Genomic DNA, 57,671 nt, shown 5'->3' on the forward strand with positions numbered 1-57,671 from the left:
AATACTGGTGGAGTTGTGATTGCCAATAATGGCCTTAGCGGGACCAATGTGGTTGACACAAAGCTGCTTGACCAGCCAATTGTTGGGAACAATTAAAAATGACAGATTTGCGTTAAAACCCTATTCTGACTTTAAGTCAATTTAGTCAATTTACAAAGGATGTTTTAAGATGCCGGCAATTATAGGACCAGTTAGTATTATAAATGTTAGCGACGGAATCGTGCAATTTGGAGATACCGTATATATTTCGCCAAAAGCTGTCTCGAAAACAGCCGCGGGTTCTGGTGGGTTTAATACTGGTGGAATTGTGATAGCCAATAATGGCCTTAGCGGGACCAATGTGGTTGATACAAAGCTGCTTGACCAGCCGATTGTCGGGAACAACTAAAAATGACATAAACCTTCAAATTAGGTTTATGTCATTTTTTATTTTTATTAAAGCCTTAAAATATGGGCACCATCAAAGAAAAATAAATATCTCTCGCTTACATTTCTTTTCCAAATTTGTTCGATTGCTTTTGTATATAAATTAATTTGCACTTTGTATCTTTCTTCAAGAATTGGTTTTGCCTGTTCAAACCCGCCTTTAAACCTATCGGTAATTCCATCTGATTTATAATCGATGAGGACAAGACCCCTTTCATCCTCGAGAATGCAGTCGATGATTCCTTGGACAAAGACGGATTCTTCTTCATTCTTCCAATCAGGGTAAACCTCCCCTGCCGGCAAGGCAAGCGTAAAGGGAACTTCTCGATGGATCGCAGCTGCTTGAAAATATCTTCTTCCCAATTCCGTTTGAAAGAATTGAACAATTAACTCAACTGGAATTACTTCTGCCTGTTCAAGTGTTAATAATTCATTATTAACCATCCAGTAAATCTTTTCAGTAATATTTTCCGCTTGAACAGGTTTAGTCAAATCAAGATGCTGCATGACCATGTGCATGGCTGTCCCGCGTTCCGCAGGTGTAATCGATTTTTCCTGCATAAACCTCGGCCGCTTCAGAATCGGTTTCTTCATTCGGCGGACAAGGTCTGTACCGCTTTGCTCATCCTTAAGTTCCGAGAAGCGTTTAATCTCCGAAACCGATTGCTTTGAGCGATGAACAGAAGCCTCTGGATACAGATATACCCATGAAAGTCTGGCTGCAATCTCATCAGAGAGTGCAGAGGACTGGGGAACTTTTTTCCCTGACATGACTAAATCTAAATAGTGGTTTTCTTCTTTCTCCTGAGCGATTACTTGGTTTTGAATTTCATCTGCATGCACAATGGCTATTTTCCAGGAGGAAGGATGCTGGGTAATTTCCTCAGGAACCAGGTCATTTGCCGCACCTACAGCCTTTAATACTCCACTGTCCTGGTGACGGACTATAGCCGGCCCGATCCAGTCTATATAGCTTGAGGCAGAAGCCCGTTCAAAGTCCTTCAGCAGCCAATCCAGATGATTAGCGGAGTCGTTCCACTGATCGATTTTCTTGCTGGCATCTTTTAGTGTGGCTGTCAAATACAGCTTTTCCTTTGCCCTTGTCATGGCCACATATAATACACGCATTTCTTCAGCCAGCATCTCCATTTTCTTTTTACGCTTAAAGGCAATTTGCGGCAGAGACGGATAGGAGATTCGCTTTTCCGGATTAACATATTTAGATGCAAACCCATATTCTTTATCAAGTAAATATGGATTGCGTATATCCGCCATGTTAAAGCTTCGGGCCATTCCCGCCATGAAAACTACTGGAAATTCCAGTCCTTTACTGCTGTGGATGGTCATGACCCTGACAACATCCTCCTGCTCCCCAAGTGCTCTTGCAGCCCCAAGATCATCGCCTCGCTCCATCATGCGCTCAATAAAGCGTAAAAAGCGGAATAGACCGCGAAAGGATGTTTTTTCATAGGCCCGCGCCCTGTCATATAAAGCTCTAAGGTTAGCCTGACGCTGCTTTCCTCCCGGCAGGCCGCCGACAAAGTCATAAAAATGGGTATCGCGGTATAGCTGCCATATAAGCTCTGAAAGCGAGCCCTGCCGCGCCACAGGGCGCCATTCCTTCAATAAATCATAGAAGTGCCGAACTTTTTCATAAAAGGATTCAGAGTGTTCAGCGGGTTTACTCATACAAAAAGAATGAACAGCCTCCCAAAATGATCCCGTTTTTCTGCATAATCGGATTTGCGCCAGCTCTTCCTCGTTCAAGCCCACAATCGGCGACCGCAACACTGACGCTAATGGAATATCTTGAAACGGGTTATCAATGATTCGCAGCAGTGACATCATAATGGCCACTTCTGAAGCCTCGAAATAACCAGTTGACAGGTTAGCATAAATTGGTATCCCTTGTTGCTTGAATTCCTCCATTATCTGTGGAGCCCATGTCATGGAACGAAGAAGAATGACGATATCCCGATACATAACCGGCCGGCCTGACTTCGTTTTTGGATTATACACTTGAGCTCTATTTTCCACTAATTCCTTTATTTTGACCGCGATCGTCCGGGCTTCCAGCTGTGATTGTTCAAGATCGCTCTGATCGAATTCAGCAGGCTGAGCATCATCATCAATCCCCCCTGCCGATTCTGGTCCATCAGTATCGCGATTTTGGTCAATCAGAATCAGCTCAGCAGGAAATGGCTCTTCCTCAGGATAGGGAGCTCCTTTTTTCAATTCAGCAGCTTCATCGTATTCAATTTCCCCAACCTTTACACCCATGATTTGTTTGAAAATATAGTTTGTCGCATCAAGGACTTCCTTACGGCTGCGGAAATTGCGGGCTAAATCAATTCTTAATCCCGAAGCTTCCCCATCGAGCCGAAATCGATTATATTTTGAAAGAAACAGGTTGGGTTCTGCTAACCGAAAGCGATAGATGGATTGCTTTACATCCCCGACCATAAATAAATTGCCTTCGGCCTCGTCCTCTTTAGCGATAAGCTTTAAAATCGTTTCTTGAACCATGTTGGTGTCTTGATACTCATCCACATACACCTCTTTAAAATGACGCCGGTAGGCAAGTCCTGCCTCTGAAGGATGAAAAACCCCTTCTACTGTAATTTCACCTGTCAATATATCAAGGCAATAGTGCTCCAAATCCGCATAATCGACAAGCCCTTTATCCTTTTTTACACTTTCAAAGCGAACAGAAAATTCTTTTACAAGACTGACGATTGTTTGAATAAGCGGCTTCATTTCATCCATATCCCGTAAAAAGCTATCAGGCTTTCGGGAAAAAAGTTCATCCTTCAAATCTTGAAGCTTTTTCTTCGCTTTATCCCGAAGCTTTTGAGCCTTTTCCGTCAATTCTTTATCAAAAGAGTCCCCTTTGACTTGTTTCGCTCTTGAAAATGACCATGCTTGCATAGCGTCATAGAGAACAGTCCAGGATTCCTGTTTTGCCAGCATCAAAGAGTCAATGAGCTGCAGGTCCTCGAGAAAATTTTCCGCTCTGGGAGCCGGACCACCCGGCAGCTTGGCAATTTCTAAAGCTTTTAAAATCATATCCCTGGCAGCCTCTAATTGAAGCTCAATATCAAAGAGAAGTAACTCCACGAAGGGCAGCTCCTCGATATTTTTTACAGCAGAAACGTCATACATATCCACAAGTGACTGCAAATAACCTTGCGGTGAAGGATTTGCCCGGGCAAAATCGTAAATGGACAGCACAATTTCCATTAAGGCGGCATCACTGCGGTCGCTTGTAAAGGAGTCTACTAATCTAAAAAATGCCTCATTATTCTCTTTCCCATATTCCTCTTCAAACAATTCATCCAACACTTCATCCCGGAGCAGCTGAGCTTCTGTGACATCCGCAATTCGGAAACCAGGGTCGACATCGATCAGATAATAATATTTGCGAATGACCTCCATACAAAAAGAATGCAGTGTTGATATGGATGCTTTATTCAACAGGCTGAGCTGCTTTCTTAAATGCCTTGAAGCCGGGTCATTGTCAATTGCTTTTTCCAATGCCTCTCCGATTCGATGACGCATTTCCGCCGCGGAGGCATTCGTAAATGTAACCACGAGTAATTCATCGACATTGATGGGGGCTTCTTCAGCTAGGATTTTTTGGATTATTCTTTCAACCAGCACTGCCGTCTTACCCGAACCCGCTGCAGCCGCAACAAGAATGTCCTTATCACGCGCCTGAATGGCTTTCCATTGGTCATCCGTCCAGGTTACGCCTTCAGGCTTTTTAGGAATAACGATTTTACTCATTCTCATGCAGCTCCTTCCTGATTAACTCGAGTACCTCATCCTTGGCACGCGGGAAAAGAATACGATAATGATTATTTTCAATCGATTCATCAAAATGACAGACAGATTTAAAGGCGCAGAAAGTACATGGTGTTTTGTCCTTTAACTTATATGGCGCAATATCGGTACGGCCTTCCATGATGTCATTTCCTGTTTTCTGATATAAATTGCGAACATAAACCTTTAGATCCTCAAAATCTTGTAAACTCGCAACCTTTGATTTTTTTGATAATTGTCCATCCTTCTTGATTCCGGCAGCGATAATCTGCGAGTCACCTGATTCAAGCGTTTGATCCATGAGTTGGATGACCTGCTGATCGCCAAGCATTAATCCATTCATTTTAAACTTTTTCATGATTTCCTTTTCAATCTCGTCTATGGTCAGCATTTTCGTCGACTGGACAAACGGGTTATGCACGTGGAAATAGAGCACACCTGCCGGGCTTGCCTTCATCTCGACTAATTCATTTGAATGGGTCATAACAATATCAAGATAGGTTAGCATCTGAAGGGCAAGTCCATAATAGACTTCAGTTAAATTGACATCCTTTTCGCTCGACTTATAATCAATGACCCGCAAAAAGATGCTGTTGTCTTCGGCTTTAGCCTGATCAACCCGATCAATTCTTCCTGCAAGCTCCATCCGTTTGCCATTTTTTAATGTGAACGATAAAGGAGGAAGCTTCTCATTCCGGCCAAAGCCGAGTTCCAAGCCAATTGGCGAAAAGCCGCTTACCTTCGCATGCTCGCTCAAAACCACGGAAGCCCGGGTAATAATCTGCTCCAGCTTTCGTTTAATATAATGATGGCGCTCCGAGCTTAATAAGATTTGGTTTTGCAGCTTAGGTGCCAGGCTTTTAACCGCATCTTTCGAAAGCTCCTCACATTGTTTTCTCGATAAGCTTGCCCATGATAAATTTTGTTCAGTAACTGTGTCTGCAATTTGCTTTAAGGCCGCATGAAACAGCTCCCCAATATCCGGGGCTTCAAGGCGGAAAATTTGCCGTTCCTTTAGCCTCAGCCCATGTTGAGCAAAATGGGAAAAGGCGCACGAGTTGTAAAGCTCCATTCTTGAAACGCTGGCCTGAATCGTTTCCCCATACAGGTTATCAGCTGTTTCACTAGCTAATTTTACAGTTTGATTGGCATAAAAAAGACTGGAAAATACCTTTTGCGCCCTGTCTTTCCACTGGCCATCCATATAAAAGTTATAAACATCCCACCAAAGGTCGGGAATCCCATAATGCCGCTTTTTCAATTGAAGCTGGGCATTAAGGTATGAAAGCGTAGCACCAGTATTAGACACAAAGTTCAGCTGCTCTTCTTCTGAAACCTGTGAAGGGTCGACAAGCAGCAGCCGTTCAATAACCTCCGGAAACATATCTTTTATTCTCTTAATATACGAAGAAGGAATTAGCGCTTTTCCTTCATCATTTGCAAGCGGATAACTGATATAAAGCATATCTGTTGGGGCGGTAAAGGCTTTATAGGCAATAAAGTTTTCATCCAGCAAGCGTATTCTGCTGCTTGGCGCAACTGTTATGCCGCCGGCTGCAAGCAGCTCCCGATCCTCGTCTGAAAGAATCCCCTCGTCAGCGATTTTCGCCGGCAGAACACCTTCATTCACGCCAACAACAAAGACAATTTTGACATCATTCAGCCGCGATTTCTCCAAATCACCGACTAAAACCTGGTCAAGGGCCGGCGGAATTAGGGAGAAATGCATGGATTCAAAACCTGCCTCCAAAATAGCTGCAAATGATTTTAAGGAAACAGGCTCCTCACCCAAAACTTCCACATACTGGTCAAGGAGATCGATGACGGCATTCCAAACCTGCTCATGCTCCCGTGCCTTTACCAGATTCCCCTTTTCTTCCGCAGCTATCTTCCATTTCTCAAGCTTAGCCGGAACATCTAATTCTTCTAAAAACAAATAAATAGCCTCACAAAACTTTTTGCCTGAATCTGACTTTTTCAATCTTCTCGACAGCCGAAGAATAGGAGCTGTTATCATAAGCTTCAGCTCATTCAGTTCTTGTTCCATGTTTCTTTCAGCATCTGTTTGAACATTTCGCTCTACATCTAGTCCTTGGTAACGTCGATAAGTCCAGCGATCCTTTTTCGTCCAGCTGCTTCCATTTATTCCGTAAGCTAAACAATAGTTTTCCAGCCGATCCATTCGTTCACGCATTTTCACGGGGTTTTCCTGAAGCGGATAGATTAGCTCTGTTTTTATTACCCTAAAGACCGGGTCATAGCGCCAATAAGAATTGATGACTTCAAGCGTAGAACGAATCAATTCAACAAGCGGATGGCTTTGCATCGTCCGTTTTTGATCAATAAAAAAGGGAATTTGATGGTCGGTAAACACGGGTTCCACTAGTTCATGATATTCCCCGCCGTTTCGAACCAATAGAGCAATATCACGCCAGCGATATCCTTTTAATCGGACTAAATCACGAATCTCACGGGCAATTCCTTCAATTTCAGCCCTTCTGTTTGCCGCTTGGAATAGGTATAAATTTGCTTTTTCATGATATGGCGCAGCAGGCCTGGCATCGAAATGTTCCTCCAGGTAACTTAAAACGCTCCCAGACCATTTTTTTGATCCTTTAAGAATAACAGGCTGCTCGATTGTTATCCCTTCGATTTTTGCTATCTCATTGATTGTAAAACAAGCCTCGCTCGAAGCACGAAACAGGTCTAGTTCATCCGGTCCGAAATCAACCTTAATGGAATCAGTTGTCAATGCAACCGAAACTCTCCTGCATCGCTTCATTAACTCCGCTATCACTTGATATTCCTGGGGAGAAAAGCTGTAAAAACCATCAATATAAATTTCCGCATCTCTTAAATAGTGGGAGGAGGAAATTTTCTCGGAAAGCAGTCGAAAATAATCCTCGGAATCCAAATATTTACCGAAGATTTCATCCTCAACCCTTTGATAAATCAGTTCCACATCACTCAATTTATCCTGCAGGGATTTTGAAGCCGAAGAACCTTCCGCTTCCATCCGGAATGAACCTAGGGCAAGATCCTGAGGGCTGACACAATACCGCCTAAGCTCCGTAATCATTTGCTCTACCTGCTGAATAAAACCGTTTTTATCTGCTGCCCGATTGAACAGTTTCAGCTGTTCCTTCTTTTCATCGATGATTTTACGGATTAGCATACTCATGCCGACAGTGCTTAAATGCATCCGGCTGATCCCGCCTGTTTCCTGCAGGATTCTCCATGCCAAGCGCGGAAAACTAAATACCTGGGCCCGAATCATCCCACCAATATTAGGGTCTGTTGCTAAACGATATTCAGACATGAAGGTCATTTGCTCAGGAACAATATATATAATCGGCTTTCCTTCAGGGTTCTCCGAAAGGCTGCTGGTAATTTCATTAAAAAACATGGCCGTTTTGCCGGTTCCTGACCGCCCGATTACCATTCTTAATGACATGTATTCCCCTCCATCCTCTCCAACTTTACGTATCCTCCATTTTATCATAAAAGAAGCACAAACGTTTGCAATAGCCAGTGATAGATTAAAGCCAAAAATGGTAAAACTAAGCTTTAGATGGCAAAAAATACGATAGTTTACAAGTGTTAGGCTGTCGAAGGGGTCTGTTGATTGGCGCTCCACAAGGAAAGCTTCGGCAGCATAGGCATCGCACGACTGAAAGCGTTAGCTTTTAGGAGGAGGCACTTCGCTTTCCGCGGGCGTGCCGGGGAGCCTCCTCAGCGCCTCTGGCGCCTGCGGGGTCTCCCCTGCCCCGTACTCCCGCAGGAGTCTTCGTGCCTTCCGCGCCAATCAACAGGTGTATTAAATTAAAACTTCAACTTTACAAGATGAAACAAGTATTTTCTTGCCAGAAGACCAATGAAGGACAAAATTGATGGAATCTACGAGGAAATGTCCTTCATAAAGTCGATGAAGGACAAAAGCGAAGGAATCCAAGAGAAACGTCTTTCATAAAGGGGAAACACTTTGCAAGGTTCGACAAAGTGTGTGCAATACTTTAGTTGATTTGCCTCCCTGTTGATTGGAGCGGAGGGCACTCGACTCCTGCGGGATATAGAGGTCACTGGAGACCCCGCAGGCGCTTTTAGCGCCGAGGAGGCTTCAGGACCTCCCCGCGGAAAGCAAGTGCCCGGAGCGGAAATCAACAGGCCCATTAGCAGGGACAATCAAAAATATCGAAACACAAAAAATTGCCGAGAAAAATATCTCGACAATCGATCAATGTTTTACCATCGTGCTTTCCAACTAACTATTTAAAAATGAACGCCCACTTCATCCAACGGCCAGTACCGCAGGTCAACTTTACCGACCACCTGGCTTTCTGAAATGAATCCAAAGTGTCTGCTGTCCCAGCTTCCCAAACGATTATCGCCAAGGACAAATAATTTCCCCTCAGGGACCTTATCTTCACCGGTAATCTCTTTTAAACTGAAATCACCTGTCAATTTCATACCAAGTGCCTCTTGTTTATATTTCTTTAAAAAAGGTTCTTCATATTTATGGCCATTAATAAATAATTGGTCATCCCGATATTCAATTTTGTCGCCGGGAAGGCCGATAATCCGTTTGACAAAATCCTCTTTTTCATTAGCATGAAAAACAATAACATCGAATCTTTCCAGTTCGCCTGTTTGAAAGCCCAGCTTGTTAACAACAAGTTTATTCCCATTCTGGAGAGTGGGCATCATCGATTCACCTTCAACTACGTAATTCGAGAAAAAAAATGTTCGAATAAAAACGAAAATAATAATACCGATTGCAAAAGCCTTAACCCATTCGATTCCTTCCTGTCTCCATTCACTCCTCACTTTATCCCCTCCGTTTTTTTAGTCCTTTCTCCTGGTGCTTCTCCTCCACATGTCCATTTTTTTCATGTTTGTTTAGTCTTGCTTCAATTCTTCTTCCAGCGAACCAAAGAATAAAAATGATAATAAAAACAATAATCGTCCGAAACGGCTGAGTAACCAAGGAGCGAATATCATATCCAATGAAACTAATGGTAAAAATCATCACCATTTTTCCAATGCATACTGCAAGCATATACTGGGCAAAGCTTAGCTTCGAAAGCCCAGCCACAATATTAACCACTGCAGATGGTGTAAAGGGAAAACAAAGCAGCAAAAACAACGGGCCAAACCCATGCCGTTCCACCCAGTCCATCAGCCTTCGGACTTTCTGGTGCCTCGGCAAAAAGGCAAGCAATCGTTTTTGCCCATATTTTCTGATGAATGAAAAGACTAGCAGCGCGCCAATGCAGGCACCCAGCCAGGAATACAGAAATCCCAGCCAGAGCCCAAAAGCACTAGCATTGGCCATCACAAATAAAAATAATGGGAGAAACGGCAGGAAGGCTTCAAGTATCGTCAACAGAATTCCAGGCAAAGGCCCAAGGGCCTTATAGTCCTGAATAAGGTTCATGATATTTTCGAGTGTAAACCAAGCTTTAAATGTTTCAAAATCCATCCGTGTTCTCCTACCCGCTTCTAATTCTATTTTATATCCTAGACAAGTATTATTTTGTAATAAATTGGTGAAGCGCCTCTTTATTTTTTGCAAGATTTATATCCAAAATGGCGCCCTCCCCTTTAACCCGCGTCTCTTCAAAACTGTTATCAACAGGGATCCGTAATGTTTCGACACTTCCCCTTTTATCGGCGAAGAAGTCTTTCCCCATAAAGAGGATATCCGATGTTTTCATATTTGTATTAACGTAAGGAGCCACCACACCTATTAGCTTTGGCAGTTTTGGAAGGGTTTGAATCGCACTTAATTGGTCACCAATGGCCTGTACTGCCTTCTGCTGCCGCTCGACCCGCCCAAAATCACCAATGGCATCATGACGGAAGCGGACATAACTTAACATCTGCTGGCCATTCAACTTTTGCAGCCCGGGCTGCAGCGGTGGATCAACATATGCCGACATTTTCTTCTCCACATCGATTTCTACCCCATGTGGGAACGCTTCATCAATCAGCTGGACAAACCCTTGGAAATCAACAATCGCATAATACTGCAAATCAATATCAAAATTCTGCTTAATCGTTTGCCTTATTAACTCCGGACCGCCAATGGCGAAAGCAGAATTTATTTTATGCTTGCCATGCCCAGGGATGGCCACATAGCTGTCGCGCATAATCGAGGTAAGTTTAAAAGTCCCTTTGTCCTCGTTGTAATGGGCAATCATGATGGTATCTGAGCGAGCTTTTTCTTCCCCGCGCGAATCGCTTCCGAGCATCAGAACATTTGTGTCGCCATACTGATCCTTCTGTCCATCAAATTTATACACTACCTTTTGCTCTTTCGTTTCATTATCAATTTTTTTTAATGATTGATTGACACCCTGTTTATATTGAAAATAGGAGTAAGCCGCTCCGGCCCCAATTAAAAGTAATAACACCAATAATACGGATTTCCATCTTCTCCTTTTCTTATTTCGATGTTTATCAGCTCGCATGTTTATCACCTTAATCTATGTATTTTTGGGTTTCACCACTATATATGACTGTTTTTTTCTATCCTTCGTTTCTTCTTTAATTCATTTTCCCCTATCAGATATCCTTCTATTAATAAAAACTTTCTCATGAATTTGTCGAATATTTCAATTAAAAAGCTCACCTAGAGCAAAGCTAGAAGCGTGGCAGCAGTATTGCATTTATGTTTTCTTTTTTGTAAAATAAAAACAGGAACGTAGGTTCGTATAAAATGAAGGGTGAGATCTTATTATGACGCGAATTCCGGAGAATGACCGTGATATTATGGAAAAAGCCATTTATTTACCAATGGTTTTAACGATCTTAAATAGGGATTTGAATGTGGTGGAGAAGAGTCCATTTAAATTGAAAAAACCATATTTGGAGTTAATCGAAGTAACGATGAAGGCTATTCAGGGGGAATTAGCCGAGGTAAAGCAATATATGAAAAAGAATAAGCTTCAGGTTAGTGAAACCAAACGGGACGATGCCTTTACCATGTACATGTTTATCTATAAAGGTTATGAAGAGCATCATAATTATTTTAATCCGCGCATCCGCAATAAGGTCCAAGAATTAATGGAAACCTACTTATTAAAAAAACACCTGTCCCGTTAACCCGCCACAAAGTCATTTTTATTTATAATCATGTGAATGTTCAGAGGCTTTAATAGGCTTTGGAGCATTAAATAGGTAAGTCATTTTTTTATTACCTTCGATTCTTTGGAGGAGCTTTGTTTTTAATAAGGCCGTTCTTAACATTTGTCCTTCAATAGTCCCAAATGAAACTGAAAAAAGATGCGTTTGTTTATTTTGGAAAGTAACTTGAGTTTGATGAGGCCCTAGACGACGGTAATTCTCAACGTGCTCATGTGAAATCCAAATACATTCGGGGCGGCTCGGTGATGTGGTTGGAAAAAAGAATATATGGTTTGCAGGCTCAATGGCAATAGGAATCTTACGGGAATATCCAATTAGTTGTCTAGTCCCCTTCTTTCTGCTTTCATAATCGACGCCAAAATAGTCGCAGCTTTTTTTGATGATGTCTAATGGTTTAAAAGGTGAAATAAATTCATCATCCACCTCAATAATCTTTGTGTATACTTTACTTCCATATTCCATAGGTGCTAAAAACATGGTACATGAATTAATCTCATACTCTTCAATTTGTTTTTTCAAACTCGTCAACTCCTATTCATATGACTTCCACCATATCTTAACACTTTTATTTCCCAAAGCATTTACTTTTCTGAATTGTTACTAAATTATTCACAAATCCTGTCAAGGAAAAAGTTTTACGAAAATTATAAATACTATTGATAATATTCTAAAAACTCCATATAATAAAAAAAAGCATCAGAGGTGATTTTCTTGAATGAAAAATCCTACACGGACTTAATGAAAGTTGCTGCTATGAAACGGAACCAAAGGAAAGAGAATTTCGTCCAGGACCTCTACATCGACATGCTTTTATCGGAAATCCAGCTTACGGTTGAAAAGGAAAAATTGCTGCGGAAAATTGACTCGGCTATTGATCGTCGGGACAAAAAGTTGTTCATCCTGTTATCGGGCCAGCTTAGGGAAATCAATAAGAAGTTTGGAACTTGAATATTTTCACATTAAACCGTCATTGACGGTTTTTCTTTTTGGCAAGCGAAAAAAGCTGAAGATCAATGATCCTCAGCTTTTTTTAATAAAATTTTATTCTGTTCGATGCTTGACCTCATATTCTTCCAGTTTGGAAATTCGGTCCAGCATTGGCGGGTGGGTGTAGCGGAAAATTTTCACCAGCATTGGCGGATTGACTTGACTTAAGCCGTTGCGTGTCAACTCTTGAAATGATGTGATGGCGGCATCCGGATTTTTCGTCATCTCAATTGCATAGGTGTCAGCCCTTGTTTCCTGATAGCGGGAGACGAGATTTGACAGCGGGCTTGAAGCAAATAGCAGCATTGAGATAATCATGTAAAATAACGGGAGCGACCGTATATCCTTTGTGTCGGAAATTTTCAGTTCTTTTCCAAAGCGGTCAACCGCCCAATTCATCATCCGGTAGGTTACATACAACCCGAGAAGCGATAGCAGCAGGTAGCCAGCAATTCCCCAATATATATGCTTCTCCACATAATGCCCCATCTCGTGAGCCATGATAAATAAAATTTGCTCATCTGAGAGTTTATTTAAGGTAGTATCCCAGAGGACAATCCGGGCATTGGAGCCAATCCCAGCGACGTAGGCATTCATGGCATTTGTTTTTTCCGCCATATTCACCTCAAAGACATGCTCCGCAGGGATATGGGCCTTATCAGCCAATGTCAGGATTTTGGTTTCTAATGCTTTGTCTTTCAAAGGATAAAAGTCATTATATAACGGATCGATAATGACAGGCTGAATAAACATCATAAATAGAGTGAACGGAACCGATAACAGCCAGCCGTAAAGCCACCATCGTTTTTGGCTTTTTCTCATAAGCCAGTATAAGACAGGAACAATAATGAGCCATGTTGCATAATTAAGCCAAAAATCAATCAGTTCGTCCTTCATCCAAGAAGGAAAGGATTGCGTTGAAATATGATACGTTTTTGATAAGGAAAAGCTGATATAGCTTAATGGCAGTACCGCAATAAAGGCAAACAAGGATAACCAGAATAGGTAGACTGGGGTGTGCAGCAGTTTATGTTTCACCGAGTCCTCAGCCCAGCGTTTGAATGCCTTCGACAAGCCAAATAATAAAATCAGAAAGTAAATCAGCCATTCCAGCGGAGTAGATAGGAAAAACAGTAGATTTCTAATTTTCGAATATTCCTCACTCAAGCTAAGTTCTCTTCCATTTAAAAAAGTAGCCGGATCCGCCTTTGTTCCTTCATATTCAAACGGAAGCTTCGGGTCGGCAAACTGGAATAAGTACCAGTAAAAAAATAAGCCATATAAAACAAAGGCCAAAACTGCATAGACCCCCATTTTTCTCGCCATGATTTGTCCCCCTTTGTGTACAACCCTCTATATTTAGTTTAGTTTAAAATGCGGGAAATAGAACTTCATGTTTTTTTTCTTCTAAAATAGTTTCGGTCACGCAGAAATATCTACGTGACCGAATTTGAAAAACTAGCTTATTTCCCCTTAAAAACCGGTTTTCTTTTCTCTCCAAATGCCTGAAGTGCCTCAATTCTGTCTTCTGTCGGGAGTGTCACCTCATATGCCTTGCGCTCAATTTGCAGCCCGGTGTTCAAATCAGTATTCATCCCTTGTTTAACCGCAAATTTCGCCTGCTGTAAGGCCACTGGACCATTAGCAAGGATTTGTGAGCAGAATGCACGACTTTCATCCAATAGCCCATTACCTTCTACCACTCTTGTTAAAATGCCATAGCTAAAGGCTTCTTCTGCCGTTAGCCTTCTAGCAGTTAAAATAAGCTCCAATGCCTTCGCCTGCCCAATCAAGCGCGGCAGCCGCTGTGTTCCCCCTGCCCCCGGAATGATGGCAAGACTCGTTTCTGTCAGCCCCATCAAGGCACCGCTTGCGGCAAACCGAAAATCGCAAGCCAAAGCAAGCTCCATCCCTCCGCCAAAGGCAAATCCATTGATCGCTGCAATCGTCGGCTGCGGCAGCTGGTCAATCGCATTAAAACATTCGTTGATTTTAAACAGATTACGCTTCACCTGTTCATCCGTCAGGCTTTTGCGCTCTTTTAAATCGGCACCGACACTGAATGCCTTCTCCCCTGCACCAGTAAAAATAACAGCCCGTATATCCGGATTGACGCGTATTTCCTCAACCGTATTCTGCAATTCCATTAAAGTTTCATGGTTAAAGGCATTCAGTGCATCAGCGCGATTGATCGTAACAACCGCTATGTGGCTGGCAACCTCAAGTAAAATGGCCTTCATTGATCCTGCACCCCTTTCGCCTTTATAAATTCGAAAAAGGCAAGCTAAAAGCCTGCCTTTTTCATTAAAAAATTTTAGTTCCCAACAGTCTGCGCTACCTGTGTCTTTAAAGCGCGTCTTAAAATTTTACCGGTCGTATTCTTTGGAAGTTCCTCTAGAAAGACAACTGAAGAAGGAACTTTATACTTGGCAAGATGCTCCTTGCAGTAGCTAATCATCTCTTCTTCCGTAAGATCTGCCCTTTTACTTACGACATATGCCTGTACCGCTTCTCCTTGGTTCAGATCCGGAACACCAAGCACCGCAACTTCAACAACATCAGAATGATTATAGATGACTTCTTCTACCTCACGTGGGTATACATTGTAGCCGCCAACGATAATCATATCCTTTTTGCGGTCAACAATATAAAAATAGCCCTCTTCATCCATTCTTGCCATATCTCCCGTATGAAGCCAGCCGTCTTTAATGCTCGCTGCCGTTTCCTCCGGCATTTTATAATAGCCCTTCATTACGTTTGGACCACGGACAATCAGTTCGCCAACCTCGCCGACAGGAACCTCTTCGCCAAGTTCATTCACGACTTTGTTTTCCACATTAACGATGGAAGGTCCGATCGAACCTGCCTTGCGTGGACGATCAAGCGGGTTAAAGCAGGTAACCGGAGAGGCCTCCGAAAGACCATAGCCTTCAGAAATGAGCACATCAAATTTCTTTTCGAAGTTTTCTAATAGGGCAACAGGCATCGCGGCACCGCCGGAAATGCAAAGACGTAATGAACTTAAGTCCTCAGGGCTTCCTTCCGGATATTGAAATAAGAAATTATACATAGTTGGTACACCTGCAAAAACCGTCGCCTGATATTCTTTCGCAAGTTGAAAAATATCCTTCGGGCTAAATTTTGGGGCAATCAATAGAGTTGCTCCTTTTAACAGCGGTGCATTCAAAGCAACCGTTAAGCAAAAGACGTGGAACATTGGCAAGGTTGTAATCACACGGTCGGCATCATTCATTTTCAAATAAGTGCCGACATCACTGGCATTGCTATACAGATTTTTATGTGTCAGCATCGCGCCTTTTGGCTTACCCGTTGTACCTGAAGTATAAAGGATAATGGCAGTATCATCGTCATGAAGTTCAGGACCCTGGAAACTTAATTCACCGGATGCCACCACATCTGTAAACGATTTCATTTTAGGATACACGGTAAATCCCTCAACACCAGGCTGTGCCAATCCCTTTTGCTCTGTTTCGCAAATAATATAGTGGCTCACTTTCGGAAGCATGGTATGAACTTTTTCTGCTAATGGAATCATCAGATCAAGGCCGACAACCACTTTTACATCGCCATTTTTCAGGATATAACCGATCTCATCAGCGGTATAAATCGGATTGACCGGAATAACTGTTGCCCCTAGGCGGAGTGCCCCATACAACCCAATGACAAAATGCGGGGAATTCCCCAGCAATAGTGCGATATGGTCCCCTTGTTTTACCCCCAATTTCTCAAGGCCTGAAGCAAACTTGGTAATCGCCCCATCCAGTTCGGCATATGTACTGGATTTGCCCATAAAGTGGTAAGCAATTTTCGTGGCTGAAGCCTTGGCAGTTTCATGAAGCTGTGTCGATAGATTCATATTCTCTCTCCCCTCAAATGAATGAATGCTCATTCACAAATTCGTAACAATTTTCTAAATATATTATATTGCTAGAAATTTATCTATACAAGTATAATACTTAAAAATTTCAGAAAAAAATAAAAATAGGAAGCGTTTTAATACAAACGCTTCCTGCATCCAAAAATTAGTATATTAAGTTAATAAAATCCTCTTTGGAAACATTTCCAAAATAATACGTTGTATCCACATCTTCCAGCGCACTTTCCATTTCGCTTTTTTCATAACGAATCCCACTAAGCCGCTGTTCTATTTCACTGACATCGCCCACACCAAAAAAGTCACCATAAATTTTGCAATTCTCGATGATTCCTTTGTTCACTTCAAGCCGGACATCAATGGAACCAACCGGGAACCTGTGCGAGTGCTGTAAATTGAATTTTGGAGACTTTCCGTAATTCCAATCCCAGTTTTGATATCTTTCTTTGGAAAGCTGATTGATGTTTTGCCAATCTTCTTCCGTTAACACATACTCAGGAACATCTTCCTGTCCTTCAAAAATATATTTAAGGAGCAAGGAGCGGAATTCCTCGATGCTTATTTTTTCTGATAAAAATTCAGAAATGTTAGCAACCCGGCCGCGGACTGATTTGATTCCTTTGGATTCAATCTTATCTTTCTTCACCTTTAAGGCAGATACAACGTTTTCCATTTCAGAATTCAAAAGCAGTGTTCCATGGCTGAACATTCTCCCCTTTGTCGAAAATTGGGCATTTCCAGAAATCTTCCGCCCGTCTACTTCGATGTCATTACGGCCGCTTAGCTCGGCATTTACTCCTAACTTTCTTAAGGCCTCTATCACCGGTTCAGTAAATTTACGGAAATTATGAAAACTTTCACCGTCATCCTTCGTGATGAAACTAAAGTTTAAATTCCCCAAATCATGATAAACCGCCCCGCCGCCTGATAATCGGCGGACCACATGGATGCCGTTCTTTTCCACATATTCAGTATTAATTTCTTCAATCGTATTTTGATTTTTTCCAATGATGATGGATGGCTCATTTATGTAAAATAATAAATACGTCTCATTAATATCAAGATTCTTTAATGCATACTCCTCAATCGCCAGGTTAATGCGCGGATCAGTAATCCCTTTATTATCAATAAACAGCATACTCACCAAATCCCCCTTTAAAGTTGAATAGTCTGAAATTCTTCTGCAAGTTTTATTATACCAGTAAATTCACCTGATGCCTCATGAACTAAATCACTTACATTCCCGTAATGCGGCAGGTGAGTGAGAATTAATTGCTTTACACCTGCCTCACGGGCAAACCGGCCAGCCTCTACACTGTTCATATGTCCCGCTGATTTGCCGTTTTGATGCCCGTAAAAGTTGCACTCGCATAACAACACGTCTGCACTGCTGCTAAACTGAATAAACTCCTCTTTAAAGGCGCTATCCCCTGTATAAACCAATGACTTGCCACCCGCCTCAAATCTCATCGCATAGCAAGGCACAGGATGGTCTGTTTTTAAAAAGCTTACTTGAAACGGACCGATAGACAGGACCTGATTTGGTTCATAGGCAATTCCTTTCGTAATTGTTTTATAGGTTAATTTTGTAAATTCATGCTGATCAAAATGGTGCCCATAGATTGGCAGGGTCGGAAATTGTTTTCCCAAAAAGCCTTGGATCAGCCTCGCATGCTGCAGGACACCGATATCGGCAATATGATCAGGGTGGTAATGGGAAAGAATAACCGCATCAAGCTCCTCAGGCTCAACGATATTTGGCAGTTTCGCAAGAACTCCGCTGCCGCAATCGACTAGCAGCCGAAACCCTTCATGTTCAAGTAAATAGCCTGAGCTTGCTGCATCCTTTTTCGGATAGCCGCCCCAAAACCCGATGACCGTCAATTTCATGATAAATCCCTCCAAAATTCCAGTTCATTTTTAATATGTACATTATCAGCAGCTCTTTACTATATTCATACACGAAAAGACCAGCCGTATCAATGTTGAAGGCTGGTCTTTCAAGTTTATTCATGTGCTGCTTTAAATTGATGCTTCATCCTCATCGCATAGTTGGCAATTGACAATACGCTGAAGCCAACAATAAAGCCAAATAAAATGAGGGCATTTTCCCACATAAAGCTGAAATCACCGCTTGAAATCACCGCTTTAAAGCCCTGCACCGAATAGGTCATCGGCAGGAAGGCATTAAAATGCTGCAAGAAATTCGGAATCAATTCAAGCGGGAATGTTCCTGCACTTGTTGTTAATTGGAAAATCAAAATGATAATCGCGATAAACCGCCCGGCATCTGCAAGTACTGAAACAAGCAATTGGATTAACGCAATAAAAGTTAAGCTTGTAATTATGGAAAACAAAATAAACTTTGGCATGCTTTGAACTTCAAGGTTTAATCCAAACAGAAGGATTGCATCAGCAATCAATGCCTGGATTATTCCGATTCCTGCCATAATGGCAAATTTGCTGGCAAACCAATTAAAACCGTTTACCGGTCGGATGGCAGCATCTCTAATCGGGAAGACAATCGATAATAATAGAGCACCAACAAATAATCCTAATGATAGGAAGTATGGCGCAAACCCTGTTCCATAGTTTGGTACAGTATTTAAACTTTCCTTATCCAGTTTGACCGGTTTTGCCATCATATCATAGGTTTTGTTGTCTGTGTGAACCTTTGCAGCCTCATCGGAACCCTCTTTCAATTTATCCGCCAACTCCTTGGCACCATCAGACAGTTTTCCTGCTCCATCTTTTAACTGCTCCGAGCCATCTGCCAACTGTCCGGCACCAGTAGTGATGGCATCGGCACCTGCGGTTAATTGCTTCATCCCAGTTGAGAGACTGCCCGCACCGCCGTTTACCTCATTAGAGCCTAAATATAATTGATGGACCCCTGCCTGTAAGGCCTGCTGCCCTTGGTTGATCGTTCCTAAACCTGATAACAATTGATCAAAGTATGGGTTTGTCTGGCTGGCGATTTTTTCTTCAAGGCCTGACGTTGCTCCTGAAAGCTTACCAGTCAACTCTGTTTTAAACGTATCAAACCCTGCACCCAAATTGGAGGTCAGCTTGGCAGATACAATCGGCTTTACTATAGCCTTGATTTGTTCCTTTGATTCCGCTTGAATAATCTGCTGTGCATACTGTTCTGGGATACCGCTGGCAACAAGCGCCTTTGTTTGATTTTCAATAATTGGCCCCATCATGCTTTGCATTTCAGCCGGAGTAAATTTCCCACTTGAGATCAGGCTTTGAGCTATTTGATTCATGGCTTGCTTTTGTTGATAAATTTGTTCAGCAGTCTGGTCAGCCATTTGTTCAATTAATGACGTGGATAACTGGGATTCAAAACTATTTATCCCATTATTTAATTCCACAACACTGCCGCTCAATTGGTTATTGATTTCTTTCGCAATTCCAGCAGGGAGCTCCTGTTTCAATTGCGCTGCACCCGCATAGGCCTCCTTTGTTCCGGCCACAAGCTTTGGAAGATTGGAATCCACCTCAGACAGACCGGCGCTAAGCTTAGATGAGCCATCAGCAAGCTTAGCCGATCCGGCATCCGCCGTTTTCATGCCATTATCAAATTCAATCGATTTTTCAGCAAGTGTTGCTAGCCCTGCATAGAGGCCTTTCGAGCCTTGAGTTAATTCTTTAGAACCGTCGCTCAATTGGCCCGCACCATCGCTTGCTTTTTCAACTCCATCAGCAAGATCGGTTATTTTAGAAAAAATAGTCTCAGCATACGTTTCCGTTACCTTTTCAGAAACTGCGGTTTTTATTTTTTCTGCGGCCGTTCCGCCAATTTGGGCTGATAAGAAGTTATAGCCTTCGTTTGGGACATAGGTTAATGTTAGTTTTTTCGGTTGGTCGTCCATTAATGTGGTCGCATTTTCCGAAAAATCATTCGGAATTTCAATCAGCATATAATATTTTTGTTCTTTGAGCTTTTTATAACCCTCACTTTTGCCAACCGATTCAAAGCCAAACTCCTTGCTTTTCTCTAGTTTTCGCACTAGGTCATTGCCAAGCTTCAGCTTTTCTCCGTCAAGTGTTGCCCCTTTATCTTCATTGACTATGGCAACAGGCAAATGATCCAGTTTGGCGTATGGATCCCAAAATGCCCAAAGGAACATTCCAGCATATAACACCGGGACCAGCATAACCGCAATGATCGGGATTAAGATTTTTCTATTTTTAAGAATAGTTGATAGTTCAGCCTTTAATAGGTTTGGTTTCAACCTTATCCTCCTCTCTAATATTGACTAATTTGTTCATTCGGTCATTTGTGTTCTAAAAAGAAGGACTATCCAGCAGACAATCCTAAAAAAATGACTCGTAAAGTGACCAAATGAACGTTTCAGTCATTAATCACTTAATGAGTATACTACCATTTTAATTTGTTGACAAGAAAAATAAATGAAAACTCGTCGATTGGCGAGTCCGATAGGACGAAGACAGAGACGTAGTTGAATTTATGCGTTAGGAAAGTATAAATTTGTGAAAATTTATATTTCCATATTAGCTAAAAAAAAAGAAGCTGATTTTAAGTTCAGCTTCCTTTGTTATTTAAATATTCTAGTACATTTTTAACGGCTGCTTCTCCTTGGTCGATACAATCCGGGACGCCGACACCGCCGTAGGATGCTCCAGCTAAAAACACGCCCGGCAGTTCTTGTTTCATAGCCTCCAGAATGGAATTGAGCCGCTGTTTATGCCCGACCGTATATTGAGGCATCGAGTTTTTCCAGCGGGAAATGACGGCAAAATCAGGACTCATATTAATTTGCATGATTTTGTTTAAGTCATCAAGGACGATTTTAACGATTTGGTCATCGGACAGATCGACTACCGTTTCATCCCCCGCCCTGCCTACATAACAGCGGAGCAAAACTTTTCCCTCCGGCGTAGAATGCTCCCATTTTTTATGTGTCCAGGTACAGGCCGTTATTGTATAATCACTGTTTCTAGAAACGACAAAGCCAGTCCCATCTATGTCCTCATTTATGGCCTCTTCCGGGAAGGCCAAGGCAACTGTGGCAACGGAAGTCGAGGGAACATGTTTCAAAGGTTCAAAAAAACGATAATCCGAAAACATCGCCTGCGTTATTTTGTGAGGGGTGGCAGCAATAATACTATCGGCTGTCAGGCATTCCCCATTGTTCAGATAAACCTCATATTTATTATTTACCCGAGCGATGTTCTCCACCCGATGCCCTTTTAAAACCGAGCTGGCATCTAATTTTGCTTCAATCGCTTCAGCAAACGATTGCAAGCCTGTTTTAAAGGTGAGGAATCCGCCTTTTTTTGATTTCCCTTTATCACCCTGCTGTTTTGGCTGCGCCGGAGTTGATTTTTTCATCCCCAATATCAGGCTGCGGTGCTTCTGTTCCACCTCATAAAATTGCGGAAAGGTGGCCATCAAACTCATTTGATCGATATCGCCTGCGTAAATTCCTGAAAGCAGCGGTTCAATTAAGTTCTCGACCACTTCATCGCCCAACCGCCTTCTAAAAAAATGACCTAATGCTTGGTCTTTTCCGCTTTCAGAGCGGGGCAATATTAAATCGGCCGCTGCTCTCAGCTTCCCTGGAATGGAAAATAACCCCGTTGTCATAAATGGCCCCACTTCGGTCGGGATTCCCATGATTGAGCCGCCCGGCATGGAATGGAGCTTTTCATTCACCAAAACATAGGATTTCCCCGTTGAGTTTGGTACTAATTGATCGTCCATCCCAACTTCCTTCGCCAGCCGGATGATACTCGTTTTTCTGGCCAAGAAGGAATCCGGACCTCTTTCAATGGTGAAACCGTCTCTTACAACAGTCTGCATTTTTCCGCCGAGTCGGTGCGAGGCTTCAATAAGTTGGATCTCCAGCGGGAGATTTTTCTCCTTTACTTCTTTTTGAAGATAATAGGCTGCGGTCAAACCGGCAGCTCCCCCACCAATAATAATTACCTTCTGTTCTTCTTCTGCCACCTGACGTCACCTTCTTCAAATTGAATTTCCAAGTTCCTAATCCGCTAACTTCTTTAAGATGACGGTTGACAATGTATCAATGAATTCTTCCTTTGCATTAGGCATTTCCGGTCGATAGTAGCTCACGCCCAATTCACGGGTAACAGCGTTACATTCATAATCATTATCATATAGAACCTCAAGATGGTCCGAAACAAATCCAACTGGTGCATAGACGAATGCCTTATAGTGATGGTTATGATATAAATCTCTCGTTAAATCTTGAACATCAGGTCCTAACCATGGCTCCGGCGTATTTCCTGCGCTTTGCCAGCCAATCACATAATTCTTTACTCCTGCTTCAGCAGCAATTAAATCCGCAGTTTCTTGCAGCTGTTTTGGATATGGATCCCCAAACTGAAGAATTTTTTCCGGCAGACTGTGAGCCGAAACGATCAGCACCGCATGATCCTTTTCTTCTTCAGGCATTTGTTCAAAAGTTTGTTTGAGTTTATCCGCCCAGTAAGAAATAAACTTTGGTTCCTGATACCAGCTTTCAATCGTTTTTATCGTAAGTCCGCCTAATTTTTCTGCCTCTTCAACCGCTCTGCCATTATAGGATTTTACGCTAAAAGTTGAAAAATGCGGGGCAAGCACGATACTTACTGCCTCTTTTATGCCGCCCTCATGCATCTGTTTAACGGCATCTTCAATAAACGGCTCAATATGCTTTAAGCCAAGATACATTTTAAATTCGACTTCATCTTGAATTTTATTTAAATATGCTTCTAGCTTTTGACCTTGTTCAAGGGTGATTTTTGCCAAAGGAGAAATCCCGCCAATCGCTTCATAGCGATTACGTAGGTCCTCAATCATTTCCGGAGTTGGTTTTCTCCCATGCCGGATATGGGTATAGTATCTTTCCAGGTCGTCTGCATTGTAGGGGGTACCGTATGCCATCACCAGCAAGCCCATTTTCTTTTTCGTCATCGTTTGCACCTCTTATGTAATTTTCCGTATTCCTTTTATTAGGGATAGGGCCACAAGGCTTGTGCAGTCTCAACCTGACATCCCTTATGGCCCTTTTTAATAGCTCTTTTATTTTGCCAAAAATCTGCTCTTAATACCAATAAAAAGCTTAATTCAACAGGTTATCTGCCGTTTTTCGCCGCTGAATATTCATGAACAAAAGCCGTAAGTTTTTTCAGGTTTTCCGGATTAACAGACGGGAATACCCCGTGGCCTAAATTAAAGATATATCCGCCTTGCTCCATTCCCTGATCTAAAATGGCTTTTGCCCTCTCTTCAATTACTTCCCATGGAGCCAAAAGGATCGCTGGGTCAAGATTTCCCTGGACTGTTTTCTGAATCCCCATTTCCCGTGCTTGGCGGATTGGCAGACGCCAATCAAGACCGACAACATCCAGCGGCAGGTCATTCCATTCCAATGCCAGGTGGCTTGCGCCGACACCGAACATGATTAATGGAACATTCTCTTCTCTTAATGAAGAAAAAATCCGGTTCATGACTGGTTTAATAAAATAACGGTAATCCTCCACATTTACAGCGCCAACCCATGAATCAAAAATTTGAATAGCGCGTGCTCCGGCTTTGATTTGCGCTTTTACGTATGTAATGACCATATCGCCTAGTTTATCCATCAACGCAAACCAGGCCTTCGGCTCAGCGTACATAAACGCTTTTGTCTTATTATAATTTTTCGAAGGGCCGCCCTCGATCATATAACTAGCAAGCGTAAATGGGGCACCGGAAAATCCGATTAAAGGCACGGATAATTGTTCCTCTGTCAATAATTTAATCGTATCGATCACATAAGGAATATCTTCTTCAGGATGCAATTCCCCTAGTCTTTCCACATCCGCAAGGGAACGAATTGGATTGTCAATGACCGGACCGATGCCGCCTTTGATTTCCACGTTCATCCCGATGGCCGGAAGCGGTGTCATGATATCCTTGTACAAAATCGCGGCATCAACATTATATTGGTCAACAGGCAGGCGGGTGACATATGCACACAATTCCGGCTGATGAGTAATTTCAAATAGAGAGTATTTTTCTTTAATTTCCCGGTACTCCGGCTGTGAACGTCCTGCCTGGCGCATGTACCAAACTGGAACATAATCCGTCTTCTCTCCCCGAGCTGCTTTTAAAAATGTTTCATTAATAGGCTTTGCCATAAAAATAAGTCCACCTTTCAAGACATTCTGTTTACCATTTTAATATATAGAACAAGATTTTAAAAACTTTCTTTCATACACAGTTGTCTTCACTATATCGATAATTTCCTCCTCTGCATAGCAAACGATTACTTTTGTCAAAAAAAAGTCGATTTTTACGTTTGAAAATGAGTTTAAATAAGAAAATAGTTTTTGCATAAGCTATTACTTAAGATTAGCTTAAGGGGGATTTGAAAAATGACCGTATATATTACCAGCGGAACACTCGATTTTTTAAAAACGATTAAAGCGAAATATCCCGCTGAAAAAATTATGATGATGAGCAGTGCAAATGGAGCATTATTATTCCATGAAACTGCCGGAAAAACCGTTTTTAATGAACCAAGGAAATATGAAGTCTTTGAATCAATCGGGGAAATGAGTGGCGAAGGGTTTGTTGTGATGAAAAATATTCCCGTTACACCTGAAGGACACCCCATATTTGAACATCACCTAAAAAATCAGAGCAGGAAACTGGAAGGCACACCTGGTTTAATCGCCCTTCGCGGGCTCCGCCCCTTGGCTTCAAATACATATATAATTATGATTGTGTGGACCGATGAAAAATCTTTTGAAGATTGGCATGTCACGAATTCATTTCTTGAAGGGGATAAAAACAATCCCGAGAATGACGATCTTCCAAACATATTCGAAAGTGCACCCTATATCAGCAGCTACACAATTGAAGATTAATTTTTCAAAAGGAATGGAGAATCTAGCCATTCCTTTTTCCTTTCCACGGTTAAAATTTTGTTTTTCCTCCCGCTCACCTCTTTTAAGCAAATTCATATTCTGTATTACATCCAGCCGGGCGGATACCTATTACAAAAGTCCATGGATGAAAGAAAGGAGGTTAATTTTATGCTCGTGGAGCTTACTGCTCTTCATTGGATATATGTCGTCTTTATTGCACTGATTATTGGTTTTATGGTCATGAGACGAGACACGACAATTGTCTGCATTGCCGGTATTTTCTTAATTGGTCTTATCGCCACAGGCAGTTTAAGTCATGCGATAAGCAGCATTTTTAATAGTTTTGCATATGCGATAACAGAATTATTGTCCACGATCCTTGTCATCTCCATCATTGTTGCGATGAGCCATACGTTAACCACAACAGGGATCAATGATGTGATGATTTCGCCTTTCCGGAAGCTGATTCGCAACCCGGCATTAGCATACTGGACAATCGGAATTTTAATGATGGTCATCTCCTGGTTCTTTTGGCCTTCACCCGCGGTAGCTTTGCTCGGTGCCGTCCTTCTTCCTGTTGCCATTAGGGCTGGGCTCCCTGCTTTGGGCGTTGCCATGGCCATGAACCTATTCGGGCACGGAATTGCTTTATCGGGTGATTTTGTCATTCAGGCTGCACCGAAACTAACATCTGATGCCGCCGGGATACCCATCCAAGATGTCATTGATGCCAGCATTCCTTTAGTATTTATCATGGGTATTGTGACAACGATTGCGGCCTTTTACTTCCTGCGCCGTGACATGAAGCGGGGAATTCTAAAGGCCGATACATCGATTATCTCCGCTTCTGAAGCTGAAACCACACAGCAGGGGCTGCTTTCTCTCTCCCAGAAACGATTCTTTGCCATAATAGTTCCTTTATTATTTGCCGCTGACGTTGCTGCGATGACAATCCTTGATTTAACCGGTGGAGATGCGACAGCTTTGATTGGCGGAACCTCGATTTTAATTCTTCTATTAATCTCATTGACAAGTTTCAAAAATGAAGGTCTTGAAAAAACAACAAGTTACTTGATTGAGGGCTTCCAATTTGGTTTTAAAGTCTTTGGTCCAGTCATTCCAATTGCCGCTTTCTTCTACTTGGGAGATGCCGGCTTTACGAAAATCATCGGAGAATATCTGCCGAAAGCCTCTCATGGAATAGTCAACGACCTAGGTCTGGCACTTGCTAACATCGTTCCGTTAAGCAAGGCGGTTGGAGCCGTTACTCTGACTGCTGTTGGTGCCATTACCGGACTGGACGGCTCAGGATTTTCCGGTATCTCACTAGCAGGTTCAGTTGCTGCTCTTTTTGCCGTCGCGATTGGAAAAGGGGCGGCTACCCTGACTGCGCTGGGTCAAATCGCCGCCATCTGGGTTGGCGGTGGAACCCTTGTCCCTTGGGCCCTCATCCCGGCGGCGGCAATTTGTAATGTTGACCCCTTCGAACTTGCACGGCGAAATCTCGTTCCGGTCGTGATCGGCCTTGTGGTGACCACGATAGCGGCAATGTTTCTAATCTAACTATCTAAATGGGGCTGAAAATCTTCAGCCTCTTCTATTTGTTCCATATCTTATATAAATGTTAAAATAGTATGAAAAAGAGGCTATTTATTTCTAAGGAAAACTCGTCGATTGGCGAGCCCTAAGGGCGGTTCATGAGGCGTAGTTGCACTTATACTTTCTTAATAGCTAGTAAAGACTGAGAGGGGGATTTACATATGTTAGATGAATTGTTTGCTAAATTAGAAAATTCCTATGAGGAAATGGTCTCCATTCGCCGACATCTTCACCAGCATCCAGAACTATCCTATCAAGAATACGAAACGGCCAAATTTATTGTTTCCTTTTATGAAAAACTTGGAATTGAAGTGAACAGCAATGTCGGCGGGAACGGTGTAGTAGCAAAGGTTTATGGTAAAAAGCCGGGTAAAACCGTGGCATTGCGGGCCGATTTTGATGCCCTGCCGATTCAGGATGAAAAGGATGATATCCCATATAAATCAACAGTGCCAGGAGTTATGCACGCTTGCGGACATGACGGGCACACCGCCACCCTTCTGCTCCTTGCCAAAGCATTGAATGAACTTAAGGACAATCTCGAAGGAACCTATGTGTTTATTCACCAGCATGCCGAAGAATATGCCCCAGGTGGTGCCATTTCGATGATAGAGGATGGCTGCTTAGAAGGTGTGGATGTGATCTTTGGAACCCACTTATGGGCAAGCGTGCCAACTGGTACGATTCAATATCGAACTGGCCCTTTTATGGCAGCTGCAGACCGGTTTGAAATTGAAATTCAAGGCAAAGGCGGGCATGGCGCACAGCCTCATACGACAAAAGATGCGATCGTGACAGCCTCCCAGCTTGTCTTAAATCTTCAGCAAATTGTCAGCCGCAAGGTTAATCCGATTGATTCGGCCGTTGTCTCCATTGGATCATTTACTGCTCAAAATGCCTTCAATGTCATTGCCGATAAAGCAAAGCTTATTGGGACGGTACGGACCTTCAATGAGGAGCTTAGAAGCTTTATTGAAGAAGAAATCGAACGAATTGTCCACGGCACCTGTTATATGTCAGGCAGCACTTACGACTATAAGTATTTTCGCGGCTATCCGCCAGTGGTGAATCATGCCAAGGAAACGGAATTCCTGGCTGCCTGTGCTCACCTTGCAGCAGAAGTAAAAATCGTGGAAGAGACCGAACCGGACATGGGCGGAGAAGATTTTGCCTACTATTTGCAAAAGGTGCCGGGAACCTTCTTCTACACCGGAGCAAAGCCGGAACGCGATGATGCTGCTTACCCGCATCACCATCCACGATTTGACATCGATGAAAAAGCTATGCTGATTGCTGCCAAGACATTGGGAACAGCAGCCATAAAGGTGCATAACGAGTAAATGGAAACTCGCCGTTTGGCGAGTCCGGTAGGACGAAGACAGAGGCGTAGTTGAATTTATGCGTTAGGAAAGTATAAATTTGTGAAATACTTTCCTATTAGCTAAAGAAAAAACCCCTGAACTTTATTTAAAGCTCAGGGGCTTTTTGCAAAATTCTTAACCGATAAGCGTTCATCGCCGTTTCGCCTAATGTTTTCATTAGGTTGTTATTGGCGTATGCCCCAACAAAGGCGCCGATCCCTGGAACAAGCTGAAGCATTTTGACAAAATCAATATAATCCCGGTATTCCTGCTGGAACTTCCGCCAGTCCATTTTCACAAGTACCTGCTTTCGCTCCTCCCAGTTTTCAATCTCAGATAACGTGTTTCTGCGGATTTCATCGCTTGAAAAAGCAAGCTGAAAGACATGAAGAATAAATAACCTTTCCTCATATTCCTTCGTATTGAAGCCGTAAACGGAGGCTGCATCAAATAAGAACTTCATCTTGATGGTTAACAGCAAAGGGAAGTCTGCCAGCCCCAGCAAAATCCCACCCGCACCAGTGCCGGCCCCTTCCACCATCGCTGTTTTTTGGTAGGTGGAAATTTTTTTGCGGACTAATTCATCTCTTTCTTCAAGAGTTAACCCTTCTGTGGCATTTCTGTTGGTGGTCATTTGCGAACTAAATAAAGTAGCCTTTACCATTGTTTTAATGCTGTCCGTCATGACTTCATGAACTTTTTCAGGGATGATTTCATTGATTTTCCCTTGCGCCTTTTTCGATATCCTATTCATCATTCCCGACCGTCTTATCAATTTTCGTTTCCAGTCTTGAACTTCATCATATACCTTTAATTCATAATCGTTCATCAAACCTCACCTCGCCATACTAATTTTATGCGTAAATACGTAAGAATCAGCCGTTTGGTTTCAAAAAAAAACCCCTTTGCCTAAACTCAAAGGGGGGTCATTTTATCCTTCATTCTATTTTTACTGTAAAAATAAACAAATAAGAAGTTAAACAATAGTCCTGCTGCAAGTTCCAATAATGCCAGGGATATTTCTCCCTTCAGAAAAATAAACAGGGCAAAAACAATGTTTTCGATTGTTAAAATAACCATCAGCAATAAATGAAAATCATCATGCTTGTGTTTTTCAGCAACCGGATAAAGGTCGACCCACAGCTTGTTTTGGTGGTGATGGATAAGCGGAAGCAGTTGAAATCCAGTTAAATATAAAAACAAAATACTGATGAGAATTTGTCCCAATCCAAACGAAATAAAATAAATCCCTAGTATACCAATAACCGTTAAGCGGACAAACAGTCCGAGATAATCCGATGACCGCAAAAAAGTCCGTGCATACAAATAGAGATACGTTTTTTCTTGTGAAAAGCGAATCCTCCCCAAGAGGAAATCCAGCCATTTTCTTCTTTTTACCGTATCCTTTAGTTTCGGCACATCTGTAAACATATTTGCAAGCCGATAAAAGGAAGCCATTCTTTTTTCTTCCTGATCAATTAATAAATCCCATTTTAACCCTAGGGCTTTTGTTCTGTTATGGAAAAAGAAATAATACAAGACCATAATCAAAGCAATGACCAAAAGGACTACAAAATTTGCCTGTTTAAACAGCAAATAGGTTAGCGAGAGATTAATGAAATATCTGACGGTCAGATCCCATCTATGTACTGATGTCTGAACAAAGTAAGAAATCCGCCAGCTGACTAATAGATTCCATCCCTTGATGACAAAAAGAACAATGAGAAACGGGAAAAATAAGCGAAAGCCAGTGCTGCTTATATGGGCATACATTGGCATAAGAACAGCAAAAATGAGTAAGAGTATGTAACCTTGAAAAATAAAGCTTACGAATCCGGAACGAAGAAAATACCCCTTTAATTTATCTTCTAACGGAAGCAAAAATACCTTATCCGCTTCCAATAAAAAATTATAAACTGGGCTGTATGTTAAGAAAAAACTGATAAACAGGGCTAGAATAATTTCCGCCGGAAAATCAGTTGATAAAGTTTTAATCCACTCCTGATAATAATACGCACCGCTGCCAATCAGAAACAATAAAACAATGACAAGATGGCCATTAAAAATATAGCGAAGATACGTGCTCAAATCCTTAACACGCCGGCCTGCCCGTTCCTTCCAAAGTTTCACCGCATTAAACATAATTTTCTTCCTTTGTTAACTGAATATAGATGTCATCTAATGACGCGGCCGGCATCGAAAATTGCTCCCTAAGCTCTGTAAGTGTCCCTTTTGCCCGAATTTTCCCTTCATGCAAAATAACAAACCGGTCGCAATATTTTTCCGCAGTAGCTAGAATATGGGTCGACATTAAGATTCCCGCCCCATTGTCTTTCATTTTCTTCATTAAATCGAGCAATGATTGGATACCGAGCGGGTCGAGGCCGACAAACGGCTCGTCTACGATGTAGAGCGATGGCTGCACAAGGAATGCGCACATGATCATCACCTTTTGCTTCATCCCTTTAGAAAAATGAGCTGGAAACCACTTTAGGCGCTTCTCCATCCGAAATTCAGTGAGCAATGGAGAAACGCGGGCTTTATAGTCCGTTTCAGAAAGTCCATAAGCCATCGCCGTTAAGCGTAAATGCTCCTCCAATGTTAATTCTTCATATAAAATTGGTGTTTCCGGAACAAACGTAAACATTTTACGATATGCCTCTTTATGATCTGTGATGGTTTGCTCATTTATTTTTATGACACCTTGATGTGGTTCCATTAATCCGATGATATGCTTAATGGTTGTGCTCTTTCCTGCGCCATTCAACCCAATTAGGCCAACCAATTCTTTTTCGTTCACCTCAAAAGAAACGTCTTTTAAGACCGGATTCCTTGTGTAACCGCCAACTAGATTTTCAATCGTTAATAAAGACATTTTTTTAAGTCCTTCCCTTAATGATTTCCTTTATTTTATCAAATCGTTTTCAATAAAAATAGAAATTCAATTTTATTTGTATATTTCCTTTTCAATCGGACATCATAATATTCGAAGGGGAGTTCAATTGATGAAGTGATTCATCAACCACTTGAAATGAGGTGTCTACAAAAGACAATATCCGTTTCAAACCCAGAAGCTTCTAAAAACGTTTCAAAACAAGGGGATGGTTGTATTGTACAATGTGCATGGTAACCATTTTGAGTTCAAATAACACCAGGTTTTTGGATAAAAAACTGAAAATGAGGTGTTTGTCGCAGACATCGTCCGTTTTTAAAGGTAAGAAAACCGATAAAAACAAATAGGGGATGGTCAGCTTGAACAATGATGTTTCTTTATAACAACACTCTACTGTAAAATGAGGTGTTTATCAAAGAACACTCCTATTGAACGTCAAATTTGAAGCAATTTCCCCTTCGAGAGGGCGGGATTCTAAGCGAATCCTGCTCTTTTCTTTTTTGCGAAAGAATTCTATGGTAAAATATACAAAATATAATGAAAGGCTGGTCCCAAAAATGAACGATTGTATTTTCTGTAAAATTGTTAATGGTGAAATTCCTTCCGCAAAAGTATTTGAAAACGAACATGTCCTAGCCTTTATGGACATCAGTCAGGTAACAAAAGGGCATACACTGGTCATCCCAAAGATACATAAAGAAAATGTCTTTGAACTGACGCCCGAAATCGCCAGAAACCTATTCGAAGTGGTCCCTGCCATTGCCAACGCTTTAAAACAGGAATTTGAACCGGCCGGTTTAAATACCATTAACAATAATGGCGAGTTAGCTGGACAAACTGTTTTCCATTACCACATGCATTTAATTCCTCGTTATGGCAAGGGAGATGGCCTTGGTGTAGTCTGGAAAAATAATCAAAGTGACTATACACCACAACTGCTCCAGGAAATGGCAGCCAATATTGCCAAGAAATTATAGGCCCGTACAGTAAGTTATCTGAAAATTATTTCTTTATTATTATTATCGTAATATGCTATAATGTGTATAAATTCTTCGCTGCAGGCAATGAGTGCACTGCAGGAGGAAAAAAGCTTTAGAAGAGCAGAGGAGAGATGAGAAATGAAAACAAAAAACCTTGTCATTTTAGCACTTTTAGCGGCGATTGGATTTGTGCTGCACGCGGTAATGCCGGCGTTCCTGACGATTAAACCAGATATGATGCTGGCGATGATGTTCTTAGGAATTATTCTTATTCCGGAAATCAAAAGCGTTATGCTTTTGGCGATTGTAACAGGCGTATTATCTGCGATCACCACTCAGTTCCCTGGGGGGCAGTTTCCAAATATCATTGATAAGCCCGTCACTGCATTAGTTTTCTTCGGATTATTTTTAGCATTAAAAAAATACCGCAGCTCTATTGTAAGTGTTGGTGTATTGACAGCGATAGGAACGATCGTGTCCGGAACAGTCTTTTTAACATCTGCCTATTTCTTGGTTGGTCTGCCTGGCCCATTTGCTGCACTGTTTGGCGTAGCTGTTTTACCTGCTGCTGCCATCAATACTGTCACAATGGTTATCTTGTACCCAATCGCGCAATCGATTGCTAAAAGAACTAAATCATCAACTGTTTCCGTCATTGAAAAGTAATGACAGGTACGTTAAGAAAAGAACCCTTAAGGGTTCTTTTCTTAAATTCACTTTAGAAAAAATAGGTAAACAATAAGGCTAACACTAAAAAGATTCCCCCGCCGCTAGCGCAGACAGCTGCCCTTTTCTTTATTATTTGTTTAGGCGGATAAACACCTGGTCTCGTTAAATCAATGACAAACTTACCTGTACCCATGAAAAAAATGGCACTTAGAACAAAAAACATGATAGCTGCACTTTTCATAGTAAGATCCCCCTGCAGGATTCCAAATTTCAATTGATGTTGTAACTATTTATATGTTTTTCTGTCCATACCTATGAAAAATTTAGTAACACTATATAAGTAAATTAATTTTTAAAAAAATATTCAAAAAGTTTCCATTTTTCTTATTAATCAATTATAATAAAATAGAAATCTTTTAAACAATTTAAATTTCAATATAAAATTATCATAATTTCTAAAAATTTTGTGAATTTTTTCTTTATTAATTTTTATTTTATTGGCATAATGAAAATAGAGTAATAATAAAGTAGGTGAAAATGGAGATGACGGAGAAACAATATTCGGCCAAGGAAGCAATGATTTTTAGTCAAAGAATTGCGCAATTAAGTAAGGCATTATGGAAATCGATTGAAAAAGATTGGCAGCAATGGATAAAACCGTATGATTTAAATATTAATGAACACCACATTCTTTGGATTGCCTACCATTTGAACGGTGCATCTATTTCCGATGTAGCCAAATTTGGTGTCATGCATGTCTCAACAGCTTTTAATTTTTCAAAAAAATTAGAAGAACGAGGCTTGCTGAAATTTTCTAAAAAAGAAAATGACAAACGGAATACGTATATCCAATTGACACCAGAGGGTGAAAACATTCTCCTGCAGTTAATGGAAACCTATGATCCAAATGCCTACTCAGCATTTACCGGCGCACTGCCTTTACGGGAATTATACGGAAAATTCCCGGACATCATTGAAATGATGGCAATTATCCGGAATATTTATGGACAGGACTTCATGGAGATTTTTGAACGTTCCTTCCATAATCTTGAAAGTAAGTTTGTGGAAGAAGACGGGAAGCTAAAAAAATCAGAGGAAAAAGAACAAGAACTTGCCTAACTAGGCTAAATAAATTTTTCAAATTCCAGAAAAAGTGATTTGTATAGATTCTGTGATAGACATGCTTTGATGGTTTGTCCGATATCTAGTTTGTCAGGCATTGAGATCGAAAGCTCATCAAAAAGCGGATGAAAGTATACATACCCTTCCGCTTTTTGTTCTTCCAATTTTTTGCTCAGTTTATCACATATAGAATAAAAATGATTCACTTCTGATTCGGAAAGGCCGGATTCAATGATCATTCGAGTGAACTTCTTGGATGGATGATCCACTACCTCTAATAACAGCTTTTGATGAAATTCAAGCATATTTATTTTTTCTGCCAGCATTTCATATTTATCCATGAAAAGCCCCCCTTTTTCCATATTATTCACCTTTTTGGGACTTGGATAAACCTATTTCAGTATTTACTTATTTGGCATCAAAATCTGAGAACCTTCCATTCTTTTTGACTATCTTTTTAATAAATTATTTGGTAAGGTAAAATGGAACAGTATCTGGGGGGAGGGATTTCTTATGATCTCCATTTTTATCGTTTTTGCCATTTTTATTTTGTTTTATGTAAATAAAATGACCAGTTCATTATGTATTCAAAAAGAAATTCCGGAAGAACGTCAGCACAAGGTGTTTCGTACAATTAATGTTCTCGTTACTATTTTATTAATTTCTTCCTATTTGGAAATTTTGTATACATAGTGTATAAGTAAAAAAACAAGCGATGAGGTGTCTCTCATCGCTTTTTACTTATGCTTAAATTACCCAAGCAGCACCAACGATAATCAATAAAATGAAAAGAACAACGATTAACGCAAAGCCTGCACCGTAACCTGCCCCACCAGACATATTTTTGCCTCCTTTCCGTTTCTACGATATACTATTCAACCTCCCTCCAATTCGACTAGGCTCTTATCTTATTTTTTCGGAAAAGACATGAATGGGCTTGTAAATTTTTGAAATGATAATCCTTTTAATTTTTTGCAGGAGTTGCCATTTATGTTATAGTTAAGGATGTGGACAAAAACCCATAAGAATTTACTATTTAGGAGAGATTCATCATGAAAAAATGGATAATGGCCCTAACGCTTGCTAGCTCAATCCTTGCCTTAAGTGCATGTAATCAAAATGGTTCGGAAACGGTTGCAGAGAGCAAAGCTGGGGATGTAACACAAGAGGATCTTTACAAGGCAATGAAGGATAAATTCGGCAATCAGGCATTACAGCAGCTTGTCTATGAAAAGGTTCTATCTAAAAAGTACAAAGTAACCGACAAAGAATTAGATGACAAAATTAAACAAATCAAAGAGGACCTTGGCTCAAACTTTGAAATGACCTTGGCCCAATATGGTTATAAAAGTGAAGCCGACCTAAAGAAAACAATGAAGCTTGGCATGCTGCAGGAAAAAGCGGCGATGAAAGACATTAAAATAACCGATAAAGAATTAAAGGATTACTATGATAATTATCAACCTGAAATTAAGGCACGCCATATTCTCGTTGCCGATGAAGCAACCGCTAACACTGTAAAGCAAAAGCTTGATGGCGGAGCAAAATTCGAAGATGTGGCAAAAGAATACTCAACTGATAAAGCTTCTGCCCAAAATGGCGGCGACTTAGGCTGGTTTGGTACTGGAAAGATGGACCCTGATTTTGAAAAGGCTGCCTATGCCCTGAAAGTTAATGAAATCAGCGCTCCAGTAAAAACTCAATTCGGTTACCATATTATTCAGGTTACTGATAAAAAAGAGAAAAAATCCTATGATGAAATGAAAAAAGATATTGAATATCAAGTAAAATCTCAAAAGTTAACTACCGATGTGATTAATAAAGCCATGGAACGTGAATTAAAAGACGCTAATGTAAAGATTAATGACAAAGACTTAAAAGACGCACTAACACCACAGACTGCAGCCCAATAAAAATCGGAAAAACGGAAGCGCCTCATTTTGCGCTTCCGTTTTTTTATTCGCTTGTGGCATGTTCACCTTTTCGGGCTTCCTTTTCTTTTTCAAGGCGCATCATATAGATTTCTCCCTCACGTTCTATATCTTCTTGTTCAAGCTGACGCTCTTCCCGCCCTGTTTTGATGGCCATTAACGCGCTAATGATAATCCCAACCACAACTGCATAAACCCAAATAGGTATAGTCAACTTCACTTGCCCCCTTTAAAATGGTTGTCCAATTTTCTAATAAATAATATTCATGGATTAAAAAATTATGCATAAAAAAAAGATAACCTCCTAGAGAGGCTACCCTTCTTATTTATGAAATGCAGGCTTGTAAAATGATCGATTATCCAGCGCAAAAACCCGTTCAGTAAACTCCCCTGGCTTAACTCTTTCCAAAGCCCGGTCAAGCATGTTCATTTTTGCATCGAGATTATCAATGTAATGAAGGATTTCTGCTTCTTTCACTAACGGTGGTTTGGGACTTCCCCACTCCGCTTTTCCGTGATGGCTTAGAACGAGGTGCTGGAGGATTAACACTTCCTCCCCGTTAATACCAAGTTCTTCAGCTGCTTTGCCAATTTCATTGATCATAATCGTAATATGCCCAAGTAGGTTTCCTTCGAGCGTATAAACAGTTGAAATTGGCCCGGATAATTCCATGACTTTGCCCATATCATGCAGGATGATGCCTGCATACAGCAGGTCCCTGTCAAGACTTGGGTATAGGCCGGAGATTGCTTTGGCGAGATCAAGCATGCTGACCACATGATAGGCAAGCCCGGAAACAAATTCATGATGATTTTTGGTCGCCGCCGGATACTCCAAAAATGCCTTCTGGTGCTTCTTTATTAAGTGGCGGGTAATCCTCTGGATATTTGGGTTTTTCATATCAAAAATATACTGGGTCAGTTTACTCACCATTTCATCCTGACTTAACGGTGCGGTTTCAAGGAAGTCTTCCAATTTCACCGCATCCGCCGGTCCGGTTCTTCGAATCTGGCGGATTTTCAACTGGCTTTTGCCCCGGTAATTTTGCACGTCCCCATGAATTTTGACAATCGTTTGGGCGGCATACATTTTTTCATCCTCTTCATTGGCATCCCAAAGCTTGGCTTCAATATCTCCACTTTGGTCTTGCAGGATTAACGTTAAAAACGGCTTTCCGTTGCTCGCAATTCCTTTTGTGGACGTTTTAATTAATAAATATAACTCAATCTGTTCCCCAACATCATAATGTAAAATACCTTTCGCCAACCTAGACACGCTCCCTTCCGATAGTAAAAGTATAACATATCCTTCTTTCACTCTATGAAATTATCTGAACAGCACCTTTTTCCAAGAAAAGAACATTTTCCTTTGGAAAGAACTGTAGTAAATGTTGATGACAAGTAAAAAATAAGATTTGATTTTGTTCCAGCGTTTTTATAAGCGCGACGACCCTTTCTGTTCTGCCAATATCAAAGTTTACGAAGCTGTCATCAATGATAATCGGGAACCGGTATTTTTCATAAAGGGTTGTAGCCAGTGCCAGTCTGATCGAAACATATAGCTGTTCTGTGGTGGCTTGGCTTAATTCGTTTGCTTCAAATAGGGTCCGGTCCTCCCGTTCTACTAGGAAACCAGTCCCCAATGGGTGCAGGTGTATTCGGTGGTATCTGCCATTTGTAAGAAAAGACAGAAACTCCTCCGCCCTTTCCAGCATTCTGGGCAAATGTTCATTTTTGTATTTCTCGATTGTTGCCGTCAAAATATTTTGTGCAAGAGAATATACAGCCCACTCTTTTGCTGTCTCCTCGAGTTCAAATTTTTTCAGCTTATAATGATGGAGAATATCAGAATAAACGCCGCCTTCTTCGAGAACCTGTAATTCGTACTTGACCTTGGCTTGCTCCTCCTGCAGTTCTTTTAATCTAGCATGCAATCGCTTAGATTCATCAAGGCCGGCAGTTATTAATTCATCCCAATTAAGGATGGTTAGGAAGCTTTCCCTCTCTTCCTCAGACAGGCTTGAATAGTTAAGCTGACTGCGGATATTGTCCAAAGCAGCCAGCAGTTCGGATCTTTTTTCCGCCTTTTTTCCAAGTTCATAGAATTGCTGTTCCGTATCCGTATTAGCAGACTGAAGCAGCAAAGCATACTCCGCTTCAAGCTGTTCCAGTTCATGTGATTTGCCTTGCCAATCTGCTTCCATGCCAGCAAGCTTATTTTTTCTTTCCTGTTTTTTGATACTCTTTTCAAGCTCTTCCTTAAGTTTTGTCCTCAATAAAAATGCGGTCTTATGTAGATCGAGATCCTTTTCCGGCAAAAAGCGTTTGCCATATTCCAGAATTCCTTCGGAAATCTGGCTTTGCTGCTGATTAGCTTTGTCCACTTTTGCAATTAGCTTATCCCGTTCCCATAAAATCTCTTTAAATTTTTCGATTTGTTTAAACGCTTCCTCCAAAAAGGCGTCGGCAAGATTATCAGGTATTTTTAATTCTCTGCTAACTGTAAGCAGCGTCTCCTTATGCTTACTAGAGGCTATCTCCCATTCCTCAAATTTCGAAATCACTTTTTCAAATTGGCTCTGCTGCTGCTTAAGCCTTAATTTTAACAGCTGCAGCTGTTCACGCCGCTGATTGTCTATCTTCAACTCTTCAGCAGCCTTGCTCAGATCCAGGTATTCGGCAGATTGCAGCTTTTCACTTACCTGTTTTTCTCTTTCCCGCAGTCCGTTAAGTTGTTGAACAAGCTGCTTTTCTTTAGCCTGCTTTAAGGATTGGAGCATGTATACGGCAAAAGCCAAACAGCCTCCTAACCCCAAGATCATCAGTACCCATTGTTTTGTCAGAAGTCCATAAAGGATTAGTCCGAGGAAGATCAGCTCTATCGTGATAAATTGAAGCTTAAGCCTTGATTTAGCATCCTGTTCCTGGTCAAGAGATCTTTGCTGGAAATGGATTTTTTCCTTGATTCCCTTTAATTCCTCTTCTAAGCCCCTTTTATCATTTCCGTGAACCTGTTTTTCAAGGAGCAGTCTGTCTTGGTCCGGCAAACATAAGCCCTCAGTCAAGAGAACCTCCTTTTCAATCATCTCTAAGGCATTTTTTTCTTCCTCATACCGTTCATCCAGTTCCTCTTTTGCTTCCATCAGTTTTCTGCTTTGTTTTGCAGTTGTTTCAACCTGGTTTTTCATATACATATTTGTATTAATGGCTTGAAAATCTTGATTCTGCAATGGCAGATGGAGCTTCGCTTTTATAATGGAAAGTTCCGCCTCACAGTCAGCCAGCCTCTGTTCATATTGGCCCAGTTCCAATTTGAACTGATCAAAAATGGGCATCTGATCCAGTAACATTAATATCGCCGGCTCATTCTCGAGGAGCTCTTCATTTGGCTCCAAACCGGCTATTTCCAGCTTTACCTTTTCAATTCGTTCCGCAAGACTGTTCAGCTCTGCTTTGTAGGGAAGAATAAGTTGGTTTAATTTTTCGAGTCTTTCCATTCCTCGGACAGGGAACTGTACTTCTTCAAGTTCAGCAAGCTCGTTCTCAATCCACTTTTCTTGTTTAACAGAAGATTCTATCCTTTTCCACTCCGAAAGCTTTGCTGTTTTTACCTGAAGGATGGTAAGCTGTTCATTAAGATTAGCCATTTCATGCAACAGGCTTTCTTTTTTCGCTGCCAAGGTCTCATATTCCTTATTTTTCGCAGCGGCTTTTTTTAGCTCTTGATTGACCTCATGAAGCTCCTGCAGTTTTTCATTTAGCTCAGGCTTTTTTCCCCCTGGCTTAAAGCGGGTATCCAGCTCCTTTTGGAGGGCAGCCTCTGCCTTTGCCAGTTGTTCTGTGCCTAGTGTTCCTGCGGAAAATAGGTATTTACCCAGCTCTTCACCCTTCATCTGGTGGATGTTTTGCAGCCCGTGTATATTGAAAGAAAAAATGGCCTGAAATAGATTTTTATCAAAGCTTTGTAGTAATTCCTTTAAAAGTTCCTCACCGCCAATGATCCCGTTATCCATGACTACCTTGACATCACCGGCGGCTTTTCCTTTTACCCGTTCAATTACTGCAAAGCCTTGACCTTCAAGATAAATTCGGATATTCCCGCCGTACTTTGTACCATGTTTCGGTTCGTAGCGCAGCTCTGATTGCTGCTTAGTTGGAAAACCAAATAAAATACTATGTATAAAGGCCATAATCGTAGATTTTCCAGCCTCATTTTCCCCAAAGAAAACCTGAAATTCATTCAAATTTTCGATGATGACATTTTCCAGCTGCCCAAAACCGTAAATATTCATTGCCGTGATTTTCAATTTGGATTCACTCCTTTCTATTTATAAAGTAATTCAATTAGCAGCTTCTCCGCCCTATTAATTAGTTCATGCTGCTCACCTGAGGATAGGGGTGACAAATATTTTTTACCCAAGCGGTGCTCATACAAAACGGCCAAGGCTTCATCTACATGATCGAATTGTTCAATTGCACTAAAAAGCTCACCATAAAAATTGGCTTCTTTTTTTAATTGTTCCTTGTTCACCTGCAGCCTTTCGGAAAAAGATAGCTCCACAATCCAAACAAATGCTTCCTCCTCCTGTTCATCTTCCAACAAAAGATCTAGCAGATCCGTTTGCAAACTTCTTCTTTCCATGTCGTCTTCCAGAAGAATGTTTTTGATGGCTAGGGACAAGAATGTGCCTTTTTTATCCTTTCTCCAGGTATTTAGGCTTGACTGACATAATTGAAGAATATCATGAAAATTCTTCGCCGATGCTGCATCAATTTCAGCCTCTTCCCAGACAATATCTGCTGCTTCTACAAAGTCCAGTTTTGCCTCAAGTTCCGTAAGAGTGACATGATAAAATCCTTTTGCGTCTTTTTCCTTTTTATTTCTCCCTTGAATATTACCGGGATAGATAATCGGAGGATTTTCAGACAATACAGCGCGTTTATGGATATGGCCCAATGCCCAATAATCAAAGTCTTTATCAAGTAAATCCTTAACAGTAAACGGGGCATAGTTATCATGTTCGGAGGAAGAGCTTTCATTTCCATGAAGGATGCCAATGTGGAAATCTGTACCCACTGACTTCACATACTCATCTGTTCTTCTCTCAAACACATGCCGGGTTGGATAGCTGAATCCATAGAAGGATACTGTTTCACCTGACTTTGTCTGCAGTTCCATCCGTTCGACTTTGCTCCCAAACACATGGACATTGTCCGGCATGTCAAGGTGAACCCAGGAACCATTTAAATGGTCATGATTGCCGTGGATCACATAGACTGGAATTTCATGTTCTGCAAGCCTCTGCATTTCCGCTCTGAATCGAGATTGGGCCCGGAGACTGCGGTCCTCTCCGTCAAATAAATCACCTGCTATAATGACAAAATCAACCTGTCTTTCAATTGCTGTTTCAGTCAGCTTTTTTAAGGATGTAAAGGTGCTCTCTTTAACTCTTGAAAAAATAGCAGCGGGCAAATGCTTCAAACCGACCATTGGGCTGTCCATATGTAAATCGGCAGCATGAAGAAATGATAAATTTTTCATAAAGTTTCCTCTCAAACGTTCTTTTCTTTTATTTTATCACGGCTAATATACGAATGCACGTTCTTGTTATGATTAATAAAAAGCTTTACCATAAATGGTAAAGCTCAGACTGACTATTGGTTTTTTGTTAATTGCAAAGCTTTTTTAATATCTTTAAAGGAATTGGATTTGCCATACATCAAAACACCGCCGCGATAGACTCGTGCGCCAAAAATAGCTAATACGGCAATCGTTGCCACAAGGATGGCAATCCCCAAAACAGCCTCCCAAACCGGAATGGTCAGCATTCCAACACGGAGGAACATAATCATTGGCGTAAAGAACGGGATATAGGACGTGATGGTAATAAACGCAGCATCTGGCTTGCCAAGGCCAAACATGGCAATCATAAAACCGCCAACAACCAATAACGTCATCGGGGTAATCATCTGTTGGACATCCTCAATCCTGCTGACCAGCGAGCCTAAAAAGGCCGCTAGGGTGGCATAAAGAAAATAGCCAAGGATAAAGAAAATCACTGCATAGACGATGGTTGCCGCCGGGATATCGCCAAACCCATACACTCCGAAGAATCCGTCTTTGAGGGACTCCATATTTTTTGTAAGAGAAAAATAGCCGACAATCAAAAATACCGCCAATTGTGTCAGGCTCAACAGTCCAATCCCAAGAATCTTCGCAAACATCTGCTTGATTGGCGAGACACTTGAAATCAGGATTTCCATTACCCTGGATGATTTTTCCGTTGCCACCTCCATGGCAATCATATTGGCATACATGATGACAGCAAAATAGATGATAAATAAGAGGACATAGACAAGTCCGCGTGCTTGATTGAGTTCCTCTTCTGTTTTCGCATTTTTCTCAAGCGCTGTTTTTTCAAACGAAACCGGCTCATAAAGCTTTTGCAGCTGATCAGGTGCCAAATTAATTTTCGAAGCGGCGAGCATCGTTTTAACCTGCTGTAAGCCTGTCTGAAGATCCGTATACAACGCAGAATCAGCAATGCTCATTGCCTTATAGCCCGCTTCCGGAAGCCCTTCTTCGTTAAAACGCAATTCAAGCAATCCAGTAAACTTACCATTTTCGACCGCTTTTTCCGCTTCTTTTTCAGTGCCTTTATAAGATGTTAAGTTTATATCTTTATTGATTGTTTTCAATTGCTGCTTGAAAGGCTCGTAAAGCTTGCCTGTCTCATCCAGGACAGCAACATTCTCTTTACCGCCGTTTTTATCAAAAATCTCGATGATATTTTGAAAGTTTGTTAACCCCAGGACAATTACGATTGTCAAAAAGGTTGTAACAATAAAGGATTTGCTTTTCAATTTATTCAGGTAGGTATGTACTAAAATAATCCAAAAATTATTCATATGCATTACCTACTTTCTCGATAAAAATATCATTCAATGACGGCTCTTCAAGGGCAAATTTTCGCAGCAAGCCTTTCCCGGCAATTTCCTTGAGGATTCCTTCCGCGACCTGTTCCCCTTCAATCTGTAATTCCAGCCCCTCCATTGTCGGTTTCGTCTTTACCACACCAGGAAAGTCTTTGATCGACTCCAAGGAAAAATCCGCATGGATAATGAGGTTCTTTTTCCCATAGGCGCGCTTGATTTCCTTTAAGGAACCATGAACCACGGGACTTCCTTTTTGCAGAATACAGAGATGCTCGCACAGTTCCTCGACATGATGCATTTGATGGCTGGAAAAGACAATGGTTGTTCCGTTTTCCTTTAGCCCTAAAACTGCCTCTTTTAACTGCTCGACATTGACAGGGTCCAGTCCGCTAAACGGTTCATCCAATATTAACAGCCTCGGTTTATGGATCACAGCAGCAATGAATTGAATTTTCTGCTGATTTCCTTTCGAAAGCTCTTCAACTCTTTTATTTTCATATTCGGGTATTTTAAATTTTTCGAGCCAGCTTCTTAGCTCCCTTAAAGCCTCATTTTTAGGCATTCCTCTTAATCTAGCTAAATAAACAATCTGTTCCCGGACCTTTAGTTTTGGATACAGCCCTCTCTCTTCAGGGAGATAGCCCACCAAATGGCTGGTAGAATAATTGAGTGGTTGATCGTCCCAGGTTATGTTACCGGAACTTGCATCGAGTAAACCTAAAATCATTCGAAACGTTGTTGTTTTCCCAGCGCCATTTGCCCCCAAAAAACCAAACATTTCTTTTTCCGGAATCGTCAGAGATAAATCGCTGACAGCAGTAAATTCTCCGAAACGTTTGGTAACCCGTTCCAGTTTAAGTACCATTTTACCTACTCCTTTCCTCTTACAATACAAATATACCATATTATGGGTTTAATTTTCTCTTTGCACAATTTATAGAATTATGCAAAAATAATAGTAAGAATTTTTTTAAAAAGGGGTATGTGGAATGAAAACTTATAAATTAACGGCGTTTGAGGCAAATGGAGAAAAGATTTTAGACGAAGCCTTCCAAGCAGAAAACGATGATGCTGCAAAAGCGCAGGGGGAAAAACTATTATCAGAGAAAAATTTACTAGATAAAACGCACCGCTGCACATCTCCTGCAGGCAAACTGCTACTTTTCCATGCTTAAAAATCAGCAATAAGAGGCTGTCTTATGACAGCCTCTTGTTTTATTTTCCGATAAAATTTGGCTTTCTTTTTTCAATAAACGCCTTGATTCCCTCTTTGTGGTCTTCGGTTTCGCGCATTTTCTGCTGGCCGTATTTCTCTAGCTCCAGTATTTTTAAGAGCTGCGGGCGATTCTTTTCAGCCAATATCTTTTTCGTTTTGATCATCGCTTGAACAGGTCTTTGCAGCCAATCTGCCACTCTAGTATGTACAGCATCCTGCAGATCGCCTTCAGCTACTTCCTGAATAAGACCGATTGAATGCGCTTCCTCCGCACTCATCATTTTACCCTCCCAGATAACATGCTTGGCCTTGGTTTCTCCTAATCTTTTTTCCATGAAGAAATGGGCACCGCCATCCGGGATTAGCCCTATGCCGATAAAATTCATTGCCAGTTTGCTAGATTTTTCAGCAATTATATGATCGGTTGCTAACGCTAAACTAAACCCTAAGCCCGCTGCCGCACCGGTAATCGCGCTGATTGTTAATTTTGGCATGCTATATAAGGTGATCACCAGCTCACTGATACAGTCCATGAGCGGAAGAAATCCATTCTCGTCCATATCAGACAGCATTGTTTTAATATCTCCCCCGGCTGAAAACGCCTTTCCTTTTCCAGTTAAAATCAGGATATCCACATCATCCGATTCGCTGATTTCTTTCAGTTTGCTGACAAGGCCTTTTATCATATCCACGTCCATTGCGTTAAGCGCTTCCGGCCGATTCATTTCCAATGTGGCTACCCGGCCATCTACTTGTAAGTTCACCTTTTCTGTGACAAAATTTAAAGCCATTTCCAATCCCCCCAATAAACTTGTTCATCTTCATTATATAGAGAAATGAACAGAATAAAAACAAACTTTCGTAATAGATTGAATTTTCCACGGGCAAAAAGGACAAAGGGCTGGCCCCCCTTGCCCTCGTCTATTAACCTTTTTGACTTACTTCCTTTTGCACCTGGTCACGAAGAGCCATTTTCAAAAATTTCCCTACAGAGGTTTTTGGAACTTCTTCGATGAATAAAATATCGTCCGGAATCCACCATTTTGCAAATTGAGGCTGAAGAAATTCAAAGAGCTCTTCTTTAGTTGTTTTTCCTTTATAGGCATCCTTTAGCACAACGCAGGCGACTGGGCGTTCCAGCCACCTTTCATGGGGAACCGCCACAACGGCCGCTTCAAACACTGCTTCATGGGCCATTAAAGCATTTTCCAAATCAACAGATGAGATCCATTCCCCGCCGCTCTTAATCAGGTCCTTCGTTCTGTCGACTATTTTAACAAACCCTTCTTCGTCAATAGTAGCGACGTCCCCGGTGTGCAGCCAGCCATCGTGGAAAGCATCCTTCGTCCGTTCATCCTGATAATATTCGGAAGCAATCCATGGTCCTCTTAAGCATAATTCGCCCATTTCCGTGCCGTTCCATGCGACTTCACCGTTCTGGCCCAGTATTTTCATCTCTAGTCCAGGGACAAGAACTCCTTGTTTAGCTCTTAATTCCAATCTTTCCTCGTAATCGAGGTCCTGTTGATAGCTTTTTAATGAGGAGAATACAGCAAGCGGGCTTGTTTCAGTCATCCCATAGCCGTGCATAAAGGGAATATTGTATTTTTGTTCAAATGTTTTAATCATTCCTTTAGGCGCTGCAGAACCTCCGCACAGGATTCCTCTTAGGCTGCTTAGATCATAGCTACCTTCTTCAAGTTCTTTCAGCAGTCCCATCCAAATCGTTGGAACCCCTGCTGTTATGGTCACTTTTTCCTGCTGAATCAATTCAGCTAGCAGCTTTGGTGTAAAATTGGGTCCCGGAAGGACTAACGTTGTTCCAAACCAAACACCCGCAAACGGCATTCCCCAAGCATTTGCATGGAACATTGGGACAACTGCAAGGGCAACATCTTTTTCACTAAGCGCTAAAGTGTCAGCTAAACCTATCGCCATGCTATGCAGAAAAATTCCGCGGTGAGAGTATACGACTCCTTTTGGATTTCCAGTAGTCGCGGAAGTATAACACATCCCGGCTGGGTCGTTTTCATTAATTTGAGTGGTATATTGAAATTCTGGGTTTGCTTCGGCTAATAGTGTTTCGTAATGATATACAGGTGAGAGTGTGGTCTGAGGGACCTCTTTTTCGTCTGTCATGATAATAAAAGCTTTTACGGTTTTAAGTTCATCTTTACATTTTTCAATAAGCGGGAGGATGTCAGAATCGATTAGGAGTACTTTGTCTTCGGCATGGTTGATGATATAACTGATGTGCTGTGGTGAAAGACGGATGTTAATCGTGTGAAGGACAGCGCCCATACACGGTATGGCGAAGTATGCTTCAAGATGGCGGTGATGGTTCCAGGCCAATGTTCCCACCTTATCGCCTTTTTCAACGCCTAGCTTGGTCAAGGCATCGGAAAGCTTTCTAGTTCTTTGGCCAATTTCTTTGTAAGTAAGCCTTTGAATGCCGCTGGCGGTTCTTGAGACAACCTGCTTCTTTGGAAAGTACCTTTCAGCCCTTTCTAGCATTTGCGTCATTGTTAAAGGTGTTTGCATCATAGCTTATTCCCCCTTTTAGTAAATACGTTTTAACCCCATAGTATCCTATGAGGCGGTTCCTCTTAAATATTCGACATTGGGGAAAATAATCCTTTATTAAGAACACGCTACCAACAAAAAATCCCCTGCTTCATATTAAGCAGGAGATCCTTTTTCTGAAAATAACTCATCTAATATTTTGATCTTTTCTTCTGTGTATGCCTCAAATCCGTCATTATAGGATTTCGGGTCTTTCGGGTTGGCAAAGTGCGTAATTTTCCCAGTGACAGGGTCAATGAATTTGCTCGATGCCCCGCAGCCAAGTCCGATAATAGTCTGCTGCTCTTCCATAATCATGATATTATAGATACTTTCTTGATTTGGCAGGGAGTAGCCGACATTTTCCAGGTTGCCCAGGATGTTTTTCTGGCGGTATAGGTAGTAAGGGACATAGCCATGGTCAGCGGTCCAATCCTCGGCCAGATTCATCATTTTTTCAACCTCAGTCCGGTCTGCCACCTTATATTTTTCCTTATTCTTCGTCATTTCAGACGCGCGCTTGAAGGATAAAGTATGAACCGTCAGTGATTCTGGCATCAGTTTTTCGGTTTCCGTTAAGGAATGGGTAAATTCTGTCAGACCCTCACCGGGAAGGCCGATGATAAGGTCCATATTGATATTATTCATCCCCATTTCTCGAGCCAAGTGATATTTTTCTATCGTTTCCGTAACCGTATGATGCCGTCCGATTGCCTTCAATGTTTCCTGCGTATACGATTGTGGGTTAATGCTAATCCGGTCAATCTTCCACTTTTTCAAAACGTCAAGCTTCTCCGGGGTAATCGTATCTGGACGTCCCGCCTCCACAGTAATTTCCCGAATTTTAGTGACATCAGGAAACGAGTTGTACATCTCCTCGTAGAGCATGTCCATCTCTTCAGCGGTAATGCTTGTGGGTGTGCCGCCGCCATAGTAAACGGTTGTAATCCGCACCCCTTTTTCCTTCAGCCACTCGCCGATTTTCCTCATTTCATAATGAAGGCCGCCTAAGAAGGAATCAACAGATCCCTGCCGCCCGTTAATAGCATAAGCCGGGAACGTGCAATAGGCGCATTTGGTCGGGCAGAACGGAATGCCAATATAAATGCTCACTTCCCGCTCGAGCGAGTAAAGGTCTGGAACAACCGTCAACTGCCGGTCAATGATGTGCTGCATCAGTGCAATTTTTTCATCAGTAATTAAATACTCATCCTTTAATTGCCGATGGGCCACTTCAGCTGGAATGCCTTCCTGCAGTTTTTTGTGAAGCAGCTTAGTCGGTCTAACACCCGTTAAAATTCCCCATTTTTGCGTAATGCCGGTCAAGTCCTGGAGAACCGTTAAATAAACGTGGGAAACGGCATTTTTAATCTGCTTAAACCGTTCTTTTTCAGAATCGGCTTCCTTAAAATCCCGCTGATATTCAGCAGATAGGACTTTTCCGTTCCCATCCGTTAATTCAGCAGAAACACCGATTTTTTCCTCAACCTGTAAATGAAATAAAATCTGTATATCAGCATCATCCGTCTGAGATGTCAAAATCTGTGACTCTTCAAAAAATAAATTCGCAATTAGCGTCAATGGCCGATTGAATCTTTCATCCTCTAAGCCTAGTATCGAAATTCGCAAGCTTTATCACCTTTCAAAAATAAACTTCTTTAAGTGTACAAAATCACAAAAATAAGGTCAATATAGTGGAAATCATTGGAGCATATAAATGAAAACTCGCCGATTGGCGAGTCCGCCAGGACGAAGACAGAGGCGTAGTTGAATTTATGCGTTAAGAAAGTATAAAGCTTTCGACAGAAAGTTTATACTTTCTTATTAGCAAAAAAGATATCAGAGACCGACCCTGATATCTTTTTTCAAGATTAATTTTTGATAATCTTCATTTTTCTTAAAAATTCGATTGGCTGCTGCTTTCTGAAGTGTTCCTTCACCATATAAGCAACGCCATGTTCGTTTTCCGACCTTGTTACCCAGTCCGATGCTTTCTTCACCTCAAAAGGAGCATTCCACATCGAAACACCTAGACCAGCCGCTTCAATTAACGGGATGTCATCAAGGCTGTCACCGATATAGACCATCTCTTTTAACTGGAAACCGAGCTGGCTGCCAAGAAACGCTAACCCATTAAGTTTGGAAACTCCTGCCGGAACAAGATCGAGCCGCAATGAATCAAGTTTAATCGGAGTGATTTCCGTAAACATTTTTTCAATGGCGGTTTTGGCATCCTCTAAATCGCGTTTATTTTCGAAATAGACTTCAATCTTCGTAGGAGTTGCCGGCTGATCATGCAAATATTCGCTGAGGGATTCGACAAATTGCTGTGAATAAACAAAAGGGTCGCCTGTGGTGAAAACCGTTTTTGCTAATAATTGCTGATGCAGTTTATATTTATTGGCAATCGAAAAATTCTCGTGAACTAAACGGATTTGACACGGCAGCGCCTCGAGCAGACGAATAGTATCATAGGTAATTTCCTCATTAATCCGCTTCACGTATACCGGCTTATTTTCCTCCCGCGCAATGAATGCCCCCTGATGGGTGACGAGCGGTGATGATATCTTTAAGGCTTTCGCTGCCTTCTTGGCTGAGTGAAAGCTCCGTGATGTAACGAGTGTGACATAAATCCCCTTTTGCTGAACATATTCTACGGCTTCCTTTGTCGATTTATGGATTTTTCCATTGCTTTGTAAGAGTGTGCCATCAATATTTAACGCAAGTAAGCGATAAATCATTATGCTGCCCCCTGTTCTTGGTGAAATTCCCTTTATATCACTTTTATGATTTTTCACCAATTTATAGAACAGTGCTTGTAAAAGTGTAGGCTTGGCAGCTTCTTAAAAAATTAAATTTGTCCGTATAAATCAGCCAATGGCTTTAGGACGATCTGGTTTAACTCCCCGATCACATTATTCATTCGCTGTTCCACCTGCATAAGATGGGCGATTTTCGGATTTTGCTGAACAACTCCGACGGTTGCTTGGGCCTGCTGAATTTCCTGCTCGGAAATGTTTTGTCCCATCATTTGTTTTTGCTGCAAATTCATTTGGATGTGGCGAAATTGATCAAACAACTGCTTCGCTGCCGGGTCGGCATTTACCTCTTGATAAGCTTGCTGTAGTTGTTTAAATTCATCACTTTGACGGATCGCATTTTCTAAAGCATAGGCGGAATCATATAAATTTACTGCCATTTGCGGGCTCACTCCTTTTTGGTTAACAATACTTCCCAACTATATCAAACTATTCAAGGGAATGCGAGAATGTTCAAATCACCATCCCTATTGGTTTTACATAGGATACTACATCAGCGGATGCCTATTTAATAAAGAATGAGGAGTGATTATGTCCCGTTCATTAACAAGCATAACAATTTTACCAGAGAAATCCGAAGCAACGAATTCTCATTTGATTAAAATGTCCCGCAGGCTGTATCACGACCTGCAAATGGAGAATCACCGCGAATTACAAATCATGGTCGGCACAAAAACAATTCGTGCCAATATCCAAATCATCGATACCCTTCCCCGGGAACTGCATGTGCCGGAGGAAGTCTTTACCTATTTTTGCTTGCCTGTCCGAAAGGTTAACCTACAAGCAAAATACTTTTCTGAGTCCAACACACTTAAGCTTGGTCCGGTCATCGGATTGCTGACAGATTTTTCACCGAAGGATGGTGAAGAACCTAATTTCCGTTCCATTCATAAGTTTTGTGAGGATCTCCATCAGGTGGTGTCAGAAAATGGCGGTTTTCTTTATGTGTTTTCTTTTAAACATTTTTTACAGCACGGCTATTATTTTGAAAACGGAAGCTGGATAGGAACAAGCCCACCTGCCCCTGATGTTATTTACAATCGAATCCATTCTCGAATACTAGAAAACAAACAAGAATTTGTTGAATTTCGAAAGATTCTTGAACAACTGGCCATTCCCATCTTCAATGATCGCTTTCATTCAAAATGGGAAGTATACGACCAGTTGAAAAATGAACATCATTTGTCATCCTACATTCCCGAGACAGCCTTGCTCTCAAGGGATACTTTACATTCCTTCCTGCAAACCTATGAAACCATTTTTATAAAACCGATTCATGGCAGCCAGGGAAAAAATATTATTAAACTGGAAAAAATTGCGGAAGACCAATTTACCCTCCAAACTTCAGGCCAATCCCAGGCAGATGCATTACCAGCCCTAGCAGCACATGAAATCTATCAAGAAATAAAATTACTGCTGCAAAACCGAATTTGTATTGTTCAGGAGGGTATTTCTTTTATTGACTATCAATCATCTGCCATGGACTTCAGGGTATTAGTCCATCGAAATTATGAAAAAAAGTGGGAAATTACCTCGATTGTTGCAAGAATCGGGGCTGAACAAGAATTTGTCTCCAATGTTTCCAGGGGCGGCCATACGATAAAACCGGTAACTGCCTTACGTTCCAAAATGTCCCAAAAAACCGCTTTGCAAACATTGAAGCTAATAAAAGAGCTGTCGTTGGAAACCGCCGAAAAGGTCAGTGCGCTGTCTTCCGGAATTACCGGCGAACTGGGGATTGATGTCGGCGTTGATGAAAAGGGGAAACCCTGGCTGATTGAAGTAAACTCAAAACCATCGAAGGTATTTGAAGATGATTCAGGGAAAATCAGACCGTCTGCAAAAGCCATCATTCGCTTTTGCACAAGCCTGGCCTTTGAAACCCTGAATGAAAAGGAGGTTTAATTCACTTGATTACATTTGGCATTATGTCCTTAAACCTAGAAACAGAGGCCCCCTATATAACGGAAATGGCCGAACATGCAAAAGACTTAGGAATTGAAGCTTTTCGCTTCGTTCCAACCAATATCAATCCAAATACACTTCAGGTTCAAGGGAAAAAATTTGACGCTGAACAAAAGAATTGGGTCAATGCCGAATTCCCCATCCCCCGCATCCTCTATGACCGTTGCTTCTACGGAGAGGATGACCAATCGAAACAATGCCTTCCAATAGTATCGTGGCTAAAAAGCAGGAAGGATATTAACTTTTTAGGATATGGTCTGCCTAATAAACTAGACCTCTATCAGGCGCTGAAAGACACGAAGCTATCTGCCTATCTGCCGCCGACAAAGCAGGTAATCGATACGGTTGGAATTTTAAAAGAATTAAACAGTGGAAAAAAGATTGTCATAAAACCCATTAACGGTTCACAGGGTTATGGCATTTATTCCTTGAAGAAAAATGACAAATCGATTCATGTTAAAACAGAAAAACAAAAACAGATTATATCAAGGATCTTTCCAAACGAAGGAAAATTTTCGCATTGGCTTAAGAGCTTGCTCGCGCGGCATCAATATCTTATGCAGCCTTATCTTGAATTAACCAACAGTGAATTGCAGCCCTTTGACATCCGGATTCTCCTGCAAAAAAATGAGCATGGCAATTGGGGAGAAATTGGGCGCGGAGTGCGAATCGGTACCAGCGGCGGGATTTTATCGAATTTAAGTGCAGGCGGGATGGCAACAGCGTTCTCAGAATGGTCAGCTTCCCTGCCTGCAGCGAGAAGGGAATTTATTCAGCAGGAATTAACCAGCATTCTTACAGAATTACCACACCTTCTTGAAAGAAGCTTCCTGCCGCTCTTTGAAATCGGTGTCGATATTGGCATCGCCAAAAACGGCTCGATCTGGATTTTAGATATGAATTCAAAGCCCGGCAGGAAGGTTATTTTGCAAACCCGGCCCAATCTTAAAGAAAAGCTGTACTGTGCACCGCTGCTTTACGCAAAATACCTGTCGGAATCGAAAGACCAAGAAAGGAAGAACATCTATGAGAAAACGTTATCTCATTGAGGTCGTCCAAAATGATCAATTGATTGTTTTTTGCCCTCCTTCCCTCCTTCAAGAAAATGGGCCTAAGCGAATTGCTTTTGGTTCAAATTCAATGGCAGTGGAATTTCTGCCCCATCCTGACCGAAAAGATCGGATTGTGATGAGCAGGGTCATACAAAAAGAACTCCAATTTCCGGAATTTAAGCTGCCGCTCCATGTTTTTTTAGATAATCAAACCCTGTACATCGGTCCTCTTGTTGGCATTTTTACGGCTGGATTTACACTGCTTCCTGATCAGCTCCTCGGCGAGAGAACACAGTTCTTTTCCAAGCTTTTATCCGTAAATAAAAACGTCGGAGCCCTCGCTTTTGTGTTCGGAGAGCAGCATATTGATTGGGAACAGGGCACGATTGAGGGTTATTTTTTCCACGATGGAGATTGGGAACAGCGGGAGGTCCCTTTCCCTAACGTCATTTATGATCGTCTGCCAAACCGAAGGAGTGAAGGAATTCCCAAATTAGTTAAAGTAAAAAAACGGCTTCAACAGGAATATTTAATCCCTTGGTATAATCCCGGCTTTTTCAACAAGTTAGATATTTACGAACGGCTTCTCCAAGATCATTCGGTTGATAAATACCTTCCTGAGACCCATCCTTTTACCTCTTTTTCCTTGATTGAGAGGATGCTTTCTAAATACGGGCATGTGTATATAAAGCCGAAAAACGGCAGTCTTGGCTTTGGCATTCATCAAATTATTTTTGATAAAAACACAAACGACTATTACTGCCGTTATCAAGATGACGACGGGGCAAACAGGTTACAAAAATTCCACAGCCTGGAGAAATTGTTTGAGCGGGTATTCGCGAAGCAATCGCTTGAAAAAATGGTTGTCCAACAGGGGATTCATTTAGTTCGCAACGAGCAGCGGCCCGTTGATTTTCGCATCCATACGAACAAGGACGAAACAGGCTGCTGGCATGTTTCCGCGCTTGCAGCAAAAATAGCCGGGCCGGGAAGCCCGACCACTCATAAGAGGAGCGGCGGAGAAATTAAAACGATTAGCGAAATCTTTCCTGCTGAAGATGCCGGCATGTTCGAAGAGAAGCTTTCCAATGCTGCCCTTTCCTTAAGTCATGCATTAGACCGAAATGTCGAAGGAATTATCGGCGAAATTGGCTTTGATTTGGGCATTGACCGGAACGGCGATGTCTGGCTGTTCGAGGCAAATTCCAAACCCGGCCGTTCGATTTTCAGCCATCCGGAATTAAAAGAATTTGATTTATTGACACGTAAATTGTCCCTCGCCTTCGCCGTTTTTCTCACCGAGCAAGCCTTACTGCATCCCGAGGAACTTTATCAATGATCGACAAACAAGCAGGGCCGGTGATTGGCATCATGACCGCGCTTAAATCCGATGGAACAGTCGCTGGAAACGGGGAACTTTTTATCAAACTGCAAAAAAAGCTTATTTCGCTTAATGGAATAAGCTTTATTTTTACCCTTGAAGGGGCAGGAGCGGAATATATTGAAGGATTCAGCTATTCACCCGATGAAAATCGCTGGATAAAGAACTCTTTCCCCTATCCAGATTTGGTGTATAACCGAATTCCCTTCAGAAAAACAGAACAGACCGAAGAATGTAAAAGCTTCTTTCAGCTTTTAAAGGATAAAGGAATTCCCTATTTCAACCCAGGTTTTATAGATAAATACGAGCTTTATCAACTAATGGAAAACCATCCTGTCCTCCAAGATTACGTACCGAAGACGATTCTCCTTCAAGAAAAAAAAGACCTGGAATTGTTATTGAAAGCAAATTCTAGTGTTTATCTAAAGCCGGCAGCCTCATCAAAGGGAAAGGGCGTTTTTCGCATCAGGCATTTATCCTCGCCATACATCCAATTTGAGTCAAGAAAAAGAAGCATTTGCTACCCATCTTTTGAAGATTTTTGGCAGGATTGGAGCGAATTGCTCTTATCGAAAACCTATTTGGCACAGATTGATATCAATTCTGCTGAATATGAGGGTTTTCGCTATGATTTTCGGATTATTGCCCACGCCGAAAAAGGGGATTATTCACTAACCGGCGTCGGCATCCGGCAATCCCAGGAACAAGGAGTCACCACCCATATTCCAGCGGGGGGAAGACTTCTTCCCTACTCTTTATTGCAAACGAACGAACATGATCAGTTTTTTCAAATGATTATCCCTCACATTGGGAAAGCATTATCGGAACAGCTTGGCTTTTTCGGGGAATTTTCCATTGATGCCGGCATGAGCAAAAGTGGAAAATATTATATTTATGAGGTGAATTCAAAACCAATGCGGTTTGATGAATCACAAATTGAAGAGAAAAAAATTGACCAGCTATGCCGTATTTTCCTCCACTTAACAAGCTCCTGCCCATAAAAAATTTTATTTGCATAATATTCAAAACAAGGTAAGCTATAAGTAATACAAGGTGTTAGAGGAGGACAATAAGGTGATCATGCATTTTCAATATAAGCCGCTTTTTGAAAATACCAATATTCCCGGCTGGAATATTTCCTTCTATTTTAAAAAACAGAGATATACAGGAGTTTATCACCAAACAGGAAACCTTGAATGGACCTCAAATCCTCCTGCCGAAGAAGATTTGAAGGCATTGACGAGCCAGATTCACGAGCTAATGCTTTACCATGTATATGAATAATCGACTATTCCCTGCATGAAACTCCATCCTTTCTGTACAAACTAAAAACGAATTAGAAGGAAAGGATGGTTGAACGTGACTAAAAAAAATGAACAGCCTATCACTGAAGGGTCTGCATATGAAGGCAGAGACATGGCTTACATGGATATTGACAGAATGATTAATGAAGGAATGTCCGGAGGGTCTGTCCACGCCCGTTATGATTCAACAAATATTGAAGAAGCGCGCGATCTAATAGAAGAATCACCGCCAAATGAAAATACATGATAACATTTGCCGAGCCAGTTTAGAGGGTTCGGCAATTTTTCTGTGGAAACAAATTGAAACTGGTATAATAGGCTCTAAGAAATCTAATGGGGAAATGAACGATGCTTAGAAAATTACTTACTGTATATGAAAATTCACTGCTGTTTTCCGAAAGGCCAGATGTGCCATCTGAACAGCTTTATCTGTTTTACGACCAGTCCTCCGATGAATGGCTGGGTATTCCCAAAAAAGAAATTAGTGAAAAAGAGCTCCACCTTCTAAAGACTTTGTATGAACTGGTGGAGCAGTCTTCAGCCGTGTCGTCTAGAGTAAACACCTGGTATGAGTTTTTATTTTTAAATGGGGTTCTCCCTTCAGAGAAGCAGGACACGTCATTTCGCTTTATCCAATTTCATTTAAATGGCGATGATACAGATCAAAAGGAAATGGAAACTGCGTTAAAAGGCTTCTTTTCGGATGAGGCTGTGTTTCTTTGGGAAAGTCACTCCAAAGGTGTGGTTATAGAGGAACAAAAACAAATTTCTCTTTCCGAAGAAGAATTGTTGGCCATTTCAGAAACATTGGAAAGCGATTTTTATGAAAGTGTCACTTTTTTCATCGGAAAAGTTCATCCTTTTTCTAAGCAGTTAAAGGACTTCTTCCAAGAGGAAAGAGAATTATTCCAGTTTGCTCTAGTGAAAGTGCACAATTCAAAGATTTTTTCTTTTGAAAGAATTTTTCCGGCTTACCTTTCTGCCCGCTTACCTGCTGAAATAAAAAATATGGTTCCCGAAGCGGTTTTTTCGCTTTTTGGTGATGATCCGGAAATGTTTTCAACGATAAAAGTATTTCTTGAAACCAATTTAAATGCCAGTCTTACAGCTAAAAAGTTATATATTCACCGAAACACACTGCAATATCGGATTGATAAATTCGTGGATAAAACAGGAATAGTATTAAAGGATTTTAACGGTGCGTTTATCGTGTTTTTAGCATGCCTGCTATTTGAACAAGAGGGATAATGTCAATCTGCCCAAAAAAGCGTTTTCAATATTTGTGCAGCCTGACCATATCGATTAAAGCGCTTTCCTTGTAAACTTAAAGTACAAACAACCACAAGGAGGCTGTGAACATGGCTGAATTAAAATTAGACCATATTTATAAAATTTACGACAACAAGGTAACGGCAGTTAAAGATTTCAATTTACACATTGATGATAAGGAATTTATCGTATTTGTCGGCCCATCCGGATGCGGAAAATCAACGACACTTAGAATGATTGCCGGTCTTGAAGAAATCTCAAAAGGGGATTTTCTCATTGATGGCAAACGCGTAAACGACGTAGCACCAAAAGACCGCGATATTGCAATGGTTTTCCAAAACTATGCGCTTTATCCGCATATGACCGTTTATGATAATATGGCATTCGGTTTAAAGCTTCGCAAATTTCCTAAAGATGAAATCGACCGCCGTGTGAAAGAAGCAGCTAAAATCCTTGGCCTTGAAGCTTATTTAACTCGTAAGCCGAAGGCGTTATCAGGTGGTCAGCGCCAGCGTGTTGCATTAGGCCGTGCGATCGTTCGTGATGCAAAGGTATTCCTAATGGACGAGCCATTATCAAACCTTGATGCCAAGCTTCGTGTGCAAATGCGCGCTGAAATCGCCAAGCTTCACCGCCGCTTAAATACAACAACTATTTATGTAACACACGACCAAACTGAGGCCATGACAATGGCAACCCGATTAGTCGTTATGAAGGATGGCATCATCCAGCAGGTTGGTTCACCAAAAGAAGTTTATGAAAAGCCTGAAAATGTCTTTGTTGGCGGCTTTATCGGATCACCAGCGATGAACTTCTTCAACGGAAAATTAGAAGACGGCAAATTTATCATTGGTAAAACCTCCATTGCTGTTCCGGAAGGAAAAATGAAATTCCTTCGCGAACAAGGCTATGTCGGCAAATCGCTGATCCTTGGTGTCCGCCCTGAAGATATTCATGACGAGCCATTGTTTATTGAAGCTTCCACAGGTACAAAGATTGCTGCCCATATTGATGTTGCCGAATTAACTGGTGCAGAATTAATGATTTACTCCAGCATCGAAGGCCAAGATTATGTGGCCCGCCTTGATTCTCGCAGCGATGTAAGACCTGGCGATAAATTAGAATTGGCATTTGATTTAAACAAGGCCCACTTCTTCGATACGGAAACAGAGCTACGTATCCGCCCACAAAGCGAAAAATAAAATATGATTCTTTAGGGTCCTGACCACTCTGCAATACCGCAGAATGAGGTCAGGACCTTTTGATTATTCTTTAATAAAGATAACATCATCTTTATGGCAGGCATGGCAGCGATAAAGATGCGGACACTTATGATCAGAATAGGTATCTGCGTAACCATCCTCCATTTTCATCAAGTCAATTTCCATATAGGGGCTGTAATCATCGTAGTAATCTTGAAGTCTGCCGCTTTCCAACATTGGCTCTC

Annotated in this window: 53 protein-coding genes (1 of these 53 only partly in view); 20 read left to right on the forward strand and 33 right to left on the reverse strand. The window is 41.5% G+C overall.

What is annotated here, in order from left to right; translation table 11 throughout:
- The first annotated feature begins 169 nt into the window (after positions 1-169).
- On the forward strand, positions 170-388 hold the full coding sequence (locus tag KHB02_RS06845; RefSeq protein ID WP_213141047.1) for a spore germination protein: 219 nt from the start codon (positions 170-172) through the stop codon (positions 386-388).
- 47 nt (positions 389-435) lie between these two features.
- On the opposite strand, the gene addA is transcribed toward KHB02_RS06845, so the two are convergent.
- The 5 genes from addA to KHB02_RS06870 all read right to left on the reverse strand — a co-directional run bounded on the left by addA (position 436) and on the right by KHB02_RS06870 (position 10,718).
- The gene (gene addA, locus KHB02_RS06850) at positions 436-4,212 is read right to left on the reverse strand and encodes a helicase-exonuclease AddAB subunit AddA (protein ID WP_213141048.1); all 3,777 of its coding nucleotides are present in this window, start codon (positions 4,210-4,212) and stop codon (positions 436-438) included.
- Positions 4,205-7,702, reverse strand: coding sequence for a helicase-exonuclease AddAB subunit AddB (gene addB / locus KHB02_RS06855; protein ID WP_213141327.1), 3,498 nt, complete (start codon positions 7,700-7,702; stop codon positions 4,205-4,207). Before addB ends, addA begins: the two co-directional genes overlap by 8 nt.
- An 815-nt stretch (positions 7,703-8,517) precedes the next feature.
- Positions 8,518-9,072 carry a signal peptidase I gene (gene lepB, locus KHB02_RS06860; RefSeq protein WP_213141049.1) on the reverse strand — a complete coding sequence of 185 codons (555 nt, stop codon included), beginning with the start codon at positions 9,070-9,072 and terminating at the stop codon, positions 8,518-8,520.
- Position 9,073: 1 nt separating this feature from the next.
- Positions 9,074-9,727 carry a TVP38/TMEM64 family protein gene (locus KHB02_RS06865; RefSeq protein ID WP_213141050.1) on the reverse strand — a complete coding sequence of 218 codons (654 nt, stop codon included), beginning with the start codon at positions 9,725-9,727 and terminating at the stop codon, positions 9,074-9,076.
- 49 nt (positions 9,728-9,776) lie between these two features.
- The gene (locus KHB02_RS06870) at positions 9,777-10,718 is read right to left on the reverse strand and encodes an LCP family protein (protein WP_213141051.1); all 942 of its coding nucleotides are present in this window, start codon (positions 10,716-10,718) and stop codon (positions 9,777-9,779) included.
- 268 nt (positions 10,719-10,986) lie between these two features.
- Here KHB02_RS06870 and KHB02_RS06875 point away from each other — a divergent pair, with 268 nt between their 5' ends.
- A complete protein-coding gene (locus KHB02_RS06875; protein ID WP_213141052.1) occupies positions 10,987-11,352 on the forward strand; it encodes a YhjD family protein in 366 nt (121 codons plus the stop codon).
- An 18-nt stretch (positions 11,353-11,370) separates the two neighbouring features.
- Here KHB02_RS06875 and KHB02_RS06880 read toward each other — a convergent pair whose 3' ends face one another.
- Positions 11,371-11,913 carry a competence protein ComK gene (locus tag KHB02_RS06880; RefSeq protein ID WP_241113755.1) on the reverse strand — a complete coding sequence of 181 codons (543 nt, stop codon included), beginning with the start codon at positions 11,911-11,913 and terminating at the stop codon, positions 11,371-11,373.
- Between the two features lie 183 nt (positions 11,914-12,096).
- On the opposite strand from KHB02_RS06880, the gene KHB02_RS06885 reads away from it, so the two are divergent.
- On the forward strand, positions 12,097-12,342 hold the full coding sequence (locus KHB02_RS06885) for an IDEAL domain-containing protein (protein ID WP_338088268.1): 246 nt from the start codon (positions 12,097-12,099) through the stop codon (positions 12,340-12,342).
- A gap of 93 nt (positions 12,343-12,435) precedes the next feature.
- On the opposite strand, the gene KHB02_RS06890 is transcribed toward KHB02_RS06885, so the two are convergent.
- The 9 genes from KHB02_RS06890 to hemE all read right to left on the reverse strand — a co-directional run bounded on the left by KHB02_RS06890 (position 12,436) and on the right by hemE (position 24,433).
- Positions 12,436-13,707: a M48 family metallopeptidase gene (locus KHB02_RS06890; protein ID WP_213141054.1), complete on the reverse strand. Its 1,272-nt coding sequence runs from the start codon at positions 13,705-13,707 to the stop codon at positions 12,436-12,438.
- 137 nt (positions 13,708-13,844) lie between these two features.
- Positions 13,845-14,621, reverse strand: coding sequence for an enoyl-CoA hydratase-related protein (locus tag KHB02_RS06895; protein WP_213141055.1), 777 nt, complete (start codon positions 14,619-14,621; stop codon positions 13,845-13,847).
- 74 nt (positions 14,622-14,695) lie between these two features.
- Entirely contained in the window at positions 14,696-16,258 is a 1,563-nt protein-coding gene (locus tag KHB02_RS06900; RefSeq protein WP_213141056.1) for a fatty acid--CoA ligase family protein, read from the reverse strand.
- A 166-nt stretch (positions 16,259-16,424) separates the two neighbouring features.
- Positions 16,425-17,414 (reverse strand): lipoate--protein ligase, encoded by a 990-nt coding sequence (locus tag KHB02_RS06905; RefSeq protein WP_213141329.1) that lies wholly within the window; start codon positions 17,412-17,414, stop codon positions 16,425-16,427.
- Between the two features lie 17 nt (positions 17,415-17,431).
- Positions 17,432-18,166: an MBL fold metallo-hydrolase gene (locus KHB02_RS06910; protein WP_213141057.1), complete on the reverse strand. Its 735-nt coding sequence runs from the start codon at positions 18,164-18,166 to the stop codon at positions 17,432-17,434.
- 116 nt (positions 18,167-18,282) lie between these two features.
- Positions 18,283-20,517, reverse strand: coding sequence for a YhgE/Pip domain-containing protein (locus KHB02_RS06915; RefSeq protein ID WP_213141058.1), 2,235 nt, complete (start codon positions 20,515-20,517; stop codon positions 18,283-18,285).
- 311 nt (positions 20,518-20,828) lie between these two features.
- Complete coding sequence (gene hemY / locus KHB02_RS06920) at positions 20,829-22,256, reverse strand: protoporphyrinogen oxidase (RefSeq protein WP_213141059.1); 1,428 nt, start codon at positions 22,254-22,256, stop codon at positions 20,829-20,831.
- Between the two features lie 36 nt (positions 22,257-22,292).
- Complete coding sequence (hemH, locus tag KHB02_RS06925; protein ID WP_213141060.1) at positions 22,293-23,225, reverse strand: ferrochelatase; 933 nt, start codon at positions 23,223-23,225, stop codon at positions 22,293-22,295.
- 161 nt (positions 23,226-23,386) lie between these two features.
- A complete protein-coding gene (hemE, locus tag KHB02_RS06930) occupies positions 23,387-24,433 on the reverse strand; it encodes a uroporphyrinogen decarboxylase (RefSeq protein ID WP_213141061.1) in 1,047 nt (348 codons plus the stop codon).
- 237 nt (positions 24,434-24,670) lie between these two features.
- Here hemE and KHB02_RS06935 point away from each other — a divergent pair, with 237 nt between their 5' ends.
- The 3 genes from KHB02_RS06935 (at position 24,671) to KHB02_RS06945 (ending at position 28,104) form a co-directional block, all read left to right on the forward strand.
- Entirely contained in the window at positions 24,671-25,165 is a 495-nt protein-coding gene (locus tag KHB02_RS06935) for an antibiotic biosynthesis monooxygenase family protein (protein WP_213141062.1), read from the forward strand.
- 168 nt (positions 25,166-25,333) lie between these two features.
- Positions 25,334-26,728: a hypothetical protein gene (locus KHB02_RS06940; RefSeq protein ID WP_213141063.1), complete on the forward strand. Its 1,395-nt coding sequence runs from the start codon at positions 25,334-25,336 to the stop codon at positions 26,726-26,728.
- A 197-nt stretch (positions 26,729-26,925) separates the two neighbouring features.
- The gene (locus KHB02_RS06945) at positions 26,926-28,104 is read left to right on the forward strand and encodes a M20 family metallopeptidase (RefSeq protein ID WP_213141064.1); all 1,179 of its coding nucleotides are present in this window, start codon (positions 26,926-26,928) and stop codon (positions 28,102-28,104) included.
- Between the two features lie 127 nt (positions 28,105-28,231).
- Here KHB02_RS06945 and KHB02_RS06950 read toward each other — a convergent pair whose 3' ends face one another.
- The 3 genes from KHB02_RS06950 to KHB02_RS06960 all read right to left on the reverse strand — a co-directional run bounded on the left by KHB02_RS06950 (position 28,232) and on the right by KHB02_RS06960 (position 31,000).
- Positions 28,232-28,954, reverse strand: a complete 723-nt coding sequence (locus KHB02_RS06950) for an EcsC family protein (protein WP_213141065.1) — start codon at positions 28,952-28,954, stop codon at positions 28,232-28,234.
- Between the two features lie 86 nt (positions 28,955-29,040).
- Positions 29,041-30,267, reverse strand: coding sequence for an ABC transporter permease (locus KHB02_RS06955; protein WP_213141066.1), 1,227 nt, complete (start codon positions 30,265-30,267; stop codon positions 29,041-29,043).
- The gene (locus tag KHB02_RS06960) at positions 30,260-31,000 is read right to left on the reverse strand and encodes an ABC transporter ATP-binding protein (protein WP_213141067.1); all 741 of its coding nucleotides are present in this window, start codon (positions 30,998-31,000) and stop codon (positions 30,260-30,262) included. Before KHB02_RS06960 ends, KHB02_RS06955 begins: the two co-directional genes overlap by 8 nt.
- A gap of 575 nt (positions 31,001-31,575) precedes the next feature.
- Here KHB02_RS06960 and KHB02_RS06965 point away from each other — a divergent pair.
- Both KHB02_RS06965 and KHB02_RS06970 read left to right on the forward strand, forming a co-directional pair.
- Positions 31,576-31,995, forward strand: coding sequence for an HIT family protein (locus KHB02_RS06965; protein WP_213141068.1), 420 nt, complete (start codon positions 31,576-31,578; stop codon positions 31,993-31,995).
- Positions 31,996-32,136: 141 nt separating this feature from the next.
- Entirely contained in the window at positions 32,137-32,664 is a 528-nt protein-coding gene (locus KHB02_RS06970) for a tryptophan transporter (protein ID WP_213141069.1), read from the forward strand.
- Between the two features lie 52 nt (positions 32,665-32,716).
- Here KHB02_RS06970 and yhzF read toward each other — a convergent pair whose 3' ends face one another.
- Complete coding sequence (gene yhzF / locus KHB02_RS06975) at positions 32,717-32,908, reverse strand: membrane protein YhzF (RefSeq protein WP_213116685.1); 192 nt, start codon at positions 32,906-32,908, stop codon at positions 32,717-32,719.
- 302 nt (positions 32,909-33,210) lie between these two features.
- Between yhzF and KHB02_RS06980 the strand changes: the two genes are divergently transcribed.
- Complete coding sequence (locus KHB02_RS06980) at positions 33,211-33,786, forward strand: HTH-type transcriptional regulator Hpr (protein ID WP_213116686.1); 576 nt, start codon at positions 33,211-33,213, stop codon at positions 33,784-33,786.
- A gap of 5 nt (positions 33,787-33,791) precedes the next feature.
- Here the strand turns inward: KHB02_RS06980 and KHB02_RS06985 are convergent, their stop codons facing one another.
- On the reverse strand, positions 33,792-34,130 hold the full coding sequence (locus KHB02_RS06985; RefSeq protein ID WP_213141070.1) for a DUF1878 family protein: 339 nt from the start codon (positions 34,128-34,130) through the stop codon (positions 33,792-33,794).
- A gap of 172 nt (positions 34,131-34,302) precedes the next feature.
- On the opposite strand from KHB02_RS06985, the gene KHB02_RS06990 reads away from it, so the two are divergent.
- Positions 34,303-34,482: a hypothetical protein gene (locus KHB02_RS06990; protein ID WP_213116688.1), complete on the forward strand. Its 180-nt coding sequence runs from the start codon at positions 34,303-34,305 to the stop codon at positions 34,480-34,482.
- Positions 34,483-34,536: 54 nt separating this feature from the next.
- Here KHB02_RS06990 and KHB02_RS06995 read toward each other — a convergent pair whose 3' ends face one another.
- Positions 34,537-34,629: a YjcZ family sporulation protein gene (locus KHB02_RS06995; RefSeq protein ID WP_213141071.1), complete on the reverse strand. Its 93-nt coding sequence runs from the start codon at positions 34,627-34,629 to the stop codon at positions 34,537-34,539.
- Positions 34,630-34,841: 212 nt separating this feature from the next.
- On the opposite strand from KHB02_RS06995, the gene KHB02_RS07000 reads away from it, so the two are divergent.
- The gene (locus tag KHB02_RS07000; protein ID WP_213141072.1) at positions 34,842-35,702 is read left to right on the forward strand and encodes a peptidylprolyl isomerase; all 861 of its coding nucleotides are present in this window, start codon (positions 34,842-34,844) and stop codon (positions 35,700-35,702) included.
- A 43-nt stretch (positions 35,703-35,745) separates the two neighbouring features.
- Here the strand turns inward: KHB02_RS07000 and KHB02_RS07005 are convergent, their stop codons facing one another.
- From KHB02_RS07005 to KHB02_RS07030, 6 genes are all read right to left on the reverse strand, one after another.
- Positions 35,746-35,934, reverse strand: a complete 189-nt coding sequence (locus KHB02_RS07005) for a sporulation YhaL family protein (RefSeq protein WP_213116691.1) — start codon at positions 35,932-35,934, stop codon at positions 35,746-35,748.
- A 108-nt stretch (positions 35,935-36,042) separates the two neighbouring features.
- On the reverse strand, positions 36,043-36,987 hold the full coding sequence (gene yhaM / locus KHB02_RS07010) for a 3'-5' exoribonuclease YhaM (protein WP_213141073.1): 945 nt from the start codon (positions 36,985-36,987) through the stop codon (positions 36,043-36,045).
- Between the two features lie 52 nt (positions 36,988-37,039).
- On the reverse strand, positions 37,040-40,027 hold the full coding sequence (locus tag KHB02_RS07015; protein WP_213141074.1) for an ATP-binding protein: 2,988 nt from the start codon (positions 40,025-40,027) through the stop codon (positions 37,040-37,042).
- A gap of 17 nt (positions 40,028-40,044) precedes the next feature.
- Positions 40,045-41,262 carry a metallophosphoesterase family protein gene (locus KHB02_RS07020; RefSeq protein ID WP_213141075.1) on the reverse strand — a complete coding sequence of 406 codons (1,218 nt, stop codon included), beginning with the start codon at positions 41,260-41,262 and terminating at the stop codon, positions 40,045-40,047.
- 113 nt (positions 41,263-41,375) lie between these two features.
- Positions 41,376-42,629, reverse strand: a complete 1,254-nt coding sequence (locus KHB02_RS07025) for an ABC transporter permease (RefSeq protein WP_213141076.1) — start codon at positions 42,627-42,629, stop codon at positions 41,376-41,378.
- Positions 42,622-43,521 (reverse strand): ABC transporter ATP-binding protein, encoded by a 900-nt coding sequence (locus KHB02_RS07030; RefSeq protein WP_213141077.1) that lies wholly within the window; start codon positions 43,519-43,521, stop codon positions 42,622-42,624. The genes KHB02_RS07025 and KHB02_RS07030 overlap by 8 nt, the downstream gene beginning before the upstream one ends.
- Before the next feature lie 124 nt (positions 43,522-43,645).
- Between KHB02_RS07030 and KHB02_RS07035 the strand changes: the two genes are divergently transcribed.
- Positions 43,646-43,831: a YhzD family protein gene (locus KHB02_RS07035; RefSeq protein WP_213141078.1), complete on the forward strand. Its 186-nt coding sequence runs from the start codon at positions 43,646-43,648 to the stop codon at positions 43,829-43,831.
- Between the two features lie 40 nt (positions 43,832-43,871).
- Here the strand turns inward: KHB02_RS07035 and KHB02_RS07040 are convergent, their stop codons facing one another.
- The 5 genes from KHB02_RS07040 to KHB02_RS07060 form a co-directional block, all read right to left on the reverse strand.
- Entirely contained in the window at positions 43,872-44,663 is a 792-nt protein-coding gene (locus KHB02_RS07040; protein WP_213141079.1) for an enoyl-CoA hydratase, read from the reverse strand.
- Positions 44,664-44,796: 133 nt separating this feature from the next.
- Entirely contained in the window at positions 44,797-46,416 is a 1,620-nt protein-coding gene (locus KHB02_RS07045) for a long-chain fatty acid--CoA ligase (protein WP_213141080.1), read from the reverse strand.
- Between the two features lie 135 nt (positions 46,417-46,551).
- Positions 46,552-48,063 (reverse strand): coproporphyrinogen III oxidase, encoded by a 1,512-nt coding sequence (locus KHB02_RS07050; RefSeq protein ID WP_213141081.1) that lies wholly within the window; start codon positions 48,061-48,063, stop codon positions 46,552-46,554.
- 242 nt (positions 48,064-48,305) lie between these two features.
- On the reverse strand, positions 48,306-49,175 hold the full coding sequence (locus KHB02_RS07055) for a Cof-type HAD-IIB family hydrolase (protein ID WP_213141082.1): 870 nt from the start codon (positions 49,173-49,175) through the stop codon (positions 48,306-48,308).
- Between the two features lie 110 nt (positions 49,176-49,285).
- Complete coding sequence (locus KHB02_RS07060; protein WP_213141083.1) at positions 49,286-49,633, reverse strand: YlbF/YmcA family competence regulator; 348 nt, start codon at positions 49,631-49,633, stop codon at positions 49,286-49,288.
- A 151-nt stretch (positions 49,634-49,784) separates the two neighbouring features.
- Here KHB02_RS07060 and KHB02_RS07065 point away from each other — a divergent pair, with 151 nt between their 5' ends.
- From KHB02_RS07065 to KHB02_RS07100, 8 genes are all read left to right on the forward strand, one after another.
- Complete coding sequence (locus KHB02_RS07065; RefSeq protein WP_213141084.1) at positions 49,785-51,158, forward strand: YheC/YheD family endospore coat-associated protein; 1,374 nt, start codon at positions 49,785-49,787, stop codon at positions 51,156-51,158.
- A 5-nt stretch (positions 51,159-51,163) separates the two neighbouring features.
- Positions 51,164-52,267, forward strand: coding sequence for a YheC/YheD family endospore coat-associated protein (locus KHB02_RS07070; RefSeq protein WP_213141085.1), 1,104 nt, complete (start codon positions 51,164-51,166; stop codon positions 52,265-52,267).
- Positions 52,245-53,609, forward strand: coding sequence for a YheC/YheD family endospore coat-associated protein (locus tag KHB02_RS07075; RefSeq protein WP_213141086.1), 1,365 nt, complete (start codon positions 52,245-52,247; stop codon positions 53,607-53,609). The genes KHB02_RS07070 and KHB02_RS07075 overlap by 23 nt, the downstream gene beginning before the upstream one ends.
- Positions 53,606-54,652 carry a YheC/YheD family endospore coat-associated protein gene (locus KHB02_RS07080; protein WP_213141087.1) on the forward strand — a complete coding sequence of 349 codons (1,047 nt, stop codon included), beginning with the start codon at positions 53,606-53,608 and terminating at the stop codon, positions 54,650-54,652. Before KHB02_RS07075 ends, KHB02_RS07080 begins: the two co-directional genes overlap by 4 nt.
- Before the next feature lie 73 nt (positions 54,653-54,725).
- Positions 54,726-54,935 carry a YheE family protein gene (locus tag KHB02_RS07085; RefSeq protein ID WP_213141088.1) on the forward strand — a complete coding sequence of 70 codons (210 nt, stop codon included), beginning with the start codon at positions 54,726-54,728 and terminating at the stop codon, positions 54,933-54,935.
- 75 nt (positions 54,936-55,010) lie between these two features.
- Entirely contained in the window at positions 55,011-55,202 is a 192-nt protein-coding gene (locus tag KHB02_RS07090; protein WP_213141342.1) for a hypothetical protein, read from the forward strand.
- Between the two features lie 101 nt (positions 55,203-55,303).
- Positions 55,304-56,203 carry a PucR family transcriptional regulator gene (locus tag KHB02_RS07095; protein WP_213141089.1) on the forward strand — a complete coding sequence of 300 codons (900 nt, stop codon included), beginning with the start codon at positions 55,304-55,306 and terminating at the stop codon, positions 56,201-56,203.
- Between the two features lie 110 nt (positions 56,204-56,313).
- The gene (locus tag KHB02_RS07100) at positions 56,314-57,426 is read left to right on the forward strand and encodes an ABC transporter ATP-binding protein (RefSeq protein WP_213141090.1); all 1,113 of its coding nucleotides are present in this window, start codon (positions 56,314-56,316) and stop codon (positions 57,424-57,426) included.
- A 63-nt stretch (positions 57,427-57,489) separates the two neighbouring features.
- On the opposite strand, the gene KHB02_RS07105 is transcribed toward KHB02_RS07100, so the two are convergent.
- Positions 57,490-57,671, reverse strand: the 3' portion of a protein-coding gene (locus tag KHB02_RS07105; RefSeq protein ID WP_213141091.1) for a hypothetical protein. 61 nt of this gene lie beyond the right edge of the window; the window shows 182 of its 243 coding nt (coding positions 62-243); its start codon lies off the right edge, out of view; its stop codon occupies positions 57,490-57,492.

Origin of the sequence: Neobacillus citreus (assembly GCF_018343545.2) — a bacterium.
In the GTDB taxonomy this organism is placed as follows: domain Bacteria; phylum Bacillota; class Bacilli; order Bacillales; family Cytobacillaceae; genus Neobacillus; species Neobacillus citreus.

Bases quoted from the DNA above. Each gene is read 5' to 3' on its own strand.
- KHB02_RS06980 (WP_213116686.1), top strand. From the start codon at position 33,211: ATGACGGAGAAACAATATTCGGCCAAGGAAGCAATGATTTTTAGTCAA.
- KHB02_RS06965 (WP_213141068.1), top strand. From the start codon at position 31,576: ATGAACGATTGTATTTTCTGTAAAATTGTTAATGGTGAAATTCCTTCC.
- KHB02_RS07080 (WP_213141087.1), top strand. From the start codon at position 53,606: ATGATCGACAAACAAGCAGGGCCGGTGATTGGCATCATGACCGCGCTT.
- KHB02_RS06875 (WP_213141052.1), top strand. From the start codon at position 10,987: ATGACGCGAATTCCGGAGAATGACCGTGATATTATGGAAAAAGCCATT.
- KHB02_RS07020 (WP_213141075.1), bottom strand. From the start codon at position 41,262: ATGAAAAATTTATCATTTCTTCATGCTGCCGATTTACATATGGACAGC.
- addB (WP_213141327.1), bottom strand. From the start codon at position 7,702: ATGTCATTAAGAATGGTAATCGGGCGGTCAGGAACCGGCAAAACGGCC.
- KHB02_RS06985 (WP_213141070.1), bottom strand. From the start codon at position 34,130: ATGGATAAATATGAAATGCTGGCAGAAAAAATAAATATGCTTGAATTT.
- KHB02_RS06910 (WP_213141057.1), bottom strand. From the start codon at position 18,166: ATGAAATTGACGGTCATCGGGTTTTGGGGCGGCTATCCGAAAAAGGAT.
- KHB02_RS06870 (WP_213141051.1), bottom strand. From the start codon at position 10,718: ATGCGAGCTGATAAACATCGAAATAAGAAAAGGAGAAGATGGAAATCC.
- KHB02_RS06890 (WP_213141054.1), bottom strand. From the start codon at position 13,707: ATGGCGAGAAAAATGGGGGTCTATGCAGTTTTGGCCTTTGTTTTATAT.
- KHB02_RS07040 (WP_213141079.1), bottom strand. From the start codon at position 44,663: ATGGCTTTAAATTTTGTCACAGAAAAGGTGAACTTACAAGTAGATGGC.
- yhzF (WP_213116685.1), bottom strand. From the start codon at position 32,908: ATGAAAAGTGCAGCTATCATGTTTTTTGTTCTAAGTGCCATTTTTTTC.
- KHB02_RS06865 (WP_213141050.1), bottom strand. From the start codon at position 9,727: ATGGATTTTGAAACATTTAAAGCTTGGTTTACACTCGAAAATATCATG.
- KHB02_RS06905 (WP_213141329.1), bottom strand. From the start codon at position 17,414: ATGCTGTTTATTGATAATAAAGGGATTACTGATCCGCGCATTAACCTG.
- KHB02_RS07025 (WP_213141076.1), bottom strand. From the start codon at position 42,629: ATGAATAATTTTTGGATTATTTTAGTACATACCTACCTGAATAAATTG.
- KHB02_RS07000 (WP_213141072.1), top strand. From the start codon at position 34,842: ATGAAAAAATGGATAATGGCCCTAACGCTTGCTAGCTCAATCCTTGCC.
- KHB02_RS06945 (WP_213141064.1), top strand. From the start codon at position 26,926: ATGTTAGATGAATTGTTTGCTAAATTAGAAAATTCCTATGAGGAAATG.
- KHB02_RS07100 (WP_213141090.1), top strand. From the start codon at position 56,314: ATGGCTGAATTAAAATTAGACCATATTTATAAAATTTACGACAACAAG.
- hemE (WP_213141061.1), bottom strand. From the start codon at position 24,433: ATGGCAAAGCCTATTAATGAAACATTTTTAAAAGCAGCTCGGGGAGAG.
- KHB02_RS06935 (WP_213141062.1), top strand. From the start codon at position 24,671: ATGACCGTATATATTACCAGCGGAACACTCGATTTTTTAAAAACGATT.
- hemH (WP_213141060.1), bottom strand. From the start codon at position 23,225: ATGACGAAAAAGAAAATGGGCTTGCTGGTGATGGCATACGGTACCCCC.
- KHB02_RS06995 (WP_213141071.1), bottom strand. From the start codon at position 34,629: ATGTCTGGTGGGGCAGGTTACGGTGCAGGCTTTGCGTTAATCGTTGTT.
- KHB02_RS06955 (WP_213141066.1), bottom strand. From the start codon at position 30,267: ATGTTTAATGCGGTGAAACTTTGGAAGGAACGGGCAGGCCGGCGTGTT.
- KHB02_RS06895 (WP_213141055.1), bottom strand. From the start codon at position 14,621: ATGAAGGCCATTTTACTTGAGGTTGCCAGCCACATAGCGGTTGTTACG.
- KHB02_RS06970 (WP_213141069.1), top strand. From the start codon at position 32,137: ATGAAAACAAAAAACCTTGTCATTTTAGCACTTTTAGCGGCGATTGGA.
- KHB02_RS07060 (WP_213141083.1), bottom strand. From the start codon at position 49,633: ATGGCAGTAAATTTATATGATTCCGCCTATGCTTTAGAAAATGCGATC.
- KHB02_RS06950 (WP_213141065.1), bottom strand. From the start codon at position 28,954: ATGAACGATTATGAATTAAAGGTATATGATGAAGTTCAAGACTGGAAA.
- KHB02_RS07030 (WP_213141077.1), bottom strand. From the start codon at position 43,521: ATGGTACTTAAACTGGAACGGGTTACCAAACGTTTCGGAGAATTTACT.
- KHB02_RS07095 (WP_213141089.1), top strand. From the start codon at position 55,304: ATGCTTAGAAAATTACTTACTGTATATGAAAATTCACTGCTGTTTTCC.
- addA (WP_213141048.1), bottom strand. From the start codon at position 4,212: ATGAGTAAAATCGTTATTCCTAAAAAGCCTGAAGGCGTAACCTGGACG.
- KHB02_RS07075 (WP_213141086.1), top strand. From the start codon at position 52,245: ATGAGAAAACGTTATCTCATTGAGGTCGTCCAAAATGATCAATTGATT.
- KHB02_RS06845 (WP_213141047.1), top strand. From the start codon at position 170: ATGCCGGCAATTATAGGACCAGTTAGTATTATAAATGTTAGCGACGGA.
- KHB02_RS07055 (WP_213141082.1), bottom strand. From the start codon at position 49,175: ATGATTTATCGCTTACTTGCGTTAAATATTGATGGCACACTCTTACAA.
- KHB02_RS06940 (WP_213141063.1), top strand. From the start codon at position 25,334: ATGCTCGTGGAGCTTACTGCTCTTCATTGGATATATGTCGTCTTTATT.
- KHB02_RS06900 (WP_213141056.1), bottom strand. From the start codon at position 16,258: ATGAATCTATCGACACAGCTTCATGAAACTGCCAAGGCTTCAGCCACG.
- KHB02_RS06990 (WP_213116688.1), top strand. From the start codon at position 34,303: ATGATCTCCATTTTTATCGTTTTTGCCATTTTTATTTTGTTTTATGTA.
- KHB02_RS07035 (WP_213141078.1), top strand. From the start codon at position 43,646: ATGAAAACTTATAAATTAACGGCGTTTGAGGCAAATGGAGAAAAGATT.
- KHB02_RS07065 (WP_213141084.1), top strand. From the start codon at position 49,785: ATGTCCCGTTCATTAACAAGCATAACAATTTTACCAGAGAAATCCGAA.
- KHB02_RS06960 (WP_213141067.1), bottom strand. From the start codon at position 31,000: ATGTCTTTATTAACGATTGAAAATCTAGTTGGCGGTTACACAAGGAAT.
- KHB02_RS07045 (WP_213141080.1), bottom strand. From the start codon at position 46,416: ATGATGCAAACACCTTTAACAATGACGCAAATGCTAGAAAGGGCTGAA.